Below are 57671 nucleotides of genomic sequence, written 5' to 3' on the forward strand. Positions count from 1 at the left end.
AATCGCTTCCAAAATAGAATATTCAAGAAGAAACCAGGTATTCAAGCGGAAATTCAGAGCTAAACTGAAATACTCAATGAATTACAAATCTATTTAATCACATTCCTTAACTTAACGGCATTAAATCTACAATTTAAATTTGATAATTACAGGATTATCATCCTCTTCAATTCTTGCCATATCTATATGATTCAAAATAGGATGCTCGGAAATAGCTTTGGATTTTGAATGATAATCATATAAAAATCCAGGAGTTATAAAGGAATAAAAATGGCTCGAATCATTGAATATAATATTTGGGAAAAGCCCATTCGTCTGACCTATTGATACAAACTCTTTACGGTCAAGATCAAACAAGGCATGAAAAAGATTACTTTCACTACCCCCCAGAAAATGAAAATACAAGTGGTTTTGTGTCTCGCGAATATTCGAAATAAACTTATTGTAAGGAGAAAATATCAACTCCATTTCATTTCCGTAAAAATTTTCTAACATGGAGCGAGGCAAATTATTTTCTTCAAAAGGAAAATCAAATTTTTTGAAAACTCCATTTTTATTGAATCCAAATATTTCATTACTCCCTAGAATAGGGGATAAATTAAATTCATTTGGATTCCCTGTAGGATATATCCTCTGATCTCCTAAAATCCCATACTCTTTCGGGATAAAATAGTCTATTTCATCCCCATTTTTTTTGATAAAGTGGAACAAGTAATTCTTGTTTTCAGGTAAATCAATCTGATTTGTAGGAAGATTTGTCCACAAAAAATAAACCTCATCAATTTTTGCAAAATACCTGAAATTCTGGTCTGCTTCCATTTCAGAAAGGTCAATTGTACCCAAATAAGAAAAATCTTCTAAACTGTAAGATTTGATTTTTCGATAATCCAAAATTTCAATTATCCCTGCTTCAAAATCGATCAAAAAATCACTTGCGTCTAAATATTGATCAGGACCGGGTCCGTTGTTGTCTAAAAACCCCAGGGTATTCCCAGTGTCATCAAACAAAAATACTTTTAAAAGCTTTTTGTCCAGAACGGCAATTTTCTTGCCATCTTCTGAAATAAAGACTTTGTCAACTGATGTAATCAAGTAGTCATCACTTGTATTCAAGTAAAAAACATCTTCCACTCTTAGACTTTCGGGCCAATCAAATTTATTGTCCTCATCAAAACCAATTGAAAATATCATGTTATTACCTTCAACTTTTGAATCCACTTTACATTGTAAAAAAAGGATAGGTAAAAGGATTGATAAAATTATCCGATAGACTTTCATCTCTATTTTACTTCATCTAGAAAACATAAAATTAACAACAAGAAAAATCAGACCCAGAAAATTACTGAGTCTGAAAAATAATTGAACCAAATTATTTCTAATCTAAACCACAAAAACCAGGGCCGTAGTTACAAACATTAATAACATCCTTTGATCCATCTGCATAGAAAATAACATCAACTCTATCCAAGATGTATGTTGGTCCTCCTCCAGGAGGAAGTGATGCGTATTGTGCACTTGATTGAATCACTGGCAATGTCATCACCAAAACCAAGAATAATGATTTAAGAAAATTTTTCATGTTAAAATAAAATTATTTGATAATCTTTTTTTGCAAAATGCAGCGCATGATCACATTCCCTAAAAAGTAATTCTTCCGGAAAAACTTTAACTTTTCAAACTAAAATTACCCTCCCCCGAAATTAAAAAACAAGTTTTCATTAAGTTATTTTTGGACAACTTACTGACATGCATCACAATAGTCTTAGACAAACAGCTGTAACCAATCAAAAATCAACCTAATTAAACAAGAAAAAATATTTTACGTATATTTATAAAAACATTACGTTCATGTCTAAGAAACTCACCCTTAATGTCGATGAAACAATAATCGAAAAGGCTAAAGCATATGCCCAACAGACGGGAAGAAGTCTTTCCGGCTTGGTAGAGAATTATTTAAGAGATTTAGTTGCCCTTGAGCAACCAAACAGTCTTATCGATGATAAAATCGCTCAACTCTCTGGGAAAATAAAACTTCCTGCAGATTTCGATGAAGAAGAAGCATTAAGGTCATTCCTTGAAGAAAAGCATTTAAAATGAAAGTATTTTTTGACACGAATATCCTGATTGATTTTTTAAGTGACAGAGGGGCCTTTACCAAATATGCTACCATCTTATTCCAGTTAGCCAGTAAAAAGAAAATAAGCATATACACATCTTCACACGCAATTGCAACAACCTACTACATATTAAAAAAATACACTGATGATAAATCACTAAGAAGAAAATTACTTGATTTGATGGATCTCTTGGAGGTTTTGGATGTGACCAAATCCCAAGTAAAAAAAGCTTTAACTTCAGATAGAGCCGATTTTGAAGATGGCATACAGCTTTATAATGCGGAATCCATATCAGGAATGGCCTACATTGTCACCAGGAATCTGAGGAATTTTAGGGATGCCTCAATCCCTGCAATGGCACCGGAAGAAATGGTCGCTATGATCGAAAGAAAATAGCTACAGGGATTTCTTATTGCCTTTGCGCCTTTGCGTTCACCCTCCACCTTTGTAGCCATTCCACCAAAAAAACTTCGTGCCTCCGTGCCTTTGTGGCTAAACCAGTCACCATTCCAAAAAACTTTGCGCCTTTGTGGCCAAATCAAAAAACCCTTGCGTCTTTGCGCCTTTGCGTGCACCCTACATCTTTGTGACCAATTCAACAAAAGAACCTTTGTGTCTCCGTGCCTTTGTGGCCAAACTACCAATAAAACTTCGCGCCTTTGCGCCTTTGCGTGCACCCTCCACCTTTGTGTCCAAACCACCAAACAACTTTGTGCCTCCGTGCCTTTGTGGCTAAACCCGTTACTATTCCAAAAAAACCCTCGCGCCTTTGCGCCTTTGCGTGCACCCTACATCTTTGTGACCAACTCAACAAAAGGACCTTTGTGTCTCCGTGCCTTTGTGGCCAAACCAGCAAAAACACTTATTTTTAAAACATGAAAATACTCCATACCGCAGACTGGCATTTAGGCAAAAGGTTACAGGAATACTCCAGATTGGAGGAACAAAAGGAAGTCCTCCAGGAAATCGTGGATCTCGCCGAAAAGGAACAAGTAGACCTAATCCTTCTGGCAGGGGATATTTTTGACAGCTTCAACCCCAATCATGAAGCGGTTGAACTCCTGTACAAAACCCTCAAAAAACTATCCAATAACGGCCAAAGACCCATCATCGCCATCTCAGGCAACCATGACTCCACCCAGTTTATCGAAGCCCCAGACCCATTGGCCAGGGAAATGGGCATTTTTTTCTACAGTAAATATGACAGTCTAATTCCAACTGGCCAACTTGACAATGGCATACAAATCATCAACAGCGAGCCGGGTTTTGTGGAATTGAAAGTTCCCAAATATGAGTTCCCCGTAAGAATACTTTTGGCACCCTATGCCAACGAACTCCTGCTCAAAACCTATCTGGGTGAAGGGGACCGGGAACAGGAATTCCGGGATTTAATGGCCAAACAATGGGCTAGACTCGCCGACAAATACTGCGATGACCAAGGTGTCAATTTATTTATTGGGCATTTCTTTTTTGTCAAAGAGGGGGAAACACCTGAAGCAGAACCCGAATCCGAAAGACCAATTCTCCATGTAGGTGGTACACAGGCCCTTTTTACCCATAATATTCCTTCCCAAATTCAATATGCGGCCTTGGGCCACCTGCACCGCTACCACGCTGTAGCCAAGGAACCTTTTCCTATTGTCTATTCTTCCTCTCCCCTTTCCTATTCATTTAGCGAGGCCGAACAGGAAAAGCAGGTGGTAATAGCTGAAACTATTCCTGGAAATGCTGTGAACTATAAGCCAATCCCCTTGAAAAAAGGAAGACCTCTTTACCGTAAAACTTTCCAAGATCTGGAAACCGCCCTCGGATGGTTGGAGAAAAATCCTTATTGCTTTGTTGAGTTGACCTACGTCACCGAACATGCCATCGATGCCTCTACCAGAAAAGCCCTAATGAAAGCCCATGACGGCATTGTCAACCTGATCCCTCAGATCAAAAACCCTCAAGGACAGGAAAGCCTGAGCCTAAAAGTTGAGGACTTGGAAAAGGACATGCTCAGCCTGTTTAAGATGTATTACCAAAGTGAAAGAGGATTGGAACCCAACAAAGAGTTACTCGACCTCTTCAAAGAAGTCATTAGTCAGGAATAAGTCCTCTGCGGACACCAAAATCTGACCTAAAAATAGATATTGATGGATATTTGATATTGATGGATATTAGTTAACGGGAACATCTGATCTGGATTTACCAAGTTCCAAAAGTAAGGCGGGCCTAAAAACAATATCCTAATATCTCAATATCTATTAATATCTGTCTCAAAAAATCAAAAACCATCAAAATCATCAACCTGATTTTTAAAAAGATAAACAATGATCCCTCTCAAACTCGAAATAGAAGGCTTATATTCTTATAAAGAAAAACAACTCATCGACTTTACCCAGCTAACCGCTGCTGGGCTATTCGGTATTTTTGGAGCTGTAGGGAGCGGAAAGTCCTCCATCCTGGAAGCCATTCTCTTAGCCCTTTACGGCAGTACCGAACGGCTTTCTGACCGTGGCGAAAAAAACAGCATGCTCAACCTCCAATCGGAAGCCTTACTGATCTCATTTGAATTCTTATCCGGCAAAAACAATTCACAGACTTTCATCGCCCGCTACTCAGCTAAGAGAAATCCCAAGAATTTTGAGGATGTCAAACCTGCCGAACATACTTTTTACAAAAAAGCAGGGAGTCAACTGGAGCCCATTTCCGAGCGTGCAGAGGAAATTTTGGGAATGAAAAAGGAACATTTCAAGCAAACGGTAATCATCCCTCAAGGTAAATTCAGGGAGTTCATTGACCTGACCCCAGGTCCAAGAGCCGAGATGATGAAAGAATTGTTTGGATTAGAACGCTTCGACCTGGCAGCTAAAACGGGTTCCCTCTTGAAAGCCAGCAGGGAAGAAAAAATCAGATTAGAAACCCAATTACAGGCCTTAGAGGAAATCAGTGTAGACCTTTTGAAAGAAAAAGAGGTTTTCTTAGCAGAGACTCAAAAAGCTGCCCTTGAACAGAAATCAGGCCTTGAAGAAGTAGAAACCCATTACAAGAATCAGGAGGTTTTGAAGGACAAACACAGGGAGTGGCAGAACTTCCAAAGCGAATGGCACAAATTGGAAGCCAAACGACCTGAAATCGAAAACAAGAAGTCAGAGTGGAAAGATTTTCTAAAGGCCAAAACCTATTTGAAGCCTGTATGGGAGCAACTGCAGGACCAGATAAAAGATGCGGAAAAATTTGAGGTCAGCATCAAAAACTGTCAAAACTTCAAATTGACTTATGCTGAGGAGATTGAAAAGCATGAAAATGAACTTCAAGAACTAAAGGAAAAAGCTGAACAAAAATCAGTCCGGGAAGCCAAAATCCGTGACCTACAAAAAGTCATCGAAATTAAAGGACTTCAGATGGAACTTCAATACTTGGAAAAATCTAAAGAGACGCTAGAACCAGCAGTAAGCAACAGACGAAATGTGCTTCAGCAGATTACCCAAAAAATTCAAGCCTTGGAACAAACTCTGGAAAACTTGGGCACAACCGACAGTTCCTTACTTGCTGAGTGGAAAAGCAAGGCTAAGGAATGGAGGCAAGAGGTAGTTCAAGTCCAGAAAAAGCAGGTGGAAAAAACTGCTTTTTTAGCTGAAATGTCAAATTTGGAAGTAAAAACGCGTGCACTTTTAGAGGCTTTACCAAAAAGTTATAGTGACTTTGAGAATGCACTGATCGGACACAAAAAACAATTACAAGTCTTAGAGGAAGAAAAAGAAAAGCTTAGCCAAAAGTCCGGGCTTTCTGCACATGTACATTTACTCGAGGAAGGGAAAGCCTGCCCCCTTTGTGGATCATTTTCCCATCCGGCCCCCCTTCAGGCTGAAAAAGAAAATAAGATTTTGATCAAGGCTCAATTGGAAATCAAAAACCTCAGGGATCAAATTGAGCAACTTCAAAACCAAGGACAAAAGTTCAGGGAATACAACATTCACCTCCACAATTTAAGGAACCAAAAAGATAAATTGGCAGAAGAGATGGAGCTATCAGAAAACCATCTTGATCAGCTCAAGCGGCATCTTGCCCTCCAAGGTATTTCCTCTCAGGAAGAACTTTCCGACAAAATTTCCCAAGCGGATGCTGCCTACCACAAAAAAGAAGAAACACTAAGTCAATTGAAGATACTTAGAGCTAAGTGGGAGTCAGAAAGAATATTGTTGGAAGAAGAGGAAAATAAATTTAGGGCTGCGGAACAGGAATTGATCAGCATTCGCTCAAAAGTCTTGTCCAAGAAAGAAGAAATAAAAGATCAGGTTTTTAGCCAGGGATTTTATACCAAAGCAAAAGAGGAAATACAGCTGACCATTCATAAAGTAGAACAGGACATTCAGGAAACTGCCTTCAAACTGGAAGGTAAGCTTAAAGTTTTGCAGGAAACCCGAACCAAAGAGGCTACCAACCTGGCCAACTTGAAAACCTATCAGCAGAATCTGGAAAGCTGTTTAGCAAAAACCAAAGAACTGGAATTAAATTTTAATAAGCTGAAGATTGAGCATGGATTTCCCGATGAGCATGCCTTGATTGCGCTTTTCAACCATTCCTTGGATGCTGATAAGGTGGATGCAGAAATCAGGCAATTTGAAGACAGAAGCCTTTTGGTCAAAAGCAAAATAAAAGACTTGGAAGCCTTAAAAGGGGTAACTGAATTTAAAGAACAAGAATTTATCAAAATTCAAGAAACACTTAAGGAGCAAAAAATTCAGTTTGCCGAAATCCAAAAAACTCAGGCCCTATTGGAACAGGAAATCAAAAGCGTCCAAACAAAAATCAATGAAAAACAGATCTTGCTCAAAGCTTTTGGCCAAGTGGAAAATAGAGAAAGCAACCTTAAAGAACTAGATAGACTCTTCAAAGGAAGTGGATTTGTCAAGTATGTCAGTTCGATATACCTTAAGGAACTGTGCAATACAGCTAATACCCGATTCATGAAACTGACCAAAAACAGCCTAAGTCTGGAGATCGACGACAACAATACCTTCTGGGTAATTGATTACCTCAATGGTGGCAAAAAGCGCCTCCTCAAAACCCTTTCGGGTGGACAGACTTTTCAAGCCTCATTGTGCCTAGCTCTGGCTTTGGCAGAAAAGGTCAAGACCCTGAACCAGGCAGATCAATCATTCTTCTTCTTGGATGAAGGTTTCGGAGCTTTGGACAAAAACTCACTCCGAGTTGTCTTCGAAACCCTTAAATCACTAAGGCACGAAAATCGTATTGTTGGCATCATTTCCCATGTAGAAGAACTCCAACAGGAAATCGTTGTATATGCGCAAGTGGAGTTGGATCAGGAAAAAGGCTCACAGGTTTCTTACTCATTTTAAAAAATGTCGCTGATTAAAACATGAAAGAAACACCGTCCAAAAACATCTTAAAAAAGTAAAGCCCGAAACCTGTTGGTTTCGGGCTGAGTTGGTTTAGCTTTCAATAAATATTTTTCAGAATTCCTGTTTCAACAATTGTACCAAATTTGGCCTATTGAAGAAAAGGAATTTAAAATCACGACAATATATTTTGATTGACCCATTCTAATTCTTCCTGTCGAATAGTATGGTACGTATCTGGAAATATCAAGGTTTTCATTTTTGCTCCCATCTTTTCAAGTTGATCTGCAGATGCTTCAATCCTTGACAAAGGAACATGCATATCCTGATGACTAGAACCTATGAAAACAGGAGTTCCTTCAAAATTTCCTTTATACTTTGATGGATTTAAATGCTCTCCTATCAATCCCCCTGTAAATGCAATAACCCCTCCCCATCTTTGGGCATTTTGGGCAGCATATTCCAAAGAGAGGCAAGCTCCTTGGGAAAAGCCAATGAAATATATCTGCTCGGAAGCAAACCCTTTTGACTTTACATCAGATACAATACCGTCTATGGTTTGTAAGGATTTGGAAAATGATGGCTCATTGTTCTTATCCGGCGCCATAAAACTGTATGGATACCAGGTATTTCCTGGCGCCTGCGGTGCCACTAATGCAAAACCTTCCAATTGAAGATAATCCGAAAGTTCAAGGATGCTTTGTGTGGTAGCGCCTCTTCCATGAACCATGATGGCTACCTTTTTGGCTTCATTGAGCGGTTTTCCTTTGAACACAATCTCAGGCATAATTTTCAACATTTAGATTGACTTTAGCAAGGCTCCCTTCTATCTTTTCACGGTGAGGTTCTGCCCACAATGGAAGTTTCAACAACTCACCCAAATGCGCCTCATCCTCATCTATTGCAAAACCCGGCTCATCTGTCGCGATTTCAAATAAAACACCCCCCGGCTCTCTGAAATATATGGATTTGAAATAATTCCTGTCTTTCACTTCTGTGACATGCAGGCCATTTTCCATTAATTTTCTTTGTATTTTCAATTGGGTGGATTCATTGTCTGTTCTAAAGGCAATGTGATGGACTGTCCCAGCGCTCTGAATCCCTTGACGACCGTTTTTATCCAATACGATGTCAACAATATCTCCAGGTTTTCCTTCTGTACCATATCGGAAGCGTCCATTTTCCTCACCTATAAACCTGTAGTCCATCAATTCGGTAAGCAACTTTTCGGTCAACTCTTTTGCCTTAAGATTTAATGTCGCCCCATAGAAACCCTTGATGGAATATTCTAATGGTATATTACCATAAGACCATCCTTTTCTGGAATCATTGTCATTTGCCACCAACTCAATTCCCATACCATCATGATCTTCAAACCTGATCACCTTTTCACCAAACCTTGACAAGGGTGTTGAAATCGGGATATTGTACTTACTCAACCTTTCCATCCAATAAGCCAAAGCTGCAGTTGGTATTGAAAAAGCAGTATAAGTAAGTTCCCCAGCACCTTTGGTACCTCTTCTTGCCCCTTCAAAGGGAAAAGTAGTAAATACGGTTCCAGGTGTTCCTAATTCATCTCCAAAATAGAAATGGTAAACATCAGGAGCATCAAAATTGATGGTTTTTTTCACCATTCGAAGTCCCAAAATCCCTGTATAAAAATTGAGGTTTTTTTGTGCATTGCCTGCAATGGCTGTAATGTGGTGTATACCAGTGATCAAGGCTGACATAATCTTTGTTTTTTAGGTTGTTAAAACTTCAATTAATCATGACAACATTGGATTATTGGCAGGGATTGAATTTAACTGCATCCCTGACCAATAACCAATATTCATCAACTAATTAACCGAATTATTGCTTTACAAGTTGTATGCTCAAGATGATTCTCACTTGATCAGAAACCACCACGCTTCCAGCTTCAGTTACAGCGTTCCACATCAAACCGAATTCTTTTCTTGAAATTTTACCTTCGATTTCAAAACCTGCTTTGGTATTACCATACGGATCACCTGCTATACCACCAAAGTCAACATCCATGGTAACTGTTTTGGTAATATCTCTAATGGTCAGATCACCTTTCAATGTACTACCTTCCAGAATTCCTGAGAACGACATTTTAGGGAATTTTTCAGCGTTGAAAAAGTCATCAGATTTCAAATGTCCATCTCTGTCAGACTGATTGGTATCGATGCTATTAATATCCGCTGTGAAAGAAACTTTAGCTCCATTAAAATCATCAGAAGTAGATTCTGCAGAACCTTCAAATTTTCTGAAATAACCTGTAACAGTTGAAATCACCAAGTGCTTTACTTTGAAAGAGACTTCTGAATGCGTTGGGTCAATAGCCCATTTTGTAGTTGTTGTAGTACTCATAATTTTAATCGTTTAGATTGTTATAGTTTATTTTAATATTGTTTTGAATGAATTTTTCTGAATAGTACAGACATTAATTGTCTATACATGTATTATGGTAAATGATTTAACCCCTGAGTTTATCCAATAGAAAATTCAATTGCTCCACTTCTGCTTCACTGAGTTGCACCAATTCTCTATTTAGATTATAGATCGCAGCTTCAAGTCTTTCTAAAACTTCAAGACCTTTATCTGTAATGAGAATATCCACCTGCCTTCTGTCTGTGGGACACTCTTCTCTGATCACCAAATTTTTTAATTTCAGCTTCTCTACTAATCGGGAAGCATTCGACATCTTATTCAACATCCTATCCTGAATGGAAGATACCGTAATTGGATTTCCATTTTGCCCTCTCAAGATTCTAAGGACATTGTACTGTTCCGGGGAAAGGCCAAAAGGCTTGAAAAGACTGCTTTGCTTGGATACAATATGGCCTTGCGTGAATAAAAGATTTACCACAACCTTATTGTAGGGATCCTTAAACTCTTTCTGCTTTATGGCTTCTTCAATCCTCATGCTATACACTGTATATTTTGTTTATGTATTTAATGTATATACACGCAAATGTATAAAAAGGTTCAGATATTTTTTGTTTTTTTTGATATATTTTTTCAAAAAGACCAAATTCAGATTGTATTCACACTTTTTGGAGTTTGAAAAAATTTAAAACCATGATAAAAAAAATTAAAAGAGACTGTCTCGAGGAAGCAACAGTCTCTTATAATACTTGGATTTCTATACAAAACTGTATCAGTTTAATCAAACTGCTGCATCCAATCGCCGATAAGTTTATTGATTTCATCAGGCTTTTCAATGCAACTACTGTGTCCAGCTCCTGGTACCATGTGAAGTCTTGCTTCGGGAATAGACATTTGGATAAATTTGGCTTTTTCTGGTTTGGTCGCTACATCCTCATCACCCACTACCACCATAGTCGGACATTGTATGCCCCTGATTTCATCTTCAACCCCTTTACGGTAAATTACTGCTTCTACAGATTTGGTAATGGTTCTTTTATTGGATTGTAATTCATTTACCCATGTCTTGTATGCCTCCTTGTTCTTAGGATTCTCTAACCAACTCTGGGCAAACATAATCTTCATAACTTCTTTGGCCACTTTCGGAATTACACCTACCCATTTGACAATACCGTTCAGAAACTTGTACTTGGGCAGATTCTCTACTGGTTCGGGATTGGCAGAGGTTTCCAATAAAATCAGACTTTTTATCCTGTCAGGATACCTTGCTGCCAATCGCATCCCTACAAACCCTCCCATAGAAAGCCCAACAAAATGGACCGGTTTTCCAACCAATTTGTCTATCAACTCTAGTGCATCCTCTGTAAGCAATTCCATGTCATAAGCTCCTGAAGTAACCTCTGACTGACCTTGCCCCCTATGGTCATAGGCAATGACCGTGTATTCTTTCTTCAAAAAGTCAATTTGATCCAAAAACATCTTATGGCTCCATAATAACCCATGTGCAAAAACAATTATTTCAGGACCACTCCCTTCTTGAATATAAAAAAGTTTGGTTTGACTAAGTTGAATATGCGGCATTTCTTTTTCTATTGATCCAATAACTGAATTAATTCATCAAACATTGCACCTTAAAACTTGAGCCCTTTTCAAGGAGTTTAAACCCGACGTTTTTCAAGCCTTTGTTAGAAGATAGTCTAAGTTAAGAATTCTTCCAGATTCAAAAATAGTTTGGGATTTGATTTTTGATGCCAAATCCCAAACCCAAAACTTTTTACCAGTCTAATCCTGGCTGTTTAAGTTTCCTTGATTCTTCCCTAGCTTTATGCTGATTCACTATTGTACGTACATCCTCAAGAAGTTGTTTGGCGTCATACACAATCCCGTCCTTAACTGTATATTTAACTCCCCCCACTCTTACAGGCTCATTATTTTCATCAATTCTGATTGCACCTGTTCCATACAAAACCTTCAGGTTTTGCATAGGGTTTTCTTCAAGAATCACAAAATCAGCCAATTTTCCAACCTCCACAGTTCCCAATTCTTTTTCCATACCCAAAGCTTCTGCAGCATGCATCGTGGAAGCTCTGATCACCTCCAAAGGATGAAAGCCTGCTTCACGCAACAACTCCATTTCCCTGATATAGGCAAAACCGTATAACTGATAAATAAAACCAGAATCTGAACCTGTTGTTACCCTTCCTCCCCTGTTTTTGTACTCATTGACAAAGGTCATCCATAGGCGGTAATTCTCCTTCCACTGAATCTCCTCTTCTGTAGTCCAGTCAAACCAGTAGGAACCATGAGATTCCCTGCTTGGCTTGTAAAATCTCCACAGAGACGGCAAAGTGTATTCCTCATGCCATTCAGCTCTTCTGGCTCGCATCAAGTCCCTGTTGGCCTCATAAATATTGAAAGTAGGATCCAAAGTGAAATCCAGATCAAGAAGCTCCTGCATTACTTTATTCCAGTGATCGGAATAAGGAGGTGCTGCCTGCTTCCATAATTTACCTGCTTCAGCAAAGCGATGTTGTTCATTTTGGTAATTATAATCTAAACGGTAGTCCTGGATTGTCCTATTTTCAAACAAGGCCTCTGGTAAACCGTACCAATGCTCCATAGTAGTCAAACCTGCCCTAGCAGAATGAAGCACATTCCATCTGGCAACATCCATTTGGGCATGGTGCATAGAAGACCTTAAGCCAATTCTTTTGTTCTCTTCCAAAGCTGCCTGCATCACTTCAGGCTTCGCTCCAAAGAATTTGATACCATCCGCACCTCTTTTGGCATTGTTGTTCACCCACTCTTTTGCTTCTGCAGCATTGGTAATGGGTTTACCAGCACCCTGCCCAAAGCTGGTATAGGCCAGCAATCTTGGCGCTGTAATGGTATTGGCAGCTGATTTCCTCTTATGATCCAAGACCCAATCCAAACCATTCCCTGCTGATGGGTCTTTCACTGTAGTAATTCCATGTCCCATCCAAAGCTTAAACACATATTCTGCAGGAGTGCCTTGCCCCGAGCCACCAATATGCCCATGCATATCGATAAAACCAGGAAGTAAATAATGACCTTCCAAATCCATCACCTTATCGTTGGGACCTGCCTTTGGTCTTCTTTCTTCTTTGATCGGTAATCCCGGATAACCCACCGTTCTTACTTCAGCAATCTTATTTTTCACCACTACAATGTCAACCGGCCCTATCGGTGGCGCACCGGTTCCATCAATCAATGTTACCCCTCGGATGATCAAGCGATCAAAGGGACCATCTCCCTCTTTTCTGTCAGGGGATGGCATTATTTGTGCAAATGCTGTGTAAGGTAAGATTACCAGGCCCACAAGGAGCCAGAAAACTGTTTTTTTCATAGAAACTGGTGGTTTATTGGATTAAATTACCTGAATTAAAAAGAATAAAAAAACCGATTATCATAATTGCCATGATAATCGGTTTTAAGTTAATGATTTCAGCTTTAGACGGTTATTCCACCATCAATTCTCTAACAATTCCAAGCCTTGTCTGATCCCTTTTTCTGTCGCAGGCAAGCCTCGCTGCATCCAAGCAGGCATTGGGGCGTCTTTGAGATAATGATCAAAGAATTGCATCATTCGGTTTTGGAAATCAATCCTGTTTTCACGTTTGACAGGCCAATGTGGCTCCCCATTATAATTAAGCATCCAAGCCGGTTTGTTGAGTCTCCTCATCGCTAAGTACATCTCGATACCCTGATACCAAGGCACATGGCCATCAGCATCGTTATGCATCAAGAGCAATGGCGTTTCGATTTTATCTGCATAGAAAAGTGGGGAGTTCTCAATATACAGCATTGGCTTTTCCCAAAGTGTTCCACCCAACCTAGACTGGGTTTTCTCATATTGGAAAGTACGTGCAAGACCGGTCTCCCAACGTATACCGCCATAAGCACTGGTCATGTTGGCCACAATCGCACCTGCTTCCGCAGCCCTGAACAGGTTGGTTTTGGTCAGGATATATGCTGTCTGATAACCACTCCAGCTATGTCCCTGAATACCTACACGCTTTTCATCCACGAAACCTTGATCTATCAAATAAGTTACTCCAGGCATAATCGCATTATAAGCACTCTCCCCTGGATAACCGATTTTGTACACTACATCCGGTACAAAAATCAGGTAATCATTGCTGACATACATGGTACGGTGTACCGCAGATCTGATAGGTTCAGGCTTATGGTGTTGGTGTAGGGTATTTGAAAATTTCTCATAATAAAATATCACCATTGGATATTTTTTATTGGGATCGAAGTTTTCAGGTTTATACAAAATTCCTTCCAACGGAATGTTATCCAATGACCTCCAAGTGACGATTTCAGCAGTCCCCCAAAGATAATCTGACTGTTGTGGATTGGCTGTACTTACCTTTTTTGGTTTACCAAATCCATGATCAGCCACATACAAATCAGGGAACTCCTGGAAATTTTCTCTGGTATACAACAAGAATTCCGCCTCTTTTGCTTTCTCTATCAGGTTGTACCTATGGGCAGATTTCACTAATATGGTAGGATTGGCACTATTGGCAGTCCACCTCGCAAAACCGGCATCTTTATTTTTCTCATCAAAAACCGATAGCAACATTGGCTTGCTCAGATCGATAAACCTTTCTTCAGTATCCAATCTCTCATAGCGATAAGTAGTCTTATTCTCTCTACCATTCTTGGTCAACCTTTCTGCCGCTTTTTCACCTTTAGGATCAACTTTCCAGATATCATATCTATCATATAAAAGAAGACTCTCTTCATTCAAAGTCCATCCTGCAAGCCCATATGATGAAGGATAATCCGGCAAATCATTCTCTTCATCCCCAAAGGAAACCTGTAGGTCTTTTGTAAGATTAACGGTCTTACCTGAGGCAAAATGATGGCTGTACCATGCAGTATCCTGACTGCTGTACCAATACACAAAGTTGGCATCAGGAGAAAGCCTGGCATTTCCCTTTACCTGCTTGGCAATCAGGTTACTTTTACCAGTACCAAGGTCTACACTATACAAATCACTGAAAGAACTGATATCCCAAGTACGCAACATACGGTATTCACGGTCATCTACACCAAGCGCCATCTTACCTTTACCTTCGGCATCTATCCTAACTTCTGCAATTTCAGGGGAACTTAATTGTACTAGTTTCTTGGACTCAAGATCCATTACAGCCAGATAACTCTTTCTTCTTTCCCTATCTACTCTTCTGTTTTGCTCCGGGTAGATGTAGTCATCCTGCCAATGCCAAACTTCCACCTGAACCATTTCTTCAGGCAGCAAAGTGGTGTCTTTCAAGATTGGTTGTGGATTAGTACCCAAAAACAACCTTTTGCCGTCTTTTGAGAAATTAGGATTGTAGTTCTCAGAAATTAACCAAGTTTCAGGAACCCCCGAAGTCTTTTCATCCGCAAGGACTGTTGCTGCTCCATTACCTTTTTTCCAGTACATCAACTTAGGTTCACGAAGCAAAGCTTTAGTCGTGTCAATGTCAGCAATAAAGGCTATCTGTTCACCTGCTTCATCAATGCTTAGGTACTTATATTTGTGTTTAGGATGTCCTTCAAATACCTGAGTAGTCACTCCTGAGGTAAGGTCATGCCAATACACACCTGCTTTTACATCTGCATCATTACCAGAACTCATAAACAAAAGACCCGAACCATTTTCTGCAAAAGCATAGTCTTTCACATAAGCAAAGGTCTTCTCACTGCCATCAGCCAAATTCTTCAAGATCAGAGGGTACCCATTTTCATCAGAAATCTTCTTGGATTTGGATTTACCCTCTCCGTTATTGGTTTCTCCTGTTGGGCTTTCAGACTGGTATGCCAACCACCCTCCTGCTTTTTTCGGAATTTTAAAAGATTTTGCCTGAGGGATCTTGGTAGTTGACCTGGTTGTAAAATCAAAGATTCCTAAAGAATCTTTGGGCATTTCCTCCTTCTTCTTCTTGAGCCTACGTAGCTGTGTCAGGCTATCCTTTTGGGCCTGGATAAGGAAAGCGGCATGCTTACTGTCAGCACTTAGCTGGATATTTTTAGCCCTTTCTACTGAAAACTGGGTATTCTTGGACAAATCCTGAAAGATTACTTTTCCATCCCCATCTTCCGGATTGAGCGTATATACCACATGTTTTCCATCAGACGTAAGCTGTCGAAAAGTAATACTTTTCCACTCATCATATGCCGACTGGGTTAATGGTTTTTTGACTTTTTGTACTGTACTACTGCGTCTTTGGGCAGAAGCAGGAAGTACAACAGCAATCACCAATAAAACTGATAATAATCGTTTCATCATACTATTTGGAATTTTGACTTGAAATTAGGCCATTCTTGAAAGATAAAAAAACCGCTTATCCTTTTTGGAAAAGCGGTGTAATCAATCTTTCTAATAGAAAATCAGTTTTTCCTAAATGTATACCTCAAACCGAGATTCCCCCTAAGGCTTGTGTAACCATCAGAAAAAAAGTTCGGTGTAGCCTCCATGACAACTGCAAAATTCCGGTTATTCTCAATGGGTTTGATGGTGAATCCTATCGGAACACCGAATCTGGGATTCCCAGAAAAATAATACCCGGCCATGATACCTACATGAAAATTAAACCAGTCATCTCTATATACATTTCTATTCACTGAGCCCTCTATCCCAAATTGAGCCTCGAGAATATCTGATGCAGTAAACCTAAGTTCACCGAAATATTTCCTATCTATGTCCGTCCCAATACCTACTTGCCCCAGAATTCCACTATGATAAATACCTGCATATGTGGGACGCAAGGCACTTTGTGCCTCAACTTTAGTACAAAACATTATTGAAAAAATAACAACAAACAAATACTGATTATTTAGCCGCATAAAATATTTAATTTAGATAATATGCTAAAGTAATAGTTTTTTCTTTTCGAACTTTAGTTTCAGACTTTTTTCCTCTTTATGTTGAAACATCAACTTAATTCCCCCTCAAAATCTCCATGGGAGTCATTTTAACAATGTTTCTACCATTGAGCCAACCCAAAATCACCGTCAGCAGGGTAATGCATACATACACAATGAATGCTTCCTCATAAGCTCCTCTAAATGGCAACTCAAACACAAATTTGCTCAGTAAAAACGTCGCCAACAGGGACAGTAAGACACCACTCAGGGAAGCCAATGAGCCCAAAAAGAAATATTCTAAAGTATTGATTTTATTAACAGTCCCACTATCTGCACCAAGTGTTCTCAATAAAATGCTTTCCCTCATTCTTTGGTACTTACTGATGATCAATGAACTGATCAATACCAGAATTCCCGTGATGATGCTAAAGAATGCCATAAACTGAATTACAAAACTAATTTTGCCCAAAATCTCCTCCAATGTCTCCACTATAGCACCTAGATTGAGTACAGATATATTAGGGAACTCACGGACAATTTCTGCTTGCATATCTGCTGCCTGCCTGTCGTTTTTGGTTTTGGTGATCACGACATGAAACTTAGGAGCATTGTTCAACACGTTATCCGGAAACAAAACAAGGAAATTGGTAGAAACCTGATTGAATTTGACGTCCCTTAGACTCCCCACATATGTAGTGATAGGCCTTCCCTGAACGTTAAAAATTATTTCATCTCCCAATTTGATACCTGTCCTCATGGCATAACCTTGATCTACTGAAATAAAAACAGAATCTTCTGGATTGACTACTCTTCTCAATTCCCCTTTCAACAAACGCTCTGAGTCGATCAATGAATCCCTATAGGTCACCCTGAATTCCCTGTTGTACAAGCCTCTCGACCTTCTTTCTTCTTCAGGTAATTCTTCATTGGCTTTTTTGGTCAATCCGTTGATGGACTCTAATCCCATAGTCACGATCGGCACCTGCTGCATCACGGGCAACCCTTTAGACTCCACTTTCTCCAAAACAGAAGCCACCTGATGGGTTTGAATATCAAAAAGCAACATATTGGGCTGATCTTCCTTATCTGCAAACTTGGCTTCATCCAACAATTGATTTTGGACAAAAAACAAGGTGCTGATCATGGCTGTACCCAGTCCGATGGTAGCAATTAAAGCTACAGTTTGGTTATTGGGTCTATAAAGATTGGCCAAAGATTGACGGACAGGGTAAACCAATGAAATAGGCAGGAACCTCTTAATCAGCCACATAATCCCCAAAGCCACTGACCATAGGATCAGAAAGGCAAACACCACAAATCCTGTAAATCCCAATGCTTCTTTCCAACCGTTCAACAGCAGGTAGCTGAATCCAAATACAAAAATCAAAATCCCCGCTATTACTCCCCAGCGAAGTGCATCTTTATTGATTTTTGTTTCTCCTTCATCCGGTCTCAATGTAGCCATTGGGGACACTTTCCTGATTTTTAGAAGAGGTAAAAGGGCGAATAGCAAGGAAACCAATAGTCCTGTCAGAATTCCAAAACCAACACTTCCCCAAGAAACAGCAACATTCACCTCCACTGGAAGAAAATCCTCAAACACAGCAGGCAGTACAAACTGCAGTAAAGTCCCAAGCAATGCCCCTAGTACGGAACCAGCCAATCCCATGATCATAATCTGCACAAGGTATATAGCCATCGCAGTCCAGGCAGTCACCCCTAAGCATCTTAAAACTGCCACTGAAGCTAGTTTTTCTTTCACAAAAACATTAACTGCACTCGCTACTCCTACACAACCAAGCAACAAGGCAATGAATGCCACTAAACTCAAAAAATTAGAAAGATTATCAAAAGAACGGCCTGTCCTTCTCCTCCTATCCTCTACAGTATCTGCGTCTACTTTTTCACTTTCCCAAGTTTCTTCATATTTCTTCACCAATTCTTCAGGATTGACTTCATCTGCTAACTGGTAATATCGCTGGTATTTCAATCGGCTGCCATATTGAATCAAACCGGTGGCCTCTACATATTCCATTGGAATATAGACTGCAGGTGCAACGGTCGCTGTGATTCCTGTTTGACCAGGTGCTTTCTGTAATTCTCCCTCAATAACAAAAGTCAGCTCACCAACTTTGATACTATCCCCTACTTCTGCATTGAATTGTGCCATCAGGATTTTCTCCACCAAAGCTTTTCTCCCCCCTTTTCTGAATGTCGACTGTGCTTCGGCAGGCGTTGTTTCCAATTGGCCATAAAAAGGAAAGTCCCCTTCCAAAGCCCTAACTTGGGTCAGCCTACTTTCATCTGTTGCCGGAAAAGCTACCATACTGGCAAAATTCACCTCATTGGCAACTTGAACAGCCAATGTGTCCGTTGGCTGTTCCCCTATTGGACTGCTTTTATCCAATACCAGGTCTGCGCCGACCAATTCTTTTGATTGTCGGTCTATGTCTTTTTTAAGATTTTCACCAAAAGAGCTGATCCCTACCAAGGCAGCAATACCCACCACCATGGAGGAAACGAACAAAAGCAGTCGGGAAAAATTTTTTCTGAAATCTCGAACCGCCATCTTAAGAACCCAACCAAAATCAACCATGGTTACCCTCCTGGATTTTACCTCCCTTGATATGAATGATTCTATTTGTCCTTTTTGCCAATTCAGAATCATGAGTAACCAAAATCAAAGTTGTCCCCAAATCCTTATTGAGATTAAAAATCAAATCCTCTATCATCTCCCCTGTTTCCGTATCCAAATTCCCTGTAGGCTCATCTGCAAAAAGGATTTTAGGTTCATTGGCAAATGCCCTGGCAATCGAAACACGCTGTTGCTCTCCACCCGAAAGCTGTGTAGGATAATGAGTATTCCTATCTCCTAGACCTACTTTTTCCAATAAAGCCATGGCTTTTTCCTTAGCGTCTTTTCTTTTCTTCAACTCCAATGGAACCATTACATTTTCGAGTGCTGTAAGCGTCGGCAGCAACTGAAAGTTCTGAAATATAAAACCTACGTATTGATTTCTCACAGCAGCCCTTTGATCTTCTGTAAGTTTTTCAAAAGCATTTCCATGCAACACTACTGAACCTGTGCTAGCGGAATCCAACCCTGCGCACAACCCCAGTAATGTAGTTTTCCCGCTTCCTGATGGGCCTACAATCGCTATACTTTCCCCTGCATGAATTTCAAAATTCACATCATCCAGCACAGTCAGCTTTCTACTGCCACTTTGGTATGTTTTGGAAACGTTTTTTACACTCAAAATGCTCATGAAAATTCAATTTTAAAGTCTTGGGATATAGAACACCAAGAGATGGATAAAAGGTTTTGATTTGGCCATTAAATATAAAGCTATTGCATTGGCTTTGAACAAAATTCCAAGAAAATAGTAATTTTGAAAAAATACCGAACCATGATCAAACAGTTTTTGGGCATTTTCGCCATAGCCATATTTACTTTCGCCTGTTCTCCAAAGTCTGAAAAAACCGTCCCACCTGTTTCTCAGGAAGAAACTACCGTTAAGAAAGAACAAAAACTCATCTTATTCTTTGGAAACAGCCTGACTGCAGGATATGGTATAGAACTGGAAGATTCATTTACCGGTTTGGTTGCACAAAGGATTGACAGCTTAGGCATGGATTATCGGGTAATAAATGCCGGACTTAGCGGGGAAACAACTGCCAGTGGATTGAGCCGTTTGGATTGGTTTTTGGAAGAAGAACCATACATTTTTGTATTGGAATTGGGCGGAAATGATGGATTGAGAGGTATTACCCTATCCGAAACCAAAAAAAACCTGAAGGCCATGATCCAATTGGTCAAGGCTAAATATCCCGAGACCATAATCATTTTGGCTGGAATGCAGATCCCTCCAAATATGGGACAGGAATACATCAAAGAATTTGAGGAAATTTATCCCCAAGTGGCGGATGAAGAAAAAGTAAAATTGATCCCATTTCTATTAGATGGTGTGGCAGGCAATCCTGATTTAAATCTTCCTGACGGTATCCACCCTACAGAAGAAGGTCACCTAATTGTTTTTCAAACAGTTTGGGAAAACCTGAAGGATTTACTCTGAAACCCATATTAATTGATCCCTTTATTAGAGAAAAGAAAATACTTTCTTTAAAAAACCATTTTTTAGCACTGTGTAGCTGAAGTACATCTTGACTTCTCTGATTTCTCTAAATTTAAGGTCTAAAAAATCAAAAATTTGTAAAGTATGATGTCGTAAAAATTAAGGAAATTCTTTTCTATGGAATTACTTAATATTCTTGACTTGATTTGCATATACTTACCAATCCTGCTTAAATATTGATCCCAATCCATCCAATTCAGTCTGTCTAGTTTGAGGTTTTGATTTTTTTTCCAAACTTGATGGAGAAATATAAAAATTTTCTAAAAGATGAGTTTTGAGATCAAATCAAACGCTGAAACTTACGATGTCATCATTGTAGGTTCGGGAGCCGGAGGGGGTATGGCTAGCAAAATCCTTTCAGAAGCAGGTTTATCTGTTGCTGTACTGGAAGCTGGTGGAGATTTTGACCCTGCCAAAGAGGAAGACAGAACACAGTTAAGACCACCTTGGGAATCTCCAAGAAGAGGAAGCGGAACAAGGGTCAGACCATTTGGAGATTTTGATCAAGCTATTGGAGGTTGGGATATTGAAGGCGAGCCTTACACCAGAGGTGAAGGAAGTTCATTTGATTGGTTCAGATCAAGAATGGTTGGAGGTAGAACCAATCATTGGGGCCGTATTTCCTTACGTTTTGGCCCAAATGATTTCAAAAGAAGAAGTATCGATGGCATGGGAGATGACTGGCCAATAGGATATGATGATCTCAAACCGTACTATGATAAAGTAGATAAATTAATCGGTGTCTTTGGTTCAAAAGAAGGCTTTTATAATGAGCCAGACGGCTTTTTCCTGCCACCCCCAAAGCCACGATTACATGAGCTATATATTATGCGTGGTGCGAAAAAGGTGAATGTACCGGTAATTCCGGGCAGGCTATCCATGCTGACCAGACCCATCAATAATGAAAGAGGGGTTTGCTTTTTCTGCAACCAGTGTAACCGTGCCTGCCAAGCTTATGCTGATTTTTCTTCGGGAACATGTCTGATTAAGCCAGCTATGGCTAAAGGTAAAGTGGATCTCTACACCATGGCCATGGTCAGGACTGTCACTACTGATGAGAGCGGAAAAGCCACAGGGGTTTCTTTTGTGAGCAAAGTAGACATGAAGGAATACAAACTCCGCTCTAGAGTAGTCGTCCTCGGCGCTTCTGCCTGTGAGTCTGCCCGGATTATGTTAAACTCAAAATCCCAGAGCCATCCAAATGGTGTGGGCAACAGTAGTGGGATGGTAGGTAGGTACCTGCATGATTCCACTGGTGCTGACCGCATGGGAATCATGCCCGATCTGATTGACCGAGAGCGGTATAATGAGGATGGAGTCGGCGGAATGCATGTCTACACGCCTTGGTGGCTTGACAACAAAAAACTGGATTTTGCTCGTGGTTATCATATAGAATATTGGGGGGGAATGGGAATGCCTTCCTATGGTATTGGTTTCTCGATGGATAATATGAGAAAATACCTCAAAGACGAATTTGGTAATCCAAGTCCTAACGGAGGCTATGGCGAAGGATTGAAAAAAGACATCAGAAGAATTTATGGCTCCACCCTAGGAATGTCTGGACGGGGTGAAAGTATTCCACAATACAGCAACTACTGTGAAATAGACAACAATGTGGTAGATAAATTTGGCATTCCGGTATTGAAATTCCATTACAAATGGACTGACCAAGAGGTCAAACAAGCCAAACACATGCAGGATACTTTTGAAGAAATCCTGACAGAGGCCGGTGCTGTTCTTTTAGGTAAAAAACCAGGAGCCGACACGCTTTATGGCTTGGCCACTCCTGGGAGGATCATTCATGAAGTAGGTACCACAAGAATGGGCAATAATCCCTCCACTTCTGTACTGAACAGCAATTGTCAGGCCCATGATTGTCAAAACCTCTTTGTGGTGGATGCAGGTCCTTTTGTATCCCAAGCGGATAAAAACCCAACCTGGACCATTTTGGCCCTAGCCTGGAGAACATCTGAGTACATTGTGAATGAATTGAAAAAGAAAAATATTTAATACCGGAGCCATGAACAGACGAGAAAACCTAAAACTCCTTTTCACCGGATCCCTGGCATCCGGATTCCTCTTGACCCACTGCAGTCCCAAAGACAAAGCAGAGGATTATTCTCCTAAAATAATAGGAGGCACTCCTGGTGGCCGTACTGAGGAAGAGATTTTAAGAGACCAAAAATTACTTTCAGAAACTTTCTTTACAGAGCAGGAAAGAAAAAAGCTGGATATTTTGGTGGACATCATCATGCCTGCCGACAGTGAATCAGGAAGTGCTACAGAAGCGGGTGTTCCTGATTTCATAGAATTTATGATGAAAGACTATCCCGGCTACCAGACTCCTATGAGAGGAGGATTGATGTGGCTGGATAATTACAGCAATGATACTTATGGCAGAACTTTCCTTGAGCTTTCCAATAAAGAAAGAATGGAAGTTATTGATCTGATCGCATGGCCAGATAAAGCATCACCTGATTTGAAGGGACCTGTCATGTTTTTCAATATGCTGAGAAACCTAACTGCAACAGGCTATTTCACCACAGAAATAGGGTTCAAATATTTGGGTTACCAGGGTAATATCCCAAATGCATGGGATGGGGTACCGGATGAAGTTTTGAAAAAACACGGTCTTGAATATCCTGAAAAATATAATTCTGTTTACCTAAAAGTAGAAGAAAGGGGAACAATAGCTCAATGGGATGATGAGGGAAACCTAATAGGTTAAGTTTTTCAATATGGGTTGTCACTTTTGCGACAACCCATATTTTTTTGATTTCTTTAAAAAAGCCGAGCTAACTAAACTGATCATTTCAAAAAAATATTTTTTTCTAAATCTTTATTTTTTTGCAACCTTTAGACTCCAAATCGAATCAATCCCATTATTGATCCCAAATTTTCATGAAAACAAATCAGGTTTCAGTTTTTATCCTTCTTGCATTGATTATCCTTAGTGCGTGCAGTAAGTCCGTCACTTTGAACCGTATGGTTCCTGCAGAAATCAGTGTTCCAAATCACGTTCAAAAATTATTACTGGTAGATAGAACTGCTCCCCAAAATGAAGGACTGGCAGTTTTGGAGGGAATGATTAGCGGAGAAGCTCCTTTTGAAGTCAAAAATGCTGCTGAGGCAACATTGAATACCGTCCAACAGGAACTAAATACTTCTCCGCGTTTTGAGGTAATTAGAGCAAGGGAAAGATTAAGAGGTGGCTTGTTCGCACAGACATTCCCTATCCCCTTGACATGGGAGCAAGTGGAGGCACTTTGTGCTCACTATGGAACCGATGCGGTTTTGGTACTGGAAAAGTTTTCATCAGACTTTATCGTGACTGATAAAAAGAAAGTCATCAAAAAAACCGTAGGCACAGGGAAAGATGCAAGGTCGGTAGAGGTTGATGGTATTTCCATGGAAGGAATTGCCTCTGTCAGTGCTGGGTTTAGGCTATATGAACCTGTATCCAAAAACATTTTCGATCAGGTCAATTACGACAAAACCAACCTTTGGTCCGCCGAGGCAGAAACCAGAACCCAAGCGGCTGCCTTATTGATCGACAAAGTACGTGCAACACAGTATGTGGGCAGAATGGCAGGATCAAGCTATGCCAGGAGGATTGCTCCCATGAATGTTTCCATAAGCCGTACCATGTATGAAAAACCAAAATCAAAACCAAATTTGGCCAAAGGGTCTAGGTTGGCACAAGTTGGGCAGTGGGAAGCGGCACTTGACAGCTGGCACAATGGTCTGAATCAAATAAATGACAACAAATCCGGGGGAAGATTATGTTACAATCTAGCATTGGGCTATGAAGTCATGGGGGATTTGGAAGAAGCCAAATTTTGGGCTGGAAAGGCATTTACAGATTTTGGATTTAAAAAAGGCCGAGAATATGCCAGACAATTGGAGCAGAGGATATTTCAGGATGAAATACTAAGACAGCAATTGGCTAGGGACTAAAAGTCTTTAATGTTTGGATTTATAAGTAAAATTTTCGCTATCATAGTTTTTCGGGTTCACTGCCAGCAATGCTCAATCACGATGAAATGATATTAAGAAAAGTCATCCCTTAAAACCCTTTATGTGCGAAGAACAGTTCTGTTCTTCCAATATCCTACCCAAGTAGGAAGGATGGTCTGAATTTTTTTATTATTTTAGAAAAAATTGCCTTAAACCATGAATCTAAAAATTCAATACTTTTGGTCGGCTTTATTTTTTTGGAGCCTGATATCCTGTCAAGAAAATCGGGAAATAAAGGTAATTTCAAATGATTTCTCTGTGGAAATAATTGATTCCGCAAAAGTGGACTATCTTGGCCAGGTAAATGCAACGGATTTCCAGAAAGGCAAAGGGCTTTTCTTCGACAGAAAAACCAACACCTTACTGCTCTTTGACAGTACAGGGAAAATATTACAGCAGAAAACATTTCCTAGTGAAGGTCCTGAATCAGTGAGTTATATAGGTGGAATGCGCTTTCAGCCATCTGGAAAGATCGTGGTCACAACCCTGGTTGGGGACATTGCCCTTCTACGAGAAGACCTGAGCTTGGAAAGAAAAATACAAATGCCCTTTACTACCGAACTTAGGGATATGATGGGCAATGCAAGAACTTTTGATTTCTATGAAAACAAAATCCTGATTTTCTACCCTGGAAGAAATGGTAAAAATCCTTATCTGAGGGATTTTTGGAGAGAAAATCCACTGATAGAGCAAGTGGACCTGGAAGCAGGGAAGGTCAAACCCATGATCAGGCTATCTCCAGAAAGCAAGCACCAAAGCGATTTTTATTACGAAAGGCCATTTCCAAAAGTGGCTATCCATGGAAATTTACTTTACCTACACTTGGATACCGAATCGCTGATAACGGTTTATGACCTGGAAAAAGACGGTGAATTGCTGGAAACACTCGATTTCAGTCCCTCCAAATATGTACAGTGGGAAGGCCAAAAAGAACAAGTGGGATATGTATCAGGAAACTTTATGTCCCGAGCAAGATCACACAATGTATATGCATTACCACAGGGTTTGATCATTCATTACGATGAGGGCATCAATCAGGATGCCTTTATGAATGCCGGCCTAAAAGACAAAAATAATTGGTACAAAATCCCCGATATACAAAAGAAATACCTCAGGATCTATGAGCCTGAGTTAGGTTGGTCCAATGAAATCGTCGTACCTCCAATTATTTCAATGATCATGAATATTGAAGATTTGGACAAAGCCTTTTATGCGATCAGAAGCGATGAATACCTGGGTGAAGAACAGGAGTATGTAACATTGTATAAGCTGAGACTAAAAAGGAATCAATGAAAAAAACCATTACACTTGTCGAATCTGGAAAATCAAAAGAAAGAACTTCCTCAGGCTCACTTTTGATTGCCTGTTTGTTAACAATATTTCTTGCTTCCTGCGCAACGGAAAATGCAAAAAGCATCAAGCTAGAAAAATTCATTCTTCAGAAAACCGATTCAATTCTGGTGGATTACGAAGGTGTATTCTACCTCAGGGATTATCATCCTGAAAAAGATGTTTTTTTGGCCGAAGATTATCAAAACAATCGCCTGATTGAGTTCAACAGAGATGGAGATATCGAATACCAGATCAATTGGCATCAAGACGGTCCTGATCGATTGGAAGCTTATCCGGTCGGAATCAATTATATAGGTGACAGCATTGCTTTTATTCTTCCCCAAAATCAAATCGTGTTTCTCAATAAATCTGCTAAGATCACTGGAAAAATCCCTTTTGGGGCAGGTTCTTTTTATATAAATGGCCTTACTGGGGATAATATTTTCAAACTGGGGGGCAATTTCGTCTACCTCCGCCCCGAAAACATGGAAATGATAGAAAACTACGACGATTTGTTTGGATCAGCTTATTCCAAACCTATTCTTGAAATATTCGAAGCCTCTTCCAAACAACGAAAATACACCATGCCTTTTCCAACGGGGAGCATTTACCAACCTGGGAGCTACAGGTTTTGGACATTCCCGACGATCAAAAAGAGAAGGGCAGATTACTTTTTGTTTTTCCATGCTGAACCATGGTTCTACCACTATAAGCAAATAGAAAACGAAATCCTCTTCCAACAAAAAGTCAGTCTCCCTGATACCAAATTTGTACAAAGAAAGGCCGTGTCCATGAATCAGTCTGACAAATATTGGGATATCAATGGAAACATCATTGAAGGAAGAATCACTGGGCTTTATCCGCTAGAAAAGGGCATCCTGGTCATTTACCGAAAAGGTTTGGATGAAAATATAACCTCGGGCTACAACACAGATGACCGGGAGGTTAGACGGATGCTGGACGACAATCACAATCCTTATTTATGGGCCTTTTTTGATTACGAAATGGGTGCTATTACTTGGAATCAAGCCTGTCCCGAAGGGATCATTTGGACTTCATCTTATACAAAGAATGGAGAAATCGTGGGCCTGAAAGACCAAGAGTTTCACGGAAAAGAAGAAAAACACCAAACCTTCTACCTTTACAAGCCCGTACAAACAAATTATGCGGCAACTTACTTTTAAAAAAACCAAACGATGTCAAAAAACTATTTCAACTCTGCATTAATTGCGCTCGCTCTTTTTTCAATCCTTGCTTGCAGCCGAAAGGAGCTTGAGAGCTCAGCTGACACAAGTCCTAAGAGCTACGGGGTGGAAATACTGGACTCTCTTGTTGTGGACTACATTGGCTTACTGTCCTGGTCTCACATTAGTCCAGATGGCAGAAAATTTCTGGCCATGGACCTTCAGAAATCAGACGTACTTCTTATTGACAACGAAGGCCAAATCCTACAAACTCTCAATAAATCCGGAGATCAGCCTGAAAGTATTGGCCCCAATTTGATGGGCAGACCACAATTCAGAAATGATACGGAGATCGCTTTTTTGGGAACCAAAGGCTTATTCCTATTCGATTTAAGGGGTAATTTAAAGCAACAATTTGAGCCTGACTTTAATCCCATTATGAATTTCATCATTTTAAATGCAGATGTTTTTCAGTTTAGGGATCCAAACTTTGCCCTTGGGCTAATGGCAGGAAGAAACACTGAAGGTTCTGGTTTTTATGAATCTACTGAAGGCACCAAATTTGAAGCCATTGACCTGTCAAAGGGCTCATATTTGGGAGTCATTCCTTTTCCGGAAAATTCAAGATTCAAAGCCTCTGAAATTTTCCCTGTCACCAATACCGTACCTCTACTAAGAACGACCAAAGAAGGCTTGTACATTGCCTTTAAAAATGAGTCTAAGATATTTTTCTACAATTGGGATGATCTGAATAAACCTTCAAAGGAAATCCAATTGCAGGTAGACAACTTCCAATTGATCAAAGGAAAGGATCCCAAATCAGTGAATCAAAACATGATCAGTTTTGATACCAGGGAATTTGCTTATGGGGCTATCAATCAACTTATTTGGGTGGATGGTCAATTATTGATCAACTACAGTCCAGGACTTTCAGATGAGGAATATGAAAGGATCACAAATGGCATCAGTGATTTTCAGGAAATATTTAATTTGATCGGCGAGAAAAATCAGTCTCAATGGGCAGTAGTATCAGAAGACGGAAGCCTCACTCCCATAGAAATTCCCGGTAAACTAGGCCGAATTGAATTTGTAGACCAAGAAGGCAACTTTTGGATCTCCCCCAATAGAACTGAAATGGAAAGGGATTATGAGGTACTATTTAAGGCAAGATTGAGGTAATTCTCTTAATACACGACAAAAACTACCTCATTCTACTAATCAAATAATTTCCTGGGTACAAAGTAAACCTCATGCTGCCGAAACTTTTTTCCTTGACGAAAAGTATATACTTTTATGATATACTCATATGGACATGAAAACCCTTTCTCTCAAATTAGACGATGCCATTTTCGAAGAGACTGAAGAGCTTCTTTCCAAAATGGAAAAATCCAGAAACCGCTACATCAATGAAGCTTTGGATCACTACAACAAAATCCAAAAAAGAAAACTTCTTGAAAAATTATTGGCCAATGAATCAAAGCTCGTAAGCACTGAATCTTTAAACGTTTTGGATGATTTTGAGCAATTTGAAGATGAGGAAAGTTATAAAATTTGAGATTTGGATTGCAAATCTTGATCACAGATTCGGAACTGAAGCAGGCAAGACACGGCCCGTTTTGATAGTGCAAACAGACTTGCTCAACAAAGTCCATCCTTCGACCTTAGTTTGTCCAATCAACACAAATGTACAGCCTGCCAGCAGAGTCTTGCGTGTTCAACTCACGAAAGGAATGGCAAACTTGGAACAAGATTGTGACATCATGATCGATCAATTGAGAGTCATTGATAACAGAAGATTTCTCAAAAAAATCGGTACAATCCCCGAAGCCCAAGCCAAGAAAGTAAACGAAAACCTGCTTATAGTCCTCGATCTTGTATAAAAAAACGAGGCTACCCATTCGGCAGCCTCGTTTTGACCATTAAGGTTCCAGCTGGAAAATCAGTCTTTGGGAGCTCTAAACATCCATTTTTATTTTATTTCAACATTGTTACCAGTGTATTTAAGACAAAATCCGAAATAAACTCCGACCTCCCCCTATTTCCAGCTATTTCAACTTTATTTCCCCTTATTTCAACTCTGAAACCTCATTTTATCTGCTCCAGCAACTCCTTCACCGCTGCCTCAATCTGGGCATCCTTACCAAATAGGATTTCCTCAAATGGCGTAGCTACTTTAATATCTGGTTCCAGTTGGAGATTCTCCAATGGCCTATCTTCAGCAACACCGTAGAAGGCAATCATAGGTATCCCGAATACAATTGTAGGATCAATCTGTGTTTCCCACCATACAGCTGTACTGGTACCTGGGACCGGCATACCGATGAGTTTACCGATTCCCTTAGCCCGATAAGCATATGGGAAGGCATGGGCATCTGAGTAATTGCTCTCACTCATCAATACTACGCTTGGTTTGGCCCACTTGTCACGGGGTTCGCCTCCCCTAGCTACAAAACCATAAGGCCTGAAGGTCGCGTAAGGTTTCCCATCAAGGAAGTTGGAAAGATCCTCATGCAGCCAACCCCCGCCATTGAATCTGGTATCTACAATCAATGCTTCTTTATCAGCATTTTTTCCCAAAACTTCATCGTAAACGGTACGGAAACTGTTGTCATTCATACCTTGTACATGTACATAGCCTATCCTTCCATTGCTCAGCTTGTCCACCATTGCACGCATGCTCTCTGTCCATCTTTTATAAAGGAGCCCATTTTCTGCACCTTGGGAAATAGGCTTAACTATTTCCTCCCATCTTGTTTTTGAAGCTGGATCATAAAAACTCAACAGAACATTTTTGTCTGCCTTTCTATTGAGGAGCATGTTCCAATCAAAATTCAGGATAATCTCTATCCCATCAATTTTCTCTATGACATGACCGGCCTTCACTTTACTTTCCGCCCTATCCAATGGACCACCTGTGATTACTTCTGTAATTTTAAGGCCATTATCCTTTGAACTCTCATCGTAGAATAATCCTAGTGAAGCAGTTTGGTCACCATTATCTGACCTGTGTGAATACCTACCTCCTGTGTGGGAGCCATTCAATTCACCCAAAATCTCGCTCAACAATTCCTGGAAATCATAATTATTGTTGATATGTGGAAGGAAGCGGGCATAAGTAGCCCTGTACATATCCCAATCAATTCCATGTAGTGTAGGGTCATAAAATTTCTTTTTCACCTGTCTCCACGCATGGTGGAAGATATATTCACGCTCAGAAGTAGCATCTAAGACCATTTCTTCACTAATTCCAATGTTACTTAGTTTGCCATTTCCTGTCTCAATCTTTGAAAGTCTTCCATTTGCAAGGACAAATAAATTTTTGCCGTCTTTATCCAATTTTATAGTGCCTGGTCCCGAATTGGTTTTTGCCAAAGACTTCAATTCTTTGGTACGGGTATCCAATGCCCACACATCATAGCGGTCTTCAAAACTCGCCATAAAATAAAGTTTATCTCCATCCGGGGACATGTCAAAAGAAGAAAGGTTGATAGAACCAGTAGTCAATCTTAACTTCCTGTTTTCAATACCGCTTAAGTCAAGTACAAGGGGACCTTCTTCCTTCTTCTTATCCTTGTCTTTTTCTTCCTGTTCCTTCAAAAGATCATATTCAGCCTTGTTCAACTTAAATCTATCAAATGCAGTCTTATCGAAGAACAAGGCATAAATATCCAATTCTCTAGCTCCTTGAAGCGCTAACGGCTTTTTTCCGTCACGGTCATTGGCCCAAATAAGTGCCTTCCCTTTCAAAGCGAACTGTCCCCGTCCATCCGAAAAACCTGAATTTGTCAAATTAACTCCTTCTTTGCCTCCTGCCGCATCATACAAGACCATGTGGCTCGCTCCATAGAGCCCTAACGCGTTTTTGGCAACAATCCACTTACTATCCGGACTCCAGGTAAAATCCTGGTCCCCATCGCTGTAAGAAAAGTTCTCTCCGGCAGGAATAATAGTCCTGGAAGTTTTATTGGCTAAATTGAAAACTTTAAGAATATTTCGCTCTTCAAGATACGCTATCTCTTTACCATCAGGTGAAACAATTGGTTGGAATTCATCCTTATCAGTTGCTACTACTGCTTCTTCATTGATCAAAGTAGCCACATAAAAATAAGGCTCATCACTTCTCACAATATTCGCCTTATAGATGTCCCAACTTTCTCCTCTTTCACTGGAATAATAAAGTGTACGGCCATCTGCCCCCCAACTCAACATCCTTTCCTGAGCAGAGGTATTGGTAACTCTTTTGGTCAGGTTATTATCGACAGAAGTCACAAAAACTTCTCCTCTAAATACAAAAGCTATCTCTTTACCGTTTGGAGAGAGGGCCATTTCAGTAGCACCACCGTTAACAGAAACTATTTTTTGATCATTTCCCCTAAAATCAGCGAAAATTTTCACCGGAACTTTGACTGGTTGACTTCCTGGTGTCAGCGTATAAATTTCCCCATTCCAAGTAAAAGAGAGTACATCCTGCTTGCTACTACTCAAATGTCTCACTGGATGATCTTTGAAATGGGTCAATTGCGTCTCGCTTCCATTACTAAGATCTCTTTTGAAAATATTTTGAGAGCCATTTTTTTCACTTAGATAAAATGCTGATTTACCATCAGCTGAAAAAAGCGGTTCTCTGTCTTCTCCTTCAAAGTCACTGATTTGGGTATATTTCTGTTGTTTTAAATCATACAACCAAACATCTCTGGTCACAGAAGAAGTATGCCTTTTTCTCCATTCATCCTCATAGCCCTTTCTATCCTGAAAAATGATTCTTTCTCCATTTGCATCAAAACTGGCGTTTTGAAAACCTGCCGTAGACAACAAAATAGACCTTCCGCCCTCAACAGGCACTTTATAGAGCTTCCCGAATAGTCCCTTATTAGGAAACCTCACAGAGGTCTGAAGATCATTTCTTGGTGAACTGAATATAACATCTTTACCATCAGGAGTAAAATCCCAGGGAAAATCATTACCAGAGTGGTAAGTCAGCCTCTTGGCTTCCCCTCCAACAGAAGGAATAACATACACATCAAAATTCCCGAATCGGTCACTGGCAAAAGCAATCTGCTTCCCATCTGGACTCCATACTGGCATGTAATCGTGTGCTTCATGAAGGGTCAAAGGGGTAGCTGTCCCTCCTTTTGCACCAACTTTAAATAAATCCCCTTTATAACTGAACACGATCTCATTGCCATCAGGGGAAATGGCAGGATACCTCATCCATAAGGGATCCGTCTGTGCTATCAACTCAAAACTCAAGACGGATAGTAAAATCAAGTAAAATATTTTCCTCATAAATAATTGATATAGTTTCGATTGGAAAATAATAAAAATACAATTGAATTCCGACTGAAATTCTATAGGAGGTTAAATGAAAAAGACGACCTTTGGGGCCGTCTTTTTCATTTAAGCAAAGCTAAAATTAACCTTTTTTACTTGGGAAAATAGCAGATTCGCCCAATTGCTCTTCAATTCTCAGTAACTGATTGTACTTTGCCATCCTGTCGGATCTTGATGCTGAACCTGTTTTGATCTGACCACAGTTAACCGCAACAGCCAAATCAGCAATGGTAGAATCTTCAGTTTCACCAGATCTGTGAGACATGACCGCAGTAAAGCCTGCCTTATGCGCCATGGCGATGGCATTCAAGGTTTCAGTCAAGGTTCCGATCTGATTCACTTTGATCAAGATAGAATTAGCAGATTTCTCTTCAATTCCCCTTTTTAGAAATTTCACATTGGTCACAAACAAGTCATCTCCGACCAATTGTATTTTGGATCCGATTTTGGCAGTTAACATTGCCCAACCTTCCCAATCTTCTTCAGCACATCCATCTTCAATAGAATCAATAGGATATTTTTCAGTGAGCTCTGCCAAGTAAGCGACCTGCTCTTCTCTGCTTCTCACTTTTCCATTTGGTCCTTCAAATTTAGAATAGTCATACTTCCCATCCATAAAGAATTCGGAGGCAGCACAATCCAATGCAATGGTAACATCATCACCGGCTTTGTATCCTGCCTTAGCAATAGCATCTAAAATACAAGCTAAAGCTTCTTCAGTTCCCCCAGAGAAATTAGGTGCAAAACCACCCTCATCTCCTACTGCTGTACTAAGGCCTTTATCGTGAAGGATTTTTTTCAAATGATGGAAAATTTCTGCTCCCATTCTCATTGCCTCAGAGAAACTAGGCGCTCCCACTGGACGGATCATGAATTCTTGGAAAGCGATAGGAGCATCTGAATGAGATCCTCCATTGATGATATTCATCATCGGCACAGGTAAAGTATTGGCATTTACGCCACCGATATAGCGGTAAAGTGGTTGACCCGCTTCCATAGCTGCTGCTTTAGCAACAGCCAAAGAAACACCTAAGATAGCATTTGCTCCAAGTTTGCTTTTGGTTGGAGTACCATCGAGACCAATCATTATTTGATCTATTAGGTTTTGCTCAAAAATATCAAGGCCTACCAATTCGGGTGCAATAATATCATTCACGTTCGAAACAGCTTTCAATACACCTTTTCCAAGGTATTTGGATTTGTCACCATCACGAAGTTCTACAGCTTCATTAACGCCTGTAGAGGCTCCACTTGGAACAGCCGCTCTTCCAAAAGCACCATTTTCGGTAAAAACATCTACTTCAATAGTAGGGTTACCTCTGGAATCTAAAATTTGTCTGGCATGAATTGATTGAATCAAAGTCATAATGTTTAAAGGTTTAAGAGTTGTTATTTTGTCGCATTAAAGATATAAAATCATCAAATAAATACCTTGAATCATGCGGTCCTGGCGATGACTCAGGGTGGTATTGAACTGAAAATGCAGGTTTGTTCATTAATTTAATGCCCGCTACTGTATTATCGTTGAGGTGAACATGGGTTATTTCCAAGATTTCACTTTTTTCAACATCTTCCCTGTTCACCACAAAACCATGATTCTGAGAAGTAATTTCACTTTTCCCTGTGAGAATATTTTTGATGGGGTGATTTAATCCTCTATGACCGTGATGCATTTTGTATGTAGATACTCCACAGGATTCGGCCAGAATTTGATGACCAAGGCAAATCCCAAACACAGGTTTATTTGTTTCAAGAATTTCTTTTGTGGTCTTGACGGCATATTCCATTACAGCTGGATCTCCAGGGCCATTAGACAGGAAATAACCATCAGGATTCCAAGACTCCATTTCTTCAAAGGAGGTTTTTGCAGGAAAAACTTTACAATAAACACCACGATCGGCCAAATTTCTCAGGATATTTAATTTGATCCCAAAATCGAGACAGGCTACTTTATAGGAAGCTTTTTCATCTCCATAAAAAAACGGTTCTTTGGTACAAACCTGGGAGGAAAGCTCCAATCCGTTCATATCAGGAACAAGATTCAATTGGGTTTTCAAACCGGCCAAGTCATCCTCATATTCAGAACTGATTATAGCATTCATAGCTCCTTTAGAACGAAGATGTCGGACAAGTTTTCTAGTATCTATATCTGCTATACCAGTAATTCCGTATTTGACAAGATAATCTTGAAGAGAACCACTTGCGTCTAGCCTACTGTACACCTCAGAGAAACTATTCACAACAATCCCTGCGATGGTAGGGTGCTCTGATTCCACTTCTGTATCAATCACCCCATAATTTCCTATGTGGGATGTTGTTGTCACTACAATTTGTCCAGTATAAGAGGGGTCTGTATAAATTTCCTGATACCCTGTCATACCGGTATTGAAACATATTTCACCGCCATTAGTACCTGGAGATCCAATCAATGTACCTCTGAAGATCGTACCATCAGCAAGAAGGAGTGTAGCTTTTTGTTTATTCATGGTTTTTTATTGAACACGCCAAAGTTAAGTATTTTTGAACTTTAAGCCTTAGGAAATTGAGATGGATATAAAAAAAGGGATTGAACAAAAGTCCAATCCCTTTATATTTTGAAATATCATGCATGAATTATTCCGCAGATTTTTCTTCATTGCTATCATCAGCTTTAGAAGGCTCCTCAGCTTTTGGCTCAATAGCCTTAGCAGCAGGAGTTGCTTCAGCAGTGGAAGATGATCCTCTTCTACTTCTTCTAGTAGTTTTCTTAGCTGGCTTGGTTTCTTTCAACATCAATTCATTGAAATCAACCAATTCAATGATGCACATTTCAGCATTATCACCAAGACGAAATCCTGTTTTGATAATTCTAGTGTATCCACCTGCTCTGCTGCCTACTTTCTCAACAACTTCACCGAACAAAGCTTTGATTCCTTCTTTGCTTTGAAGGTAAGAGAAGGCAACCCTTCTATTGTGAGTAGTATCTTCCTTAGCTCTGGTAATCAGAGGCTCTACATATTTTTTAAGCTCCTTTGCCTTGGCAAGCGTTGTAGAAATACGCTTGTGAAGAATCAGGGAGTTAGCCATATTGGAAAGCATTGCTTTCCTGTGACTGGCTGTCCTGCCAAGGTGGTTAAATTTCTTACCGTGTCTCATTTTAATTATTCTTCATCAAGTTTATACTTAGATAAATCCATACCAAAGGTCAAACCCTTCTCCTGGATAAGTTGCTCAAGCTCAGCCAAAGATTTCTTCCCAAAATTTCTAAATTTCATCATATCAGAAATTTCCAATTTGGCAAGATCTCCAAGAGTCTTCACATCAGCAGCTTTCAGACAGTTAAATGCACGAACAGAAAGATCCAAGTCACCAAGTGGTGTCTTCAGAAGTTTTCTCATGTGCAAGAACTCCTCATCAATTGGCTCTGGTTCAGAAACTCCAGTGGAATCAAGAACCATAGTTTGATCAGAGAACAACATGAAGTGTTGGATCAGGATTTTAGCAGATTCCTGAAGCGCTTTCTCAGGATGGATTGAACCATCTGTCGTTACTTCAAGGATCAATTTTTCAAAGTCAGTCTTTTGCTCAACCCTGGTGTTTTCAACACTATATTTCACATTCTTGATTGGGGTGAAGACGGCATCAATTGGAATAACTCCAAAAACCTGTTCTTTAGGCTTGGACTCTTCCGCTGGAAGATAACCTCTACCCTTTTCAACTGTCAATTCAATTTCAAAACTTTTAGATTCATCCAAGTGGCAGATCACCAACTCAGGATTCAATACCTCAAAAGAAGAGGTGAACTTGGCGATATCTCCAGCAGTGAAAACAGACTGATTCTTAACTTCAACAGTGATTTTTCCATCAATAGAATCATGGACTTTCTTAAATCTAACTTGTTTAAGGTTAAGGATGATATCAGTCACATCTTCAACAACACCCTCAATTGTGGAAAATTCATGAACAACTCCAGGAAGCTTCACAGATGTGATGGCGTAACCTTCAAGTGAGGACAACAAAATTCTCCTCAAGGCATTGCCGATAGTGACCCCATAGCCCTTCTCAAGTGGCTTGAAGGTAAACAAACCGTGGAAGTCATCGGCTTTTTCCATCACCACTTTCTCGGGCATTTGAAATGCTAATATGGACATATCAATAGTTCTATTTAAGTCTGAAAGTTTATTATTTAGAGTAAAGTTCGACGATCAATTGTTCCTTGATGTTCTCAGGAATATCATCCCTAGTAGGAATTGACACAAACTTACCTGCTAAAGAGGTGCTATCCCACTCTAACCATGGATAACGGTTACTTTTTCCTGCCAAACTAGCAGTAATAGCTTCAAGAGACTTGGAACGTTCTCTAACAGCTACTACATCACCAGGCTTCAAGGTATAGGAAGGAATATTGACAAGTTCACCATTAACTAAAATATGCTTATGAGAAACAAGTTGTCTAGCAGCTCTTCTCGTAGGTGCAATACCTAGTCTAAATACAGTGTTGTCCAATCTTGCTTCCAAAAGTTGAAGAAGGTTTTCACCTGTAATACCTTGCTTTCTGGATGCAATATCAAACATTTTTGCGAATTGTCTTTCCAATACTCCGTAGATGTATTTGGCTTTTTGTTTTTCAGCAAGCTGAATCGCATATTCAGACTGCTTTTTTCTTCTACCTCTACCGTGCTGTCCTGGAGGGTAGTTTTTCTTTTGGAGAGCTTTGCTGTATCCTTCGATAGGCTCACCGAATCTTCTGGCGATTTTTGCCTTTGGACCTGTATATCTTGCCATTCTATATCTTCTTTAAGAAATTAAACTCTTCTACGTTTTGGAGGACGACATCCGTTGTGAGGAAGTGGGGTCACATCTATAATCGTAGTAACATCTAAACCTACATTTTGCAAAGTCCTGATCGCAGACTCACGTCCTGCACCTGGACCTTTAACAAAAACCTCAATTTTTCTCAATCCTAGATCATAAGCTACTTGACCGCAATTTTGCGCAGCCATTTGTGCAGCATATGGAGTGTTTTTCTTTGAACCTCTGAAACCCATTTTACCGGCAGAAGCCCAAGAAATCACTTGACCAGAATTATTGGTAATAGAGATGATGATATTGTTAAAAGAAGCTTTGATGTGGGCTTGGCCTACTGCTTCAACTTTAACTACTCTTTTTTTACCTTTAGCTTTATCGTTTCTTTTCTGAGCCATAATCTAATTCAAGATTTATTTAGTTGCCTTCTTCTTGTTAGCAACAGTTTTTCTCTTACCTTTTCTAGTTCTAGCGTTATTTTTGGTTTTCTGACCTCTAACAGGAAGACCCTTCCTATGTCTCAACCCTCTGTAACACCCGATATCCATCAATCTCTTGATGTTCAACTGTATCTCAGACTTAAGAGCTCCTTCAGTTCTGAACTCTTCAGCTATGATATTTCTAATAGCGGTAGACTCTTCATCATTCCACTCTCCGGCTTTCTTATCATAAGAAATACCTGCTTTCTCCAGGATCGCTCTGGCTGAACTCCTACCGATTCCGAAGATGTAGGTCAAGCCGATTTCTCCACGCTTGTTGTCTGGTATGTCAACACCTGCAATTCTTGCCATAATGATTAACCTTGTCTTTGTTTAAACTTAGGATTTTTCTTGTTGATGACGTAAAGTTTTCCTTTTCTTCTGATCACTTTACAGTCAACACTTCTCTTTTTAATTGATGCCTTAACTTTCATGACATTTTATTTGTATCTGTAAACGATTCTACCCTTTGAAAGATCATAAGGAGACAATTCTAATTTGACTTTGTCACCAGGAAGGATCTTAATATAATTCATTCTCATTTTCCCTGAAATATGTGCAATCAATTGATGTCCATTTTCCAGTTCTACCTTGAACATTGCGTTAGACAATGCCTCTATGATCGTACCATCTTGCTCTATAGATGTTTGCTTAGCCATATTTAGAATTTAAAATTTTCTTCTATATACTGGTGAGTAGTCAATATCTCCGTTCTGTCTTCAAAGATAGCTACAGTATGCTCATAATGGGCTGAAGGTTTTCTATCAGCAGTCCTAATAGTCCAACCATCTCTTTCCTGCACAATATTTCTAGTCCCCAGATTAACCATCGGTTCAATGGCAATGACCAATCCATCTTTTAAAACCGGTCCACTGCCTTTTTTACCATAATTGGGAACTTCTGGAGATTCATGGAGATTTCTACCCAAACCATGTCCTACCAATTCCCGAACAACAGTGTAACCTTTGGATTCTACGAACTTTTGAATTGCATTCCCAATATCTCCAATCCTATTGCCAAAAACAGCACTTTGAATTCCAAGATAAAGAGATTCTTTTGTTACATTGAGCAATGACAATACTTGTGGGGAAACTTCACCGACAGGGTAAGTATAAGCGGAATCGCTATGAAAACCTTGGTGAAAGACTCCACAATCTACTGAGATTATATCGCCATCTTTCAATACATAGTCACTGGGAAATCCATGTACCACTACCTCATTAACAGAGATACATAGGGATGCAGGAAATCCATTGTAACCTTTAAAAGAAGGTACACCATGGTTATCCCTGATGTACTCTTCTGCAATTTTGTCCAGAAAAGAGGTCTTTACCCCTTCCTTAATATATTTTGCAACTTCGCCGTGAGCTTTACCTAATATTTGAGCGCTTTCTTTGATTAACTGAACTTCCTCGGAAGTTTTGTAATGAATCATACAGCAGCTGCATAGTTAGAAGGATTGTTTTTCATGTTTCCACTTTTCATCATTCCTTCGTAATGTCTCATCAACAAGTAACTTTCTATTTGTCTTAGGGTATCCATGATAACCCCAACCATAATCAATAAGGAGGTACCTCCGTAGAATTGAGCAAACTCACCACCTATACCTGCAATAATTGCGAAAGCTGGCAACACTGCAACTAAGGACAATAGAATTGAACCTGGCAAGGTGATCCTAGATATGATGTTGTCAATAAAATCAGCTGTCGGTGCACCAGGCTTAATACCTGGAACAAAACCGCCATTTCTTTTCAAATCTTCTGCGATTTGCTCCGGATTAACGGTGATCGCTGTGTAGAAGAAAGTGAACAGAATGATCATTATCGCAAACACCAGGTTGTACTGCCATGATGTAAAATCACTGAATGTACTACCGATATAATTAGCAATATCACTTTCAGCAGACCAAATTTGCGCAACAAGAGCCGGTAAGAACATCAAAGATTGAGCAAATATGATAGGCATAACCCCTGAAGCATTCACTTTTATAGGGATATACTGTCTTTGACCACCGTAGACTTTTCCACCAACAACTTGCTTGGCATACTGAACAGGAATTCTTCTTGTAGCCTCTGTCAAGGCAACTACGCCCAACACTACGAAGAACAACACGGCTGCTTCAATAAGTAGCAACAACATTCCCGAGGTACCTTTGGATAGTACTTCAGCGATAATAGCTCCAGGAAACCTAGATATAATACCGATCATAATCAGCATGGAAATACCATTACCAATACCTTTTTCGGTAATCTTTTCACCCAACCACATACAGAACATTGTACCGGCTGAAAGTAACACTAATGAGCTAAACATAAAGAGAGATGTGCTCACCATTACAGCACCTGTAGGCAAAATAGTAGCAGTTATATAACCGATACCCTGTGCAACAGTAATCGCTATAGTAAGAACTCTGGTAATTTGATTAATTCTTTTTCTACCAGATTCTCCCTCTTTTTGAAGTTTTTGAAAGTATGGTACTCCAACAGTTAATAACTGCAACACGATAGAAGCAGAAATATATGGCATGATCCCCAAACCAAAGATAGAAGCATTGCTAAAGGCTCCTCCCAGGAATGTATCGATCAAACCAAAGATACCTTCGGGCGCATCTCCTAATTTAGAAGGATCCACACCAGGTAATACGATAAAAGAACCTAATCTGAATACCACTAGAAAACCAATGGTATTCAAAATCCTGATTCTTAGATCTTCAATAGAAAAGATATTCTTAACTGTTGAGATAAACTTTTTCATCTAATTAAAGCTTGTTTACTGTTCCGCCTACTTTTTCGATAGCTTCAACAGCGGAAGCAGAGAAAGAGTGAGCACTTACGTTAATTTTGGCTGTAAGTTCGCCTCTACCTAACACTTTTACAACATCTTTTTTAGAAACTAATCCATGATCCACCAAAGAATCAAAAGAAATGGTCTCTAGGTTGTGTTGCGTTGCAAGTTCTTGCAATACATTAAGGTTGATAGGCTTATAAACAACTTTGTTTAGGCTCTTAAAACCGAATTTAGGAACTCTTCTTTGAAGAGGCATCTGACCACCTTCAAAACCCAGTTTGGATTTATATCCAGATCTGGATTTAGCACCTTTATGACCTCTTGTAGAAGTTCCACCTCTACCGGATCCGGTACCACGACCGATTCTTTTTCTAGATTTTACAGAACCTTCAGCAGGTTTTAATGTATGTAATTTCATGATTAAGCTTCCTCCACTTTTACAAGGTGACTTACTTTTCTTACCATACCAGCGATTGCAGGGTTGTTTTCAACCTCTACAGTCCTGTTGATTTTTCCAAGACCAAGGGCTATGATAGTCGCCTTCTGATCTTTAGGTCTCTTGATCGTACTTTTAACCTGAGTTATTTTGATTTTAGCCATCTTCTTACCCGTTAAAAACTTTTGACATTTTCACACCTCTTTGTTGAGAAACAGCTATTGCATCTCTTAGTTGAACCAAGGCATCAATAGTTGCTTTAACCACGTTGTGAGGATTAGAAGACCCTTTGGATTTAGCCAAAACGTCTGTAACACCGGCACTTTCCAAAACAGCACGCATCGCACCACCGGCGATAACACCTGTACCTGCAGCAGCTGGCTTGATCAATACGAAACCACCACCAAATTTACCAAGTTGCTCATGAGGAATAGTACCTTTCAATACAGGAACTCTCACAAGATTTTTCTTGGCATCTTCAATACCTTTAGTGATTGCATCAGTTACTTCATTGGCTTTTCCAAGTCCATAACCTACTACGCCGTTACCATCACCAACAACCACAATAGCGGAGAAAGAGAATCTTCTACCACCTTTAACTACTTTAGCTACTCGGTTGATAGCAACAACTTTCTCTTTTAATTCTGTATCTGTCGCCCTAATGGGTTTTCTTCTTATTTGAGACATAATATCTATTAAAATTTAAGGCCGCCTTCCCTTGCACCATCAGCAAGAGCTTTAACATTACCGTGATAAATGTAACCACTTCTGTCGAAAACAACTTCAGTGACACCATTTGCTACTGCTCTTTCTGCGAGTTTTTTACCAACTTCCTTGGAAACGGACAGATTGGTATTGCTAACAGCACCAAGTTCTTTGGAAGAAGCGTGCGCAAGGGTTTGACCTTTAAGATCATCAATCAACTGTGCGTATATACCAGTATTGCTTTTAAATACTGACAAACGAGGTCTAGAATCAGTACCGGAGATCTTTCTGCGGATACTTTTCTTGATTCTTAGTCTTCTTAAATTCTTATTAAAAGCCATTTCTCTTATTTTTTACCAGCAGTTTTACCAGCCTTACGTCTAACAATTTCACCAACGAAACGTACACCTTTACCTTTGTAAGGTTCAACTTTACGCAACGATTTGATCTTAGCAGCAACTTGGCCAATCAATTCTTTGTCTATACCTTCCAAAGTCACCAATGGGTTTTTACCTTTTGGTGTCTCTGTTTTCAATGCAATTGAATCAGGTAAGGCGAAGAAAATGTTGTGAGAATAACCTAGGGAAAGTTCTAAAACTTGACCTTGGTTAGACGCCTTGTAACCTACACCGACTAATTCTAGTTCCTTCTTATACCCTTCAGAAACACCAACAACCATGTTGTTGACCAATGAACGGTAAAGACCGTGTAGTGATTTATGTCTTTTTGACTCTGTAGGTCTTTCAACGACAATTTGATTGCCTTCAACCTTGACAGCGATATCGGGATTCACATCCCTTACTAGCGTACCTTTGGGACCTTTAACAGTGACAACATTGTGTGCTGACACGTCTACAGTAACACCCGCCGGTATATTTATTGGTTTTTTACCTATTCTAGACATGACGGTTTATTAATATACGTAGCAAAGTACTTCTCCCCCTATACCTTCTGTTCTAGCTTCCTTATCGGTCATAACACCTTTAGAAGTAGACAAGATGGCAATTCCCAAGCCATTGATGACTCTTGGGAGATCTTCATGTTTCACATACTTTCTCAGACCTGGCTTACTAACTCTGGTCAGGCTAACGATGGCATTCTGCTTTGATGCTGGATTATATTTCAACGCAATTTTGATGGTTCCCTGGGGACCATTTTCTTCAAATTTGTAGTTTTGAATATATCCTTTATCATGAAGCACCTTCGTGATTTCCTTCTTGATATTAGAAGCAGGTATCTCAACGATTCTATGAGTAGCCTTTATGGCGTTTCTCAATCTTGTTAGATAATCAGCTATTGGATCAGTCATAATTATATAAGTCTAACTGCACTCTCCCTCAATGGGCGTGCAAAGTTACACAATGATTTTCAGAATAAAAACTCTTGCTTGAATTTTACCAGCTAGACTTGGTTACACCTGGGATTTTACCAGCGGAAGCCATCTCCCTAAAGGTAACCCTGTTGATACCAAACTTCCTCATATATCCTTTAGGACGACCAGTCAGTTTACATCTGTTGTGCAATCTAACTGGAGAAGAATTCTTAGGTAGTTTGTCCAAAGCTTCGAAATCACCTGCAGCTTTCAGTTCAGCTCTTTTTTTAGCATATTTTGCTACAAGTCTTTCTCTTTTTCTCTCACGAGCTTTTAATGACTCTCTTGCCATAATATTTCTTAGTTATTTTTGTTAACAAAAGGCATCCCGAAAGCTTTCAATAAAGCAAAGCTTTCCTCATCTGTATTAGCAGTAGTCACAAAAGTGATATCCATACCGGAAATTTTGTTGACTTTTTCTATACTGATTTCTGGGAAAATGATCTGCTCAGTAACACCTAAAGTGTAATTACCTCTTCCGTCAAATCCTTTATCACTGATACCTTTGAAATCTCTTACACGAGGAAGCGCCACAGTCATCAATCTATCCAAGAACTCATACATTTTATCACCTCTTAAGGTAACTTTAGCTCCGATAGGCATGCCTTCTCTCAACTTGAAATTAGACACAGAAGTCTTTGCGATAGTGGCAACAGCCTTCTGACCTGTGATAAGTGAAAGCTCTTCAACACCTTGGTCAACCAATTTTTTATCTGCTACAGCAGCTCCAATACCTTTATTGATTACAATTTTGGTCAATTTTGGAACCTGCATAACTGACTTATACTGGAATTTTTCTTTCAACTCAGAAACGATCTCAGTATTATATCTTTCTTTAACTCTAGGTTTAGCCATTGATCACCTCCCCAGTTTTCTTAGAATATCTAACTAATTTACCATTTTCTCCAAGCTTTCTGCCTGTCCTGGTAGCTTCACCAGATTTAGGGTCAACCAACATCAGGTTACTGATGTGTATGGCTGCCTCTTTCTTTTCAATACCTCCTTGGGGATTAGCTGCTGTAGGCTTCACATGCTTCGTAACCATGTTCAAACCTTCAACAATAGCCCTTCTTTTTTCAGGATTAACGGAAAGGACTTTACCGGTTTTGCCTTTATCATCACCAGACAATACTTTTACAGTATCACCTGTTTTTATGTGCAATTTTGGTTGTTTGTTATATTTTCTTTCCATGATTACAATACTTCTGGGGCCAAAGACACAATTTTCATAAACTGCTTATCTCTCAACTCCCTTGCCACAGGACCGAAGATACGGGTACCTCTTGGCTCGTCGTTGTTGTTCAAAAGAACAGCAGCATTATCCTCAAAACGGATATAAGAACCGTCTTTTCTTCTAATTTCTTTCTTCGTTCTCACGATAACCGCTTTAGAAACGGTACCTTTTTTCATGTTGCTGGAAGAAAGAGCAGACTTAACAGTTACCACAACTTTATCGCCGATGGAAGCATATCTCTTTTTGGTTCCACCCAAAACACGGATTACTAGCACTTCTTTAGCGCCAGAGTTATCCGCTACACCTAGTCTGGATTCTTGTTGTATCATGATTACTTAGCCCTTTCTATAATTTCTACTAATCTCCAACGCTTATTCTTACTCAGCGGACGAGTTTCGCTGATACGAACGATATCTCCTTCGTTAGCTTCATTTTTCTCGTCATGAACCATAAATTTGGTAGTCTTGGCAACAAATTTACCGTAGATAGCATGTTTAACCCTTCTTTCTACGGCAACGGTAATGGACTTATCCATTTTGTTGCTGACTACTTTTCCTATTCTTTCTTTACGAAGATTTCTCTCAGTAGTAGCCATCTTTTTTCTTATTTAGCTAATTGTTTTGCTTTCAAGATCGTTTGAAGTCTGGCAACAAAACGTCTTGCTTCCTTAATTTTATTGGGATTCTCAATTGGAGAGATAGCATGAGCAAATCTTAACTTAGTCAAGTTATCCTGCTCAGCGGCTAAACGCTCACGGATCTCACTTTCTGAAAGTGATCTGATTTCTGAGTTTTTCATGGTCTTAATTATCCAACGTAATCTCTACGTACTACAAATTTTGTACTTACCGGTAGTTTTTGTTGAGCCAATCTCAATGCTTCCTGTGCAACTTCAAGGCTCACACCTGTTGCTTCGAAAAGAATCGTTCCTGGCTTGATCACTGCCACCCAGTACTCAGGTGCACCTTTACCTTTACCCATACGAACCTCTGCAGGTTTTTTGGTAATAGGCTTGTCAGGGAAAATTCTGATCCATACCTGACCTTCTCTTTTCATCGCTCTCGTCATGGCAATACGCGCTGCCTCAATCTGACGGGAGGTTATCCATCCTGGTTCAAGGGACTTGATACCAAAGTTGCCGAAAGAAAGCGTATGCCCTCTTTGCGCCAGACCTTTGACTCTGCCCTTGTGCATTTTTCTATATTTAGTTCTCTTAGGCTGTAACATGATTTCTCACTTATAGGTGAAAATTAGTTATTTCTCTTTCTTCTTTTTGGACCACCTTCTCTTCTTTTCCCTCTGGCATTTCCACTTGCCTTTGGCTCATTGGCCGCACCAATGTTTGGAGAAAGATCTCTCTTTCCGTAAACTTCACCTTTGAAGATCCAAACTTTGATTCCGATGATACCATATACAGTGTTTGCTTCGGAAATAGCATAATCGATGTCCGCTCTCAAAGTATGCAAAGGAATTCTACCTTCCTTATACATCTCAGATCTCGCCATTTCAGCGCCACCCAATCTACCTGAAAGTTTCACTTTGATACCTTCAGCACCTACTCTCATAGCCGCTGCGATGGATTGCTTCATAGCTCTTCTGAAAGAGATACGTGCTTGAAGTTGTTGAGCAATTGATTCACCAACCAATTTCGCATCCACTTCTGGACGCTTGATCTCAAAAATGTTGATTTGAACATCTTTGTTGGTCAATTTTTTCAATTCTTCTTTAAGCTTATCAACTTCGGCTCCGCCTTTTCCAATGACTACTCCTGGACGTGCAGTATGGATAGTAAGAGTGATTCTCTTCAAAGTTCTCTCGATGATCACTTTAGAGATTCCTCCCTTAGGAATTCTGGCGTTGACATACTTTCTGATCTGCTGATCTTCATAAAGTTTGTCAGCAAAATCTTTTCCGCCGTACCAGTTGGATTCCCATCCTTTGATGACGCCAAGCCTAAAACCAATTGGGTTTATCTTTTGTCCCATAGTCTGATTTTAATTAGATTTTTCTGTTGTTTCTACTTCATCAGCGGTAACGCCTGCATTGTAAGCATCTACAACAAGGGTTACATGATTTGATCTTTTACGAATTCTGTGAGCTCTACCTTGAGGAGCAGGTCTAAGTCTTTTCAATGTACGGCCAGCGTCAACGAAAATTGTTTTAACATATAGATCTGCATCTTCCAGTTTAGCATCTGGATTTTTTGCTTGCCAGTTGGCCACAGCAGAAAGCAGAAGCTTTTCTAATTTAATAGATCCGTGATTCGGAGTAAACTTCAAAATGCTTAATGCTTGTCCTACTCTTTTGCCTCTGACGAGGTCAGCTACCAATCGCATTTTGCGAGGAGAAGTAGGAACATTTTTTAATCTTGCTATTGCTTCCATGATTATCTCTTTCCTTTATCTTTTTTGGCAATATGACCTCTAAAGTTTCTAGTAGGTGCAAATTCTCCAAGCTTATGACCAACCATATTGTCTGTAACAAACACTGGAATAAATTTATTTCCGTTATGCACAGCGAAGGTATGGCCTACGAAATCCGGAGAAATCATTGATCTTCTTGACCAAGTCTTGATCACTGATTTTTTGCCAGATTCGTTCATTACATCCACTTTTTTGGCCAAGTGATGTTCTATATAAGGACCTTTTTTTAATGAACGTGCCATGATTATTTGGATCTTTTACCGATGATGAATTTGTTTGAATACTTTTTAGGAGATCTGGTTTTCTTACCTTTAGCAAGCAAACCTTTCCTAGATCTTGGATGACCACCAGAAGAACGGCCTTCACCACCACCCATTGGGTGATCTACTGGGTTCATCGCAACACCTCTGGTTCTTGGTCTTCTTCCCAACCAACGGTTTCTACCAGCCTTACCCAAAACCACATTCATGTGATCAGCATTGGATACGGTACCTACAGTAGCCATACAGCTACCCAATACCATTCTCATTTCACCTGAAGGCAATTTAACTGTTACATATTTACCTTCTCTGGCTACAATTTGAGCATAACCACCTGCACTTCTTGCTAAAGCGCCACCTTTGCCTGGTTTCAATTCAATATTGTGAACAATCGTACCCAAAGGGATATTCACCATCTGCATTGCATTTCCAACCTCAGGAGCAACGCTTTCTCCGGAAATCACTGTTTGACCGACTTGCAAACCTTCCGGAGCGATAATATAGGTCTTAGCACCATCTGCATAGAATAATAATGCGATACGTGCAGTTCTGTTTGGATCGTATTCGATAGTTTTTACTACAGCCGGAACACCAAACTTATCTCTCTTAAAATCAATAATTCTAAGTCTTTGCTTATGACCACCACCAATATATCTAGCGGTCATTTTACCTACATTATTTCTACCACCTGTCTTTCTCTTAGGAGCCAAAAGAGACTTTTCTGGCTTTGATGCTGTAATCTCATCAAAAGCCGGAGCTACTCTGAATCTGGTTCCTGGGGTTACAGGTTTTAATTTTTTAACTGCCATGATTTTGATTCAATTAAATTTCTCCGTAAAAATCAATAATTTCACCTTCAGCTACTTTAACAATGGCTTTCTTGTAGGCATTGCTGTAACCTGATACAATTTTTGTCTTGGTGTACCTGGTCTTTGGCTTACCAGCATATCTCATGGTACGCACATCTTCCACTTTCACACCGTACATTTTTTCTACGGCTTTTTTGATTTCTGGCTTAGAAGCAGTTTTCTCAACTACGAATCCATAAACACCTTGTTCATTCATCGCAGAAATCTTTTCCGTAATCAAAGGCTTCTTAAGTATCTGCATTTTCTTACTTCAATAAAAGGGTTTCTAACTTACTTACAGAACCTTCGCACAATACCAAGTTATCGGCATTCAACAATTCGTAAGTATTTACACTGTCTACTGTAACCACCTTTGCTTTTGGCAGGTTTCTGCTGGACAAATAAACATTCTTGTTTTCTTCTGGAAGAACCAAAAGTGTCTTCTTATCAGATAAAGAAAGACCATTCAAAAGCGCCATATAGTTTTTGGTCTTTGCAGTTTCGAAAGAAACGTTCTCAAGAACCATTACACTATTGTCTTTTGCTTTGTATGTCAAGGCTGACTTCCTTGCCAACTGCTTCAACTTCTTATTCAGCTTGAAGGAGTAATCTCTAGGCTTAGGACCAAATACTCTACCTCCACCTCTGAAAACAGGGGATTTCAAAGATCCAGCTCTAGCACCACCGGTACCTTTTTGCTTTTTGATCTTTTTGGTAGAACCGGCAACCTCATTTCTTTCTTTAGATTTGTGGGTTCCCTGTCTTTGGTTAGCCAAATATTGCTTTACATCCAAGTAGATCGCGTGATCATTAGGTTCGATCGCGAATATGTCATCAGAAAGATTGACTCTCCTACCTGTGTCTTCACCGTTATGTTTTAATACTGCTAATTCCATTTTCTTACTTCTCTAGAATAACGAAAGAATTTTTTGGACCAGGGACTGAACCACTCACAAGAAGCAAGTTCTTTTCAGGATAGATTTTAAGGACTTTCAAATTGATGACCTTAACCCTGTCTCCACCTGTTCTACCTGCCATTCTCATTCCTTTGAATACTCTGGATGGCCAAGAACAAGCACCAATGGAACCTGGGTGTCTCTGTCTGTTATGTTGACCGTGAGTTTGTCCACCCACACCACCAAAACCATGACGTTTTACTACACCTTGGAAACCTTTACCTTTGGAAGTTCCGATAGCATCAACGAAGTCACCTTCAATAAATACTTCCTCAGCTTTTACAGTTTTACCAAGATCAACCTGACCTTCGAATTCGACCCTAAAGTCTCTGAATTCAACAACTTTCTGCTTTGGCGTTGTACCGGCTTTTTTAAAGTGTCCGATAAGTGGCTTAGGAGTATTTTTCTCCTTACGCTCACCGTAAGCCAACTGAACAGCGTTGTACCCGTCTGTTTCTACATTTTTTACTTGCGTCACTACGCAAGGACCAGCTTCTATTAGCGTGCATGCGACATTTCGTCCATCGGCACTGAAAATGCTAGTCATTCCTACTTTTTTACCTATTATTCCAGACATCTTCTGTTATATAATAATCTTGAATCCCAAGTGCTTATACACATGGGCGCTTTTTAAGGACTGCAAAGTTAGAAATTAAATTTCACCTTACAAACCCCAACTTTAATATTTTCAATTATTTACAAAAATAAATTTGGTGAAAACCTACATGAGGTCAACACCCTACTCTTGTTTTTTAAGCTGAAATCTCTAAACAAAAGAAAAACCCGCTCCATAAGGAACAGGTTTTTCATGATCAGATCAGGAATCTGTCAGACTTTGATCTCAACATCAACACCACTCGGAAGCTCGATTTTCATCAACGCATCCACAGTTTTGGAACTGTTGCTGTAGATATCAACCAGTCTCTTGTAAGTACAAAGTTGATATTGATCTCTAGCTTTTTTGTTAACGTGTGGGGATTTCAAAACAGTGAACTTTTCCTTTTTGGTTGGCAAAGGAATTGGCCCAACAACTACTGCTCCGGTTGCTTTCACCGCTTTTACGATCTTCTCTGATGACTTATCCACCAGGCTATGATCATATGATTTTAATTTTATTCTGATTTTCTGATTCATTTTCTGTCAAGATTTAGGCTTTTTCACCTTTAACTTTTGCAATTACAGCTTCCGCAATGTTGTTTGGAACCGGCTCATAATGTGAGAAGGTCAAAGAAGCAGTTGCTCTACCGGAAGTAATTGTTCTAAGGTCAGTAATATAACCGAACAATTCTGACAATGGTACAGCAGCTTTGACAACGGTAGAAGTACCTTTGGTATCCATACCTTTCATAAGACCTCTTCTTCTGTTCAAATCACCGGTGATCGGACCTGTATACTCATCAGGAGTTACAACATCTACAGACATGATCGGCTCCAACAATTGAGGCTTACATTTTTTAGCAGCTTCTTTGAAACCAATTCTTGCAGCCAATTCGAAAGACAATGCATCTGAATCGACATCGTGGAAAGATCCGTGGAACAATCTCACTTTCATGGATTCAATTGGATATCCAGCCAAAGGACCGTTTTTCATTGCCTCTGCGAAACCTTTTTGAATAGAAGGGATAAATTCTTTAGGAATCACACCACCTACGATACCGTTGACAAAGTCAAGTCCCGGCTTGATTTCTCCTGTCTCAGGATCTGCATCTTTAGGCCCCAATTCAAATACGATATCAGCAAATTTACCTTTACCACCAGTTTGCTTCTTATACACTTCTTTATGTTCAACAGAACTATAAAGTGCTTCTTTATAAGCTACCTGAGGTGCGCCTTGGTTGATTTCAACCTTAAATTCTCTTTTTAAACGGTCGATGATAATATCCAAGTGAAGCTCACCCATACCTCTCAAGATAGTCTGACCAGTCTCATGGTCAGTATTTACCTGAAGGGTTGGATCTTCTTCTACCAATTTAGAAATCGCCATACCCAGTTTATCTACGTCCGCTTGAGTTTTAGGCTCAATAGCATAACCGATAACTGGCTCAGGGAAGATCATGGATTCCATCACAACCTTGCGTTTTTCATCACAAAGTGTATCACCGGTTTTGATATCTTTAAAACCTACTACAGCACCGATATCACCAGCTTCCAATCTTTCGATTTGGTTTTGCTTGTTGGCGTGCATTTGGAATACTCTAGAGATACGCTCTTTGTTGCCTGAACGGCTATTGAATACGTAAGAACCTGATTCCAAAACACCGGAGTAAGCTCTCACAAAGCAAAGACGTCCAACAAATGGGTCAGTTGCAATTTTAAATGCCAAACCAGTAAAAGGCTCAGAGAAATCCGGTTTGATCAACACTTCCTCATCTGTATCCAGTTTGGTTGCGTATAAATCGTCTTTGTCCAATGGAGATGGTAACAATTCCATCACCAAGTCCAACATGGTCTGAACACCTTTGTTCTTGAAGGAAGAACCACAAACCATAGGGACAATTTTCATGTCGATGGTAGCTGCTCTCAAAGCGGTCAAGATCTCCTGCTCAGTAATTGAGTTTGGATCATCGAAGAATTTCTCCATCAATGTCTCATCATACTCAGCTACTGCTTCCAATAAGTGCTCTCTCCACTGATCCACATCTTCTTGCATATCTTCTGGAATATCCACTACCTCGTAGGTCATACCTAGGTCTGCCTCATTCCATACAATAGCTCTGTTATTGATCAGATCGACAACACCTTTGAATTTGTCTTCAGAACCGATAGGAAGCTGCAATGGTACTGCATGGCTTCCCAACATTTCTTTTACTTGTTTACAAACATCAAGGAAATTAGCACCTGCACGGTCCATTTTGTTAACGAATCCGATACGGGCTACTTTATAATTATCTGCCAAACGCCAGTTGGTTTCAGACTGCGGTTCTACACCATCAACAGCACTGAATAGAAAAACCAAACCATCTAGGATACGCAAAGACCTGTTTACTTCTACAGTGAAGTCAACGTGACCCGGAGTATCGATAATGTTAATCTGGTATTTATTGTTTCTGTAATTCCAAAAAACGGTGGTAGCAGCTGAAGTAATGGTAATACCTCTTTCCTGCTCTTGAGCCATCCAGTCCATAGTGGCTCCACCTTCGTGAACTTCCCCTAATTTGTGGGATTTACCTGCATAAAAAAGGATTCGCTCAGTAGTCGTAGTCTTACCCGCATCAATGTGCGCAGCAATACCAATGTTCCTAGTAAATCTTAAATCTCTTGCCATTATCAATTAAAATCTAAAGTGTGAGAATGCTTTGTTTGCTTCGGCCATTCTGTGGGTATCATCCTTTTTCTTGACCGCTGCACCTTCTCCTTTTGATGCGGAGATGATTTCACCGGCAAGTCTGTCCATCATGGTCTTCTCACCCCTTCTTCTGGCAAAAGTAATCATCCACTTTATACCTAGGGACATTTTTCTTTCGGGTCTAACTTCCATCGGAACCTGGAATGTAGCACCACCAACTCTACGACTCTTCACTTCTACAGCGGGAGTAATATTGTTAAGCGCTTTTTTCCAAACCTCAAGACCGTTCTCACCTACTTTTTGTTCAACCTTCTCGATTGCATCGTAGAAGATTTTGTAAGCAATACTCTTCTTACCATCTACCATTAGACAGTTAACGAACTTGGTTACCAAAGTATCGTTAAACTTTGGGTCAGGAAGAATATATCTCTTCTTTGGTTTCGCTTTTCTCATTTCTTTGTAATGTTTTTAATCAATTATTTTTTTGCTGGAGCGGCCTTAGGACGCTTAGCACCGTACTTGGAGCGACCTTGCTTACGGTCTTTCACTCCGGCAGTATCCAATGCACCTCTGATAATATGGTAACGTACACCTGGCAAGTCTTTTACACGACCACCTCTGATCAATACGATAGAGTGCTCTTGTAGATTGTGACCTTCACCTGGAATGTAGGCGTTAACCTCTTTACCATTTGTCAACCTTACCCTAGCCACTTTTCTCATCGCTGAGTTAGGCTTCTTAGGAGTGGTAGTGTACACTCTTGTACAAACACCTCTTCTTTGAGGACAAGCATCCAAAGCCCTGGACTTGGACTTGGTCTCAAGAGTGGTTCTACCTTTTCTTACTAACTGTTGTATAGTAGGCATTAACTGATAGATTTATAAAACTTCCTTTAAACTTGTAAATTTTGGACTGCAAAGGTAGGGAAATCGATAAAACAAACAAAATTAAGCTGTTATATTTTTGTCAGGCTTCTCCAAAAGTCCCTCCGAAATTCATGGGAAAACCGGGGCCTTCATGACCTGTTGGTATCTTTCCAAATGCTTCCTCATATTTTGCGATATTGTCTTTTAATGCTGTAAGCAATCTTTTGGCATGATCAGGTGTCATAATGATCCTTGATTTTACTTTCGCTTTTGGCACTCCAGGCATCAGCCTAATAAAGTCAATCACAAATTCTGAGTTGGAATGTGCGATCATGGCTAAATTGCTGTATATACCTTCTGCCACTTCCTCGGATAGCTCCACATTTATCTGCTGATTCTGATTTGGGTTTTTTCCGTCTTCCATATTCTTTATCGTTTTGATGAAAAAAGGCCTGTAAAATACAGGCCTTTTCAATTACTCAAATCGTTCTATTATTTTACTGATTCTTTGGCTTTTTTGATAGACCTGTCTTTTTCACTGGACATTCTATCATAATCTTCCTGAGAACCAACAATGATATTTTTGAAATGTCGCTGACCTGTACCTGCAGGTATCAAATGACCAACAATCACGTTCTCTTTCAGACCTAACAACTCATCACGCTTGCCTCTTATGGCCGCTTCACTCAATACCTTGGTGGTTTCCTGGAAGGAAGCCGCTGAGATAAAGCTTTCAGTACCCAAAGAAGCAGCTGTAATTCCTTGTAGAGTTGGTTTAGAAACAGCAGTCTCTGCATCCCTAACCTGTACCAGTTTCATATCTTTACGCTTCAAACTTGAATTTTCGTCTCTCAGTCTTCTAGCTGTAATGATCATTCCTGGTTTCAAGGTAGTGGAATCACCTGCATCCATCACGACTTTCTTATCCAAGATATTGTCGTTTTCTTCCCTGAACGCCCACTTATCTACAACCTGTCCTTGCAAGAATCCAGTATCCCCTGCATCAAGAATTTCAACTTTCTGCATCATTTGACTTACAATCACCTCAATGTGCTTATCGTTGATCTTAACACCTTGAAGTCTGTAAACTTCCTGAATCTCATTCACCAAATATTCCTGAACGGCAGTTGGTCCTTTGATGGATAGGATATCATTTGGTGTAATGGCCCCATCAGAAAGCGGTTCTCCCGCTCTGATAAAGTCATTTTCCTGAACAAGAATATGCTTGGAAAGAGATACCATATACCTCTTCTTCACACCATCTCTTGATTCGATGAAGATTTCACGGTTACCTCTTTTGATACCACCATAAGTTACAACACCATCAATTTCAGAAACTACAGCAGGGTTAGATGGGTTTCTTGCCTCGAATAATTCAGTTACACGTGGAAGACCACCGGTAATATCTCTTGTCTTACCAACAGATCTTGGGATTTTCACCAATATCTGGCCTGCTTTCACTTTCTCTCCGGATTCAACAGACAAGTGAGCACCTACTGGAATGTTGTAAGACTTACTTTCGTCACCGTAGTTTACAATAACTGCAGGGTTTTTGGTTTTATCTTTAGTGTCAATGATTACCTTTTCTCTATATCCAGTCTGATCATCGGCTACCTCTTTATAGGTGATACCTTCAATAATGGAATCAAATTCAACTTGACCGTCAAACTCCGAAAGGATAACAGCGTTATATGGATCCCAAGTACAAAGAGAGTCGCCCTTAGCGATTTTCTGCCCGTCTTTCACGTTCAGTATAGCACCATAAGGCACGTGGTTGGAAACCAATGTCTTTCCAGACTTGGCATCATTGATCCTGATTTCACCGGATCTTCCCATCACAATAGAAACAGACTCACCTTCTTTGTTGGTAGTTTCAATCCATCTCAATTCCTCTTCAAACTCAACAACACCCTCAAACTTGGCGTTGATACTTGCCTCAACTGAAATGTTAGAAGCAGTACCACCCACGTGGAATGTTCTCAAAGTCAACTGTGTACCTGGCTCACCAATGGACTGTGCAGCAATTACACCTACAGATTCACCTGCTTGAACCATCCTACCAGTTGCAAGGTTACGGCCATAACATTTAGCACAAACACCTCTTCTGGTTTCACAAGTCAATACAGACCTGATTTCAACTTCTTCAATTGCGGATTCATCAACTTTCTTCGCGATTTCCTCAGTAATTTCAATACCTGCAGGGATCATCAACTCTTCGGTCACAGGATCATACACATCATGTACAGAAACCCTACCTAAGATTCTTTCAGAAAGTGGCTCTACAATCTCATCATTATCTTTTAATGCCTGAACTACCAGACCTCTCAAAGTACCGCAGTCTTCTTCAGATACAATCATATCCTGAGCTACGTCTACCAACCTTCTGGTCAGGTAACCCGCATCTGCAGTTTTCAAAGCTGTATCCGCAAGACCTTTACGGGCACCGTGGGTAGAGATAAAGTACTCCAATACATCCAGACCTTCTTTGAAGTTGGAAAGGATTGGGTTTTCGATGATTTCACCTACAGAGCCTTGAAGGTTTTTCTGTGGTTTCGCCATCAAGCCTCTCATACCACCCAACTGACGGATCTGCTCTCTAGAACCTCTGGCGCCTGAGTGCATCATCATGTAGATGGCGTTGAATCCTTGTTTATCTTCTTCCATTTGCTTCATCAGAATGTTCGTCAAATGGGAGTTGGTTCTTGTCCAGATATCAATAACCTGGTTATATCTTTCGTTATCTGTGATCAGACCCATCAAATAGTTGTTCCAAACTTGGTCAACTTCTTCTTTGGCTTTGTTGATCAATGGATCTTTATCTTCAGGAATGATGACATCATTCAAGCCCATAGAAAGACCTCCGGCATAAGCCATCTGGAAACCTAATTGCTTAATATCATCCAAGAATTGTGCTGTCTTGGCTACACCGCATATTTTAACAACATCAGAAATAATCTGCTGAAGTTTTTTCTTAGTCAGCAATTCGTTCACAAAACCTACTTCTTCCGGCACGTATTGGTTAAAAATCAACCTACCTGCAACGGTATCAATGACCTTCTCCGCCAACTCGCCGTTTTCATCTCTCACTTTCACTTTACACTTGATCAGCGCATGCTGTGAGATTCTTCCTTCATTCAATGCGATGATCACTTCCTCTTCACCGTAGAAAGTCATTCCTTCTCCATTAACTGGCTCTTCAGGGGTAGATTTCTTGCCTTTGGTTACATAATACAGACCAAGAACCATATCCTGAGATGGTACGGTAATTGGAGCGCCATTGGCTGGGTTAAGGATATTGTGGGAAGACAGCATCAATGTAGAGGCTTCCAGAATGGCTTCGTGTCCCAAAGGAACGTGAACTGCCATTTGGTCACCGTCAAAGTCAGCGTTGAATGCCGTACACACCAATGGGTGCAATTGAATCGCCTTTCCTTCGATCAATTTAGGTTGGAATGCCTGAATACCCAATCTGTGAAGTGTAGGGGCACGGTTTAGCAATACAGGGTGTCCTTTCAATACGTTTTCAAGGATATCCCATACCACCGGATCTTTTCTGTCAACAATCTTTTTGGCAGATTTAACTGTTTTCACAATACCTCTTTCTATCAGCTTTCTGATGATAAAAGGTTTGAACAGCTCTGCTGCCATATTTTTAGGAAGACCGCATTCATGAAGTTTAAGCTCAGGTCCAACTACAATTACCGAACGGCCAGAGTAGTCAACCCTCTTACCCAACAAGTTTTGACGGAAACGACCTTGTTTACCTTTCAACATATCAGAAAGGGATTTCAAAGCCCTGTTACCATCAGATCTTACTGCGTTAACTTTTCTTGAGTTATCAAATAAGGAGTCAACAGCTTCCTGTAACATCCTCTTTTCATTTCTCAAGATCACTTCAGGTGCTTTGATGTCAATCAATCTTTTCAGACGGTTGTTTCTAATAATTACCCTTCTGTAAAGATCATTCAAATCAGAAGTGGCAAACCTTCCACCATCCAATGGCACCAAAGGTCTCAATTCCGGTGGAATAACAGGAACCATTCTGATTACCATCCACTCTGGACGGTTTTCAATCCTTGTTCTTGCATCCCTGAATGCTTCTACAACTTTCAGACGCTTCAAAGCCTCAGCTTTACGCTGCTGCGAAGTATCTGTAGCTGCCTGATGTCTCAAACTGTAAGATAGGTCATCCAAATCCAATCTGGCCAAAAGCATTTCAATAGCTTCTGCACCCATCTTGGCGATGAATTTATTCGGATCATCATCATCGAGCATTTGGTTTTCTTTTGGAAGCTTATCCATGATATCCAAATACTCATCTTCAGTCAAAAAGTCAAGGTATTGTACACCATCCTCGGCTTTAACCCCAGCTTGGATAACCGCATATCTTTCATAATATACAATTTGATCCAATTTCTTGGTCGGAAGACCTAAAAGGTAGCCTATTTTGTTAGGAAGGGACTTGAAGTACCAAATATGAGCGACAGGAACAACCAGTTC

The 57671-nt window shown here is 40.0% G+C and carries 63 protein-coding genes (1 of these 63 running past the window's edge); 13 read left to right on the top strand and 50 right to left on the bottom strand.

Features of this window, described 5'->3' with window-relative positions:
* Positions 1 to 126: 126 nt before the first annotated feature.
* Together ACFFIP_RS07875 and ACFFIP_RS07880 are read right to left on the bottom strand one after the other, a co-directional pair.
* Positions 127 to 1191 carry a DUF4934 domain-containing protein gene (locus tag ACFFIP_RS07875; protein ID WP_382387051.1) on the bottom strand — a complete coding sequence of 355 codons (1065 nt, stop codon included), beginning with the start codon at positions 1189 to 1191 and terminating at the stop codon, positions 127 to 129.
* Positions 1192 to 1375: 184 nt separating this feature from the next.
* The gene (locus ACFFIP_RS07880) at positions 1376 to 1579 is read right to left on the bottom strand and encodes a hypothetical protein (RefSeq protein ID WP_382387052.1); all 204 of its coding nucleotides are present in this window, start codon (positions 1577 to 1579) and stop codon (positions 1376 to 1378) included.
* A 269-nt stretch (positions 1580 to 1848) separates the two neighbouring features.
* On the opposite strand from ACFFIP_RS07880, the gene ACFFIP_RS07885 reads away from it, so the two are divergent.
* The 4 genes from ACFFIP_RS07885 to ACFFIP_RS07900 all read left to right on the top strand — a co-directional run bounded on the left by ACFFIP_RS07885 (position 1849) and on the right by ACFFIP_RS07900 (position 7462).
* Positions 1849 to 2097 (top strand): DUF6364 family protein, encoded by a 249-nt coding sequence (locus ACFFIP_RS07885; protein ID WP_382387053.1) that lies wholly within the window; start codon positions 1849 to 1851, stop codon positions 2095 to 2097.
* The gene (locus tag ACFFIP_RS07890) at positions 2094 to 2513 is read left to right on the top strand and encodes a type II toxin-antitoxin system VapC family toxin (protein WP_382387055.1); all 420 of its coding nucleotides are present in this window, start codon (positions 2094 to 2096) and stop codon (positions 2511 to 2513) included. The genes ACFFIP_RS07885 and ACFFIP_RS07890 overlap by 4 nt, the downstream gene beginning before the upstream one ends.
* Before the next feature lie 479 nt (positions 2514 to 2992).
* A complete protein-coding gene (locus ACFFIP_RS07895) occupies positions 2993 to 4210 on the top strand; it encodes a metallophosphoesterase family protein (RefSeq protein ID WP_382387056.1) in 1218 nt (405 codons plus the stop codon).
* Positions 4211 to 4429: 219 nt separating this feature from the next.
* The gene (locus tag ACFFIP_RS07900) at positions 4430 to 7462 is read left to right on the top strand and encodes an AAA family ATPase (RefSeq protein WP_382387057.1); all 3033 of its coding nucleotides are present in this window, start codon (positions 4430 to 4432) and stop codon (positions 7460 to 7462) included.
* A gap of 175 nt (positions 7463 to 7637) precedes the next feature.
* Here the strand turns inward: ACFFIP_RS07900 and ACFFIP_RS07905 are convergent, their stop codons facing one another.
* The 10 genes from ACFFIP_RS07905 to ACFFIP_RS07950 form a co-directional block, all read right to left on the bottom strand.
* Positions 7638 to 8249, bottom strand: coding sequence for an alpha/beta hydrolase (locus ACFFIP_RS07905; RefSeq protein WP_382387167.1), 612 nt, complete (start codon positions 8247 to 8249; stop codon positions 7638 to 7640).
* Complete coding sequence (locus ACFFIP_RS07910; RefSeq protein ID WP_382387058.1) at positions 8242 to 9192, bottom strand: ring-cleaving dioxygenase; 951 nt, start codon at positions 9190 to 9192, stop codon at positions 8242 to 8244. The genes ACFFIP_RS07905 and ACFFIP_RS07910 overlap by 8 nt, the downstream gene beginning before the upstream one ends.
* A gap of 121 nt (positions 9193 to 9313) precedes the next feature.
* Positions 9314 to 9835, bottom strand: coding sequence for a YceI family protein (locus tag ACFFIP_RS07915; RefSeq protein ID WP_382387059.1), 522 nt, complete (start codon positions 9833 to 9835; stop codon positions 9314 to 9316).
* Between the two features lie 106 nt (positions 9836 to 9941).
* Complete coding sequence (locus ACFFIP_RS07920) at positions 9942 to 10391, bottom strand: MarR family winged helix-turn-helix transcriptional regulator (RefSeq protein WP_382387060.1); 450 nt, start codon at positions 10389 to 10391, stop codon at positions 9942 to 9944.
* 239 nt (positions 10392 to 10630) lie between these two features.
* Positions 10631 to 11434 carry an alpha/beta fold hydrolase gene (locus ACFFIP_RS07925; RefSeq protein ID WP_382387061.1) on the bottom strand — a complete coding sequence of 268 codons (804 nt, stop codon included), beginning with the start codon at positions 11432 to 11434 and terminating at the stop codon, positions 10631 to 10633.
* Between the two features lie 193 nt (positions 11435 to 11627).
* A complete protein-coding gene (locus ACFFIP_RS07930; protein WP_382387062.1) occupies positions 11628 to 13220 on the bottom strand; it encodes an amidohydrolase family protein in 1593 nt (530 codons plus the stop codon).
* A 123-nt stretch (positions 13221 to 13343) separates the two neighbouring features.
* Positions 13344 to 16160, bottom strand: a complete 2817-nt coding sequence (locus tag ACFFIP_RS07935; protein WP_382387064.1) for an alpha/beta hydrolase family protein — start codon at positions 16158 to 16160, stop codon at positions 13344 to 13346.
* A 101-nt stretch (positions 16161 to 16261) separates the two neighbouring features.
* A complete protein-coding gene (locus tag ACFFIP_RS07940; RefSeq protein ID WP_382387065.1) occupies positions 16262 to 16672 on the bottom strand; it encodes a hypothetical protein in 411 nt (136 codons plus the stop codon).
* A 139-nt stretch (positions 16673 to 16811) separates the two neighbouring features.
* Positions 16812 to 19334 (bottom strand): ABC transporter permease, encoded by a 2523-nt coding sequence (locus ACFFIP_RS07945; RefSeq protein WP_382387066.1) that lies wholly within the window; start codon positions 19332 to 19334, stop codon positions 16812 to 16814.
* Positions 19327 to 20004, bottom strand: a complete 678-nt coding sequence (locus ACFFIP_RS07950) for an ABC transporter ATP-binding protein (protein WP_382387067.1) — start codon at positions 20002 to 20004, stop codon at positions 19327 to 19329. Before ACFFIP_RS07950 ends, ACFFIP_RS07945 begins: the two co-directional genes overlap by 8 nt.
* A 141-nt stretch (positions 20005 to 20145) precedes the next feature.
* Here ACFFIP_RS07950 and ACFFIP_RS07955 point away from each other — a divergent pair, with 141 nt between their 5' ends.
* From ACFFIP_RS07955 to ACFFIP_RS07995, 9 genes are all read left to right on the top strand, one after another.
* Positions 20146 to 20811, top strand: a complete 666-nt coding sequence (locus tag ACFFIP_RS07955; protein WP_382387068.1) for an arylesterase — start codon at positions 20146 to 20148, stop codon at positions 20809 to 20811.
* A 327-nt stretch (positions 20812 to 21138) separates the two neighbouring features.
* Positions 21139 to 22881 (top strand): GMC oxidoreductase, encoded by a 1743-nt coding sequence (locus ACFFIP_RS07960; protein WP_382387069.1) that lies wholly within the window; start codon positions 21139 to 21141, stop codon positions 22879 to 22881.
* A gap of 10 nt (positions 22882 to 22891) precedes the next feature.
* Positions 22892 to 23599 (top strand): gluconate 2-dehydrogenase subunit 3 family protein, encoded by a 708-nt coding sequence (locus ACFFIP_RS07965; protein WP_382387070.1) that lies wholly within the window; start codon positions 22892 to 22894, stop codon positions 23597 to 23599.
* Between the two features lie 173 nt (positions 23600 to 23772).
* Positions 23773 to 24828 (top strand): DUF6340 family protein, encoded by a 1056-nt coding sequence (locus ACFFIP_RS07970; protein ID WP_382387071.1) that lies wholly within the window; start codon positions 23773 to 23775, stop codon positions 24826 to 24828.
* A gap of 216 nt (positions 24829 to 25044) precedes the next feature.
* On the top strand, positions 25045 to 26181 hold the full coding sequence (locus ACFFIP_RS07975) for a hypothetical protein (RefSeq protein WP_382387072.1): 1137 nt from the start codon (positions 25045 to 25047) through the stop codon (positions 26179 to 26181).
* Positions 26178 to 27404 carry a hypothetical protein gene (locus ACFFIP_RS07980; RefSeq protein ID WP_382387073.1) on the top strand — a complete coding sequence of 409 codons (1227 nt, stop codon included), beginning with the start codon at positions 26178 to 26180 and terminating at the stop codon, positions 27402 to 27404. The genes ACFFIP_RS07975 and ACFFIP_RS07980 overlap by 4 nt, the downstream gene beginning before the upstream one ends.
* Before the next feature lie 12 nt (positions 27405 to 27416).
* Complete coding sequence (locus ACFFIP_RS07985; protein WP_382387074.1) at positions 27417 to 28583, top strand: hypothetical protein; 1167 nt, start codon at positions 27417 to 27419, stop codon at positions 28581 to 28583.
* A gap of 133 nt (positions 28584 to 28716) precedes the next feature.
* On the top strand, positions 28717 to 28959 hold the full coding sequence (locus tag ACFFIP_RS07990; protein ID WP_382387075.1) for a ribbon-helix-helix domain-containing protein: 243 nt from the start codon (positions 28717 to 28719) through the stop codon (positions 28957 to 28959).
* Positions 28937 to 29284, top strand: coding sequence for a type II toxin-antitoxin system PemK/MazF family toxin (locus ACFFIP_RS07995; RefSeq protein ID WP_382387077.1), 348 nt, complete (start codon positions 28937 to 28939; stop codon positions 29282 to 29284). Before ACFFIP_RS07990 ends, ACFFIP_RS07995 begins: the two co-directional genes overlap by 23 nt.
* 205 nt (positions 29285 to 29489) lie before the next feature.
* On the opposite strand, the gene ACFFIP_RS08000 is transcribed toward ACFFIP_RS07995, so the two are convergent.
* The 38 genes from ACFFIP_RS08000 to rpoC all read right to left on the bottom strand — a co-directional run.
* On the bottom strand, positions 29490 to 32690 hold the full coding sequence (locus ACFFIP_RS08000) for a S41 family peptidase (RefSeq protein WP_382387078.1): 3201 nt from the start codon (positions 32688 to 32690) through the stop codon (positions 29490 to 29492).
* A 127-nt stretch (positions 32691 to 32817) separates the two neighbouring features.
* Positions 32818 to 34101, bottom strand: coding sequence for a phosphopyruvate hydratase (gene eno / locus ACFFIP_RS08005; RefSeq protein ID WP_382387079.1), 1284 nt, complete (start codon positions 34099 to 34101; stop codon positions 32818 to 32820).
* Positions 34102 to 34114: 13 nt separating this feature from the next.
* A complete protein-coding gene (gene carA, locus ACFFIP_RS08010) occupies positions 34115 to 35221 on the bottom strand; it encodes a glutamine-hydrolyzing carbamoyl-phosphate synthase small subunit (protein WP_382387080.1) in 1107 nt (368 codons plus the stop codon).
* 127 nt (positions 35222 to 35348) lie between these two features.
* The gene (gene rplQ / locus ACFFIP_RS08015; protein WP_382387081.1) at positions 35349 to 35870 is read right to left on the bottom strand and encodes a 50S ribosomal protein L17; all 522 of its coding nucleotides are present in this window, start codon (positions 35868 to 35870) and stop codon (positions 35349 to 35351) included.
* 5 nt (positions 35871 to 35875) lie between these two features.
* Entirely contained in the window at positions 35876 to 36865 is a 990-nt protein-coding gene (locus ACFFIP_RS08020; protein ID WP_382387082.1) for a DNA-directed RNA polymerase subunit alpha, read from the bottom strand.
* Positions 36866 to 36896: 31 nt separating this feature from the next.
* Positions 36897 to 37499, bottom strand: a complete 603-nt coding sequence (gene rpsD, locus ACFFIP_RS08025; protein WP_382387083.1) for a 30S ribosomal protein S4 — start codon at positions 37497 to 37499, stop codon at positions 36897 to 36899.
* 20 nt (positions 37500 to 37519) lie between these two features.
* On the bottom strand, positions 37520 to 37918 hold the full coding sequence (gene rpsK, locus ACFFIP_RS08030) for a 30S ribosomal protein S11 (protein ID WP_009034192.1): 399 nt from the start codon (positions 37916 to 37918) through the stop codon (positions 37520 to 37522).
* A gap of 15 nt (positions 37919 to 37933) precedes the next feature.
* Positions 37934 to 38311 (bottom strand): 30S ribosomal protein S13, encoded by a 378-nt coding sequence (gene rpsM, locus ACFFIP_RS08035; protein WP_382387084.1) that lies wholly within the window; start codon positions 38309 to 38311, stop codon positions 37934 to 37936.
* Positions 38312 to 38316: 5 nt separating this feature from the next.
* A complete protein-coding gene (gene rpmJ, locus ACFFIP_RS08040; protein WP_009034194.1) occupies positions 38317 to 38433 on the bottom strand; it encodes a 50S ribosomal protein L36 in 117 nt (38 codons plus the stop codon).
* A 6-nt stretch (positions 38434 to 38439) separates the two neighbouring features.
* On the bottom strand, positions 38440 to 38658 hold the full coding sequence (gene infA / locus ACFFIP_RS08045; protein ID WP_040480068.1) for a translation initiation factor IF-1: 219 nt from the start codon (positions 38656 to 38658) through the stop codon (positions 38440 to 38442).
* Positions 38659 to 38660: 2 nt separating this feature from the next.
* The gene (map, locus tag ACFFIP_RS08050) at positions 38661 to 39434 is read right to left on the bottom strand and encodes a type I methionyl aminopeptidase (RefSeq protein WP_382387085.1); all 774 of its coding nucleotides are present in this window, start codon (positions 39432 to 39434) and stop codon (positions 38661 to 38663) included.
* The gene (gene secY / locus ACFFIP_RS08055) at positions 39431 to 40753 is read right to left on the bottom strand and encodes a preprotein translocase subunit SecY (RefSeq protein ID WP_382387086.1); all 1323 of its coding nucleotides are present in this window, start codon (positions 40751 to 40753) and stop codon (positions 39431 to 39433) included. Before secY ends, map begins: the two co-directional genes overlap by 4 nt.
* A gap of 4 nt (positions 40754 to 40757) precedes the next feature.
* Positions 40758 to 41204, bottom strand: a complete 447-nt coding sequence (gene rplO, locus ACFFIP_RS08060; RefSeq protein WP_382387087.1) for a 50S ribosomal protein L15 — start codon at positions 41202 to 41204, stop codon at positions 40758 to 40760.
* A 2-nt stretch (positions 41205 to 41206) separates the two neighbouring features.
* Positions 41207 to 41386 (bottom strand): 50S ribosomal protein L30, encoded by a 180-nt coding sequence (gene rpmD, locus ACFFIP_RS08065; RefSeq protein WP_009183363.1) that lies wholly within the window; start codon positions 41384 to 41386, stop codon positions 41207 to 41209.
* 4 nt (positions 41387 to 41390) lie between these two features.
* Positions 41391 to 41909, bottom strand: a complete 519-nt coding sequence (rpsE, locus tag ACFFIP_RS08070; RefSeq protein WP_382387088.1) for a 30S ribosomal protein S5 — start codon at positions 41907 to 41909, stop codon at positions 41391 to 41393.
* Between the two features lie 8 nt (positions 41910 to 41917).
* Positions 41918 to 42268: a 50S ribosomal protein L18 gene (rplR, locus tag ACFFIP_RS08075; RefSeq protein WP_382387089.1), complete on the bottom strand. Its 351-nt coding sequence runs from the start codon at positions 42266 to 42268 to the stop codon at positions 41918 to 41920.
* Positions 42269 to 42273: 5 nt separating this feature from the next.
* Positions 42274 to 42831, bottom strand: coding sequence for a 50S ribosomal protein L6 (gene rplF, locus ACFFIP_RS08080; protein WP_382387090.1), 558 nt, complete (start codon positions 42829 to 42831; stop codon positions 42274 to 42276).
* A 9-nt stretch (positions 42832 to 42840) separates the two neighbouring features.
* Positions 42841 to 43236 carry a 30S ribosomal protein S8 gene (gene rpsH / locus ACFFIP_RS08085; protein ID WP_382387092.1) on the bottom strand — a complete coding sequence of 132 codons (396 nt, stop codon included), beginning with the start codon at positions 43234 to 43236 and terminating at the stop codon, positions 42841 to 42843.
* An 85-nt stretch (positions 43237 to 43321) separates the two neighbouring features.
* Positions 43322 to 43591, bottom strand: a complete 270-nt coding sequence (gene rpsN / locus ACFFIP_RS08090) for a 30S ribosomal protein S14 (RefSeq protein WP_009183368.1) — start codon at positions 43589 to 43591, stop codon at positions 43322 to 43324.
* An 8-nt stretch (positions 43592 to 43599) separates the two neighbouring features.
* Positions 43600 to 44154: a 50S ribosomal protein L5 gene (gene rplE, locus ACFFIP_RS08095; RefSeq protein ID WP_382387093.1), complete on the bottom strand. Its 555-nt coding sequence runs from the start codon at positions 44152 to 44154 to the stop codon at positions 43600 to 43602.
* Positions 44147 to 44491, bottom strand: coding sequence for a 50S ribosomal protein L24 (rplX, locus tag ACFFIP_RS08100; protein WP_382387094.1), 345 nt, complete (start codon positions 44489 to 44491; stop codon positions 44147 to 44149). The genes rplE and rplX overlap by 8 nt, the downstream gene beginning before the upstream one ends.
* A gap of 2 nt (positions 44492 to 44493) precedes the next feature.
* Complete coding sequence (gene rplN / locus ACFFIP_RS08105) at positions 44494 to 44862, bottom strand: 50S ribosomal protein L14 (RefSeq protein ID WP_382387095.1); 369 nt, start codon at positions 44860 to 44862, stop codon at positions 44494 to 44496.
* A gap of 2 nt (positions 44863 to 44864) precedes the next feature.
* Positions 44865 to 45128, bottom strand: coding sequence for a 30S ribosomal protein S17 (rpsQ, locus tag ACFFIP_RS08110; protein WP_382387096.1), 264 nt, complete (start codon positions 45126 to 45128; stop codon positions 44865 to 44867).
* 8 nt (positions 45129 to 45136) lie between these two features.
* On the bottom strand, positions 45137 to 45331 hold the full coding sequence (gene rpmC / locus ACFFIP_RS08115) for a 50S ribosomal protein L29 (RefSeq protein ID WP_382387098.1): 195 nt from the start codon (positions 45329 to 45331) through the stop codon (positions 45137 to 45139).
* 8 nt (positions 45332 to 45339) lie between these two features.
* Entirely contained in the window at positions 45340 to 45759 is a 420-nt protein-coding gene (rplP, locus tag ACFFIP_RS08120; protein WP_382387099.1) for a 50S ribosomal protein L16, read from the bottom strand.
* A gap of 23 nt (positions 45760 to 45782) precedes the next feature.
* Positions 45783 to 46517, bottom strand: coding sequence for a 30S ribosomal protein S3 (gene rpsC, locus ACFFIP_RS08125; RefSeq protein ID WP_382387100.1), 735 nt, complete (start codon positions 46515 to 46517; stop codon positions 45783 to 45785).
* A gap of 9 nt (positions 46518 to 46526) precedes the next feature.
* Positions 46527 to 46916: a 50S ribosomal protein L22 gene (rplV, locus tag ACFFIP_RS08130; protein WP_382387101.1), complete on the bottom strand. Its 390-nt coding sequence runs from the start codon at positions 46914 to 46916 to the stop codon at positions 46527 to 46529.
* Positions 46917 to 46918: 2 nt separating this feature from the next.
* Positions 46919 to 47197, bottom strand: a complete 279-nt coding sequence (gene rpsS, locus ACFFIP_RS08135; RefSeq protein ID WP_009034213.1) for a 30S ribosomal protein S19 — start codon at positions 47195 to 47197, stop codon at positions 46919 to 46921.
* Positions 47198 to 47199: 2 nt separating this feature from the next.
* Positions 47200 to 48024 carry a 50S ribosomal protein L2 gene (gene rplB, locus ACFFIP_RS08140; protein ID WP_382387102.1) on the bottom strand — a complete coding sequence of 275 codons (825 nt, stop codon included), beginning with the start codon at positions 48022 to 48024 and terminating at the stop codon, positions 47200 to 47202.
* A 13-nt stretch (positions 48025 to 48037) separates the two neighbouring features.
* A complete protein-coding gene (rplW, locus tag ACFFIP_RS08145) occupies positions 48038 to 48325 on the bottom strand; it encodes a 50S ribosomal protein L23 (RefSeq protein WP_382387103.1) in 288 nt (95 codons plus the stop codon).
* Between the two features lie 4 nt (positions 48326 to 48329).
* Positions 48330 to 48959 (bottom strand): 50S ribosomal protein L4, encoded by a 630-nt coding sequence (rplD, locus tag ACFFIP_RS08150; protein ID WP_382387104.1) that lies wholly within the window; start codon positions 48957 to 48959, stop codon positions 48330 to 48332.
* Between the two features lie 4 nt (positions 48960 to 48963).
* On the bottom strand, positions 48964 to 49596 hold the full coding sequence (rplC, locus tag ACFFIP_RS08155) for a 50S ribosomal protein L3 (protein ID WP_382387105.1): 633 nt from the start codon (positions 49594 to 49596) through the stop codon (positions 48964 to 48966).
* 251 nt (positions 49597 to 49847) lie between these two features.
* Entirely contained in the window at positions 49848 to 50153 is a 306-nt protein-coding gene (gene rpsJ / locus ACFFIP_RS08160) for a 30S ribosomal protein S10 (RefSeq protein WP_024284766.1), read from the bottom strand.
* A gap of 13 nt (positions 50154 to 50166) precedes the next feature.
* A complete protein-coding gene (gene fusA, locus ACFFIP_RS08165) occupies positions 50167 to 52284 on the bottom strand; it encodes an elongation factor G (protein ID WP_382387106.1) in 2118 nt (705 codons plus the stop codon).
* A 6-nt stretch (positions 52285 to 52290) separates the two neighbouring features.
* Positions 52291 to 52758, bottom strand: coding sequence for a 30S ribosomal protein S7 (gene rpsG / locus ACFFIP_RS08170; protein WP_382387107.1), 468 nt, complete (start codon positions 52756 to 52758; stop codon positions 52291 to 52293).
* 23 nt (positions 52759 to 52781) lie between these two features.
* Complete coding sequence (gene rpsL / locus ACFFIP_RS08175; protein ID WP_009183384.1) at positions 52782 to 53171, bottom strand: 30S ribosomal protein S12; 390 nt, start codon at positions 53169 to 53171, stop codon at positions 52782 to 52784.
* Positions 53172 to 53271: 100 nt separating this feature from the next.
* Entirely contained in the window at positions 53272 to 53595 is a 324-nt protein-coding gene (locus tag ACFFIP_RS08180) for a DUF3467 domain-containing protein (protein ID WP_382387108.1), read from the bottom strand.
* 68 nt (positions 53596 to 53663) lie between these two features.
* Positions 53664 to 57671: the 3' portion of a DNA-directed RNA polymerase subunit beta' gene (rpoC, locus tag ACFFIP_RS08185; protein WP_382387109.1), read on the bottom strand. Its footprint extends 303 nt past the window's final position; 4008 of the gene's 4311 nt are visible here — the last part of the coding sequence; the start codon falls outside the window, past its right edge; its stop codon occupies positions 53664 to 53666.

Origin of the sequence: Fontibacter flavus (genome assembly GCF_042432905.1) — a bacterium.
GTDB lineage: Bacteria > Bacteroidota > Bacteroidia > Cytophagales > Cyclobacteriaceae > Fontibacter > Fontibacter flavus.

Coding starts and splice junctions, on each gene's coding strand:
- rplX (WP_382387094.1), bottom strand. CDS start 44,491: ATGGAAAGAAAATATAACAAACAACCAAAATTGCACATAAAAACAGGT.
- ACFFIP_RS07915 (WP_382387059.1), bottom strand. CDS start 9,835: ATGAGTACTACAACAACTACAAAATGGGCTATTGACCCAACGCATTCA.
- rpsH (WP_382387092.1), bottom strand. CDS start 43,236: ATGACTGATCCAATAGCTGATTATCTAACAAGATTGAGAAACGCCATA.
- map (WP_382387085.1), bottom strand. CDS start 39,434: ATGATTCATTACAAAACTTCCGAGGAAGTTCAGTTAATCAAAGAAAGC.
- ACFFIP_RS07935 (WP_382387064.1), bottom strand. CDS start 16,160: ATGATGAAACGATTATTATCAGTTTTATTGGTGATTGCTGTTGTACTT.
- rpsL (WP_009183384.1), bottom strand. CDS start 53,171: ATGCCTACTATACAACAGTTAGTAAGAAAAGGTAGAACCACTCTTGAG.
- ACFFIP_RS08000 (WP_382387078.1), bottom strand. CDS start 32,690: ATGAGGAAAATATTTTACTTGATTTTACTATCCGTCTTGAGTTTTGAG.
- rplV (WP_382387101.1), bottom strand. CDS start 46,916: ATGGAAGCAATAGCAAGATTAAAAAATGTTCCTACTTCTCCTCGCAAA.
- ACFFIP_RS07965 (WP_382387070.1), top strand. CDS start 22,892: ATGAACAGACGAGAAAACCTAAAACTCCTTTTCACCGGATCCCTGGCA.
- rplR (WP_382387089.1), bottom strand. CDS start 42,268: ATGGCTTTTAATAAGAATTTAAGAAGACTAAGAATCAAGAAAAGTATC.
- rpsE (WP_382387088.1), bottom strand. CDS start 41,909: ATGTCTCAAATAAGAAGAAAACCCATTAGGGCGACAGATACAGAATTA.
- rplE (WP_382387093.1), bottom strand. CDS start 44,154: ATGGCTAAACCTAGAGTTAAAGAAAGATATAATACTGAGATCGTTTCT.
- rplQ (WP_382387081.1), bottom strand. CDS start 35,870: ATGAGACACGGTAAGAAATTTAACCACCTTGGCAGGACAGCCAGTCAC.
- ACFFIP_RS07905 (WP_382387167.1), bottom strand. CDS start 8,249: ATGCCTGAGATTGTGTTCAAAGGAAAACCGCTCAATGAAGCCAAAAAG.
- rpsN (WP_009183368.1), bottom strand. CDS start 43,591: ATGGCAAGAGAGTCATTAAAAGCTCGTGAGAGAAAAAGAGAAAGACTT.
- rpsJ (WP_024284766.1), bottom strand. CDS start 50,153: ATGAATCAGAAAATCAGAATAAAATTAAAATCATATGATCATAGCCTG.
- rplO (WP_382387087.1), bottom strand. CDS start 41,204: ATGAAATTACATACATTAAAACCTGCTGAAGGTTCTGTAAAATCTAGA.
- ACFFIP_RS07955 (WP_382387068.1), top strand. CDS start 20,146: ATGATCAAACAGTTTTTGGGCATTTTCGCCATAGCCATATTTACTTTC.
- ACFFIP_RS07975 (WP_382387072.1), top strand. CDS start 25,045: ATGAATCTAAAAATTCAATACTTTTGGTCGGCTTTATTTTTTTGGAGC.
- rpsD (WP_382387083.1), bottom strand. CDS start 37,499: ATGGCAAGATATACAGGTCCAAAGGCAAAAATCGCCAGAAGATTCGGT.
- ACFFIP_RS07940 (WP_382387065.1), bottom strand. CDS start 16,672: ATGTTTTGTACTAAAGTTGAGGCACAAAGTGCCTTGCGTCCCACATAT.
- ACFFIP_RS07990 (WP_382387075.1), top strand. CDS start 28,717: ATGAAAACCCTTTCTCTCAAATTAGACGATGCCATTTTCGAAGAGACT.
- ACFFIP_RS08020 (WP_382387082.1), bottom strand. CDS start 36,865: ATGTCCATATTAGCATTTCAAATGCCCGAGAAAGTGGTGATGGAAAAA.
- rpmJ (WP_009034194.1), bottom strand. CDS start 38,433: ATGAAAGTTAAGGCATCAATTAAAAAGAGAAGTGTTGACTGTAAAGTG.
- rpsM (WP_382387084.1), bottom strand. CDS start 38,311: ATGGCAAGAATTGCAGGTGTTGACATACCAGACAACAAGCGTGGAGAA.
- rplP (WP_382387099.1), bottom strand. CDS start 45,759: ATGTTACAGCCTAAGAGAACTAAATATAGAAAAATGCACAAGGGCAGA.
- ACFFIP_RS07995 (WP_382387077.1), top strand. CDS start 28,937: ATGAGGAAAGTTATAAAATTTGAGATTTGGATTGCAAATCTTGATCAC.
- ACFFIP_RS08180 (WP_382387108.1), bottom strand. CDS start 53,595: ATGGAAGACGGAAAAAACCCAAATCAGAATCAGCAGATAAATGTGGAG.
- ACFFIP_RS07980 (WP_382387073.1), top strand. CDS start 26,178: ATGAAAAAAACCATTACACTTGTCGAATCTGGAAAATCAAAAGAAAGA.
- ACFFIP_RS07900 (WP_382387057.1), top strand. CDS start 4,430: ATGATCCCTCTCAAACTCGAAATAGAAGGCTTATATTCTTATAAAGAA.
- ACFFIP_RS07910 (WP_382387058.1), bottom strand. CDS start 9,192: ATGTCAGCCTTGATCACTGGTATACACCACATTACAGCCATTGCAGGC.
- rplC (WP_382387105.1), bottom strand. CDS start 49,596: ATGTCTGGAATAATAGGTAAAAAAGTAGGAATGACTAGCATTTTCAGT.
- rpsC (WP_382387100.1), bottom strand. CDS start 46,517: ATGGGACAAAAGATAAACCCAATTGGTTTTAGGCTTGGCGTCATCAAA.
- ACFFIP_RS07950 (WP_382387067.1), bottom strand. CDS start 20,004: ATGAGCATTTTGAGTGTAAAAAACGTTTCCAAAACATACCAAAGTGGC.
- ACFFIP_RS07985 (WP_382387074.1), top strand. CDS start 27,417: ATGTCAAAAAACTATTTCAACTCTGCATTAATTGCGCTCGCTCTTTTT.
- ACFFIP_RS07960 (WP_382387069.1), top strand. CDS start 21,139: ATGAGTTTTGAGATCAAATCAAACGCTGAAACTTACGATGTCATCATT.
- ACFFIP_RS07880 (WP_382387052.1), bottom strand. CDS start 1,579: ATGAAAAATTTTCTTAAATCATTATTCTTGGTTTTGGTGATGACATTG.
- rpmD (WP_009183363.1), bottom strand. CDS start 41,386: ATGGCTAAAATCAAAATAACTCAGGTTAAAAGTACGATCAAGAGACCT.
- ACFFIP_RS07930 (WP_382387062.1), bottom strand. CDS start 13,220: ATGAAAAAAACAGTTTTCTGGCTCCTTGTGGGCCTGGTAATCTTACCT.
- rplN (WP_382387095.1), bottom strand. CDS start 44,862: ATGATACAACAAGAATCCAGACTAGGTGTAGCGGATAACTCTGGCGCT.
- eno (WP_382387079.1), bottom strand. CDS start 34,101: ATGACTTTGATTCAATCAATTCATGCCAGACAAATTTTAGATTCCAGA.
- ACFFIP_RS07885 (WP_382387053.1), top strand. CDS start 1,849: ATGTCTAAGAAACTCACCCTTAATGTCGATGAAACAATAATCGAAAAG.
- rpmC (WP_382387098.1), bottom strand. CDS start 45,331: ATGAAAAACTCAGAAATCAGATCACTTTCAGAAAGTGAGATCCGTGAG.
- ACFFIP_RS07925 (WP_382387061.1), bottom strand. CDS start 11,434: ATGCCGCATATTCAACTTAGTCAAACCAAACTTTTTTATATTCAAGAA.
- fusA (WP_382387106.1), bottom strand. CDS start 52,284: ATGGCAAGAGATTTAAGATTTACTAGGAACATTGGTATTGCTGCGCAC.
- rplD (WP_382387104.1), bottom strand. CDS start 48,959: ATGGAATTAGCAGTATTAAAACATAACGGTGAAGACACAGGTAGGAGA.
- ACFFIP_RS07920 (WP_382387060.1), bottom strand. CDS start 10,391: ATGAGGATTGAAGAAGCCATAAAGCAGAAAGAGTTTAAGGATCCCTAC.
- secY (WP_382387086.1), bottom strand. CDS start 40,753: ATGAAAAAGTTTATCTCAACAGTTAAGAATATCTTTTCTATTGAAGAT.
- rpsS (WP_009034213.1), bottom strand. CDS start 47,197: ATGGCACGTTCATTAAAAAAAGGTCCTTATATAGAACATCACTTGGCC.
- infA (WP_040480068.1), bottom strand. CDS start 38,658: ATGGCTAAGCAAACATCTATAGAGCAAGATGGTACGATCATAGAGGCA.
- ACFFIP_RS07970 (WP_382387071.1), top strand. CDS start 23,773: ATGAAAACAAATCAGGTTTCAGTTTTTATCCTTCTTGCATTGATTATC.
- ACFFIP_RS07890 (WP_382387055.1), top strand. CDS start 2,094: ATGAAAGTATTTTTTGACACGAATATCCTGATTGATTTTTTAAGTGAC.
- rpsK (WP_009034192.1), bottom strand. CDS start 37,918: ATGGCTCAGAAAAGAAACGATAAAGCTAAAGGTAAAAAAAGAGTAGTT.
- rplB (WP_382387102.1), bottom strand. CDS start 48,024: ATGGCAGTTAAAAAATTAAAACCTGTAACCCCAGGAACCAGATTCAGA.
- rplW (WP_382387103.1), bottom strand. CDS start 48,325: ATGCAGATACTTAAGAAGCCTTTGATTACGGAAAAGATTTCTGCGATG.
- rpsG (WP_382387107.1), bottom strand. CDS start 52,758: ATGAGAAAAGCGAAACCAAAGAAGAGATATATTCTTCCTGACCCAAAG.
- rpsQ (WP_382387096.1), bottom strand. CDS start 45,128: ATGGCTACTACTGAGAGAAATCTTCGTAAAGAAAGAATAGGAAAAGTA.
- rplF (WP_382387090.1), bottom strand. CDS start 42,831: ATGTCTAGAATAGGTAAAAAACCAATAAATATACCGGCGGGTGTTACT.
- carA (WP_382387080.1), bottom strand. CDS start 35,221: ATGAATAAACAAAAAGCTACACTCCTTCTTGCTGATGGTACGATCTTC.
- ACFFIP_RS07875 (WP_382387051.1), bottom strand. CDS start 1,191: ATGATATTTTCAATTGGTTTTGATGAGGACAATAAATTTGATTGGCCC.
- ACFFIP_RS07895 (WP_382387056.1), top strand. CDS start 2,993: ATGAAAATACTCCATACCGCAGACTGGCATTTAGGCAAAAGGTTACAG.
- ACFFIP_RS07945 (WP_382387066.1), bottom strand. CDS start 19,334: ATGGTTGATTTTGGTTGGGTTCTTAAGATGGCGGTTCGAGATTTCAGA.